Raw genomic sequence first — 55837 nt, forward strand, 5'->3', positions numbered from 1 at the left:
ATGCGGTTCCCGCTCGACGGCGCGCCGGGGTCGTTCGCGTTGGGCACCGCAGAGACGGTGGTCGACGGCATCCCCTCGGCCAGCACGCACAACGGCGGCCGGATCGCCTTCGGACCCGACGGCATGCTCTACATCACCGCGGGCGACGCCGCCGAGCCCGCGCGCGCCCAGGATCCGGAGTCGCTCGGTGGCAAGATCCTGCGCGTCACCCCCGAGGGCGAGGTGCCCGCCGACAACCCGTTCCCCGGTTCGCCGGTGTGGAGCCTCGGTCATCGCAACCCGCAGGGGATCGGGTGGGACACGGCGGGAACGATGTTCGCCTCCGAGTTCGGCCAGAACACGTGGGACGAGCTCAACGTCATCGAACCCGGCGCGAACTACGGCTGGCCGGAGGTCGAGGGCCTCGGCGACGACGACCGTTTCGTGAACCCCGTGCAGCAGTGGGCGCCCGCGGATGCCAGCCCCAGCGGCCTCGCGGTCGTCGACGGCTCGGTGGTCGTCGCGAACCTGCGCGGCCAGCGGGTGCGGGTCGTTCCGACGGCCGACCCGGCCAGCGCGCGGGAGTTCTTCGCGGGCCAGTACGGCCGGATCCGCGACGTGGTCGTCGCCCCCGATGACACCCTGTGGATCGTCACGAGCAACACCGATCGCGGTGGCGGCGACGACGACGCGATCCTGCGCGTCCCGCTGAGAACGGGCTGATCAGGGCGTGAGCACCGTCACACCGGCTTCCGCCAGCGCTGCCGCGAGGTCGGGCGAGGGCGGAGCGTCGGTGATGAGGTAGTCCGCCTTCTCGAGCGCCGCGACCTGGGCGAAGAGTCGCCGGTCGAGCTTCGTGGAGTCGGCGAGGATCGCGGTGCGGTCGGCGCGCTGGATCATCTCGCTCATCATCGTCGCGTCGCCGAGGTTGCTGGTCGAGAAGCCCGAGGCATCCACCGCTCCGACGGCGATGAGCGCGTAATCGCAGCGGATGTCGACGTCGGCGCCGCGCGCGCCGGCGGCGAGCGTCACCGGTCCGGTCGTGGCCTGCGTGATCGTGCGCACGGCGCCGCCGAAGATGAAGAGGTCGCGGAAGACCTGCGGAGAGATCTCGGCGGGAATGCGCAGGTTGTTCGTCGCGATCGTCAGGTTGCGGTGGTTGCGCAGCGCGCGCGCGACAGCGAGCGTCGTCGTTCCGGCATTGAGCATCACGACCGAGCCGTCTTCGATGAGGTCGGCCGCCAGCGCGGCGATCTTCTCCTTCTCGGCGGTCTGCATCTGCAGGCGCACGTCGAGACCGCGATCGCGCCCGGGAACCGACATCGCGCTCACCGCGCCGCCGTGCGTGCGGACGACGATCCCCTCGCGGTCGAGTTGGTCGAGATCGCGGCGGACGGTGTCGATCGAGACGCCGAAGTGCGAGGCGAGGTCGACGACGGTGACCTGGCCGGTCTCGGCGACGTACGCGGCGAGTTCGGCCTTCCGCCCCGCCGGCAGCCGCTTCTTGTTCTGAGTGGTTGTGCCCTCCATGCCGTCATCTCTAGCACAGAGCGGCAAACGGTTCGAGGAGATTCTGCCAGAATCGGCACGAAACAGCATTATTCTGCCGATGTGGCCGCGATGCGACGCTGCTCAGTGCCGCTATTGTCACGAATCTGCATCGTCGCCTTGCGCGCCGACGCACATACGCGCATACTCATGCTGAAAGAAGCAAGAACGCGCAGAACAGCGCGAAATGCAGCAGATCTCAATGAGGAGAAACGATGGACAACAGTGGGCGCGGGCGTCGGAACGCCATCAAGCTCGTCGGTGCCGCCGCAGCGGCCACGACCCTCCTGGCGATGGCGGGGTGCTCGTCGGACTCGGCGGCCCCGTCCGACGGCGGTGACGTCACGATCGAATTCGCCCAGTGGTGGGAGCCCGAGCTGCCCGACGGCCAGTTCCGTGCGCTCATGGACACCTTCGAGCAGGAGAACCCGGGCATCAAGGTCGACCTGGTCAGCGGGCCGTACGCCTCGACCAAGGAGCAGCTCTTCGCGGGCGCCGCCTCCGGGACCATGCCCGACGTCGTCGGTCTCGACGGCGCGTGGGTCAGCGACTTCGCGAAGCAGGGCGTCATCGCCGACCTGTCGCAGCTGATGAGCGACGCCGGTTTCGACGACAGCCAGCTCGCGAGCCAGATCAAGGTCGACGGCAGCACGTACATGATCCCCGTCGTCAACTTCGTGTACCCGATGTTCACCAACGACGCGATCCTCGCCCAGGCCGGCGTCAACACGCCCCCGTCGACGCGTACCGAGTTCGCCGACGCGGCCAAGAAGATCAAGGCGCTCGGCGGCGAGGCTTCCGGGTGGGTGCTCCCGCTCTCGCTCGAGGCCCCGAACGGCGTGCAGAACGACGTCATGTCGTGGGTGTGGGCGTCGGGCGGATCGATGCTCAAAGACGGCAAGCCCGACCTGACCAACGCGGACGTCACCTCGGCCGCCGACTACGTCCAGCAGCTGTGGAACGACGGGGTGATCGCCCCCGGATCCTTCACGATGAAGGAGCAGGACAAGGTCGAGGAGTTCACGAACGGCCGCGTCGGCATGATGATCGACTCGCTCGCCCACATCAACCTCATCCGCGAGTCGAACCCCGACCTGACTTTCTCGATCTCCGCGATCCCCGCCGAGGACGGCTTCACCGGCGAGCGCGGCATCCCCTACGCCTCGTGGGGCATCGGCGTCGCCGAGAACTCCGAGCACAAGGACGCGGCCTTCAAGCTGGTGCAGTTCCTCATGGGCAAGGACGTCAACTCGGAGCTCTCGACGATGGCCAAGGCCTTCCCCGGCAACACCGAGTCCGTGCCCACGTTCGTCGAAGACGACGAGCTGTTCAAGAAGGCGTTCGAGATCTACAAGGCCGGTTACCCCGCCAACGAGTTCACGGGTCTGCCCGTCGCCGAAGACCTCATGCGCCAGTTCGGCGAGCAGTTCCAATCCGCCCTGGACGGCCAGCAGTCGATGAAGGACGCGCTGCAGAAGGCCCAGGACGAATGGACGGCGAAGTTCTGACCCGACACTGACAGGGGATGCCGCACTGCCGCACCGGGCGGTGCGGCATCCCCGCCAGGAAGGCCGCACACCATGACCATGCGCACCCTCACTCCCCCCGATACCGAGCTGATCGTCACCGGCCGCCCCGCGTCCCGGCGCACGCGCCAGCTCCGCAAGGCATCCGAGGCCTATGCCTTCCTGTCCCCGACGCTGATCCTGCTGTTCGTCCTGATGATCGTGCCGATCGTCATGGTCATCGGGTACTCGTTCCAGGACAACGTCATCACCAACAAGAACCCCGAGTTCGTCGGGCTCGACAACTACATCACCGTCCTCACGGACGCGGGCTTCTGGAAGGCCACCGGCAACACGCTCTTCTTCACGCTCACGAGCGTCGCCGCCCACCTCGTCCTCGGTCTGTCCTTCGCCCTCTTGCTGAACAGCCGCCTCATCGGCGCGGTGCCCCGGGCCATCTTCCGCGGACTCTACGTGCTGCCCTGGCTCTTCACCGTGGCCGTCATCGCGGTGCTGTGGCGCATGCTCCTGTCGCCGAACGGCATCGTCAACTTCCTCTTGAACACCAACATCGAGTGGCTCGCGTCGCCGCAGCTCGCGCTGGGCACCGTCACCTTCATCAACATCTGGGCGGGCTACCCGTTCTTCATGGTGAGCCTGCTCGCGGGTCTCCAGGGCATCCCGACCGACCTCTACGAAGCCGCCACGGTCGACGGCGCGAGCCCCGTGCAGCGCTTCTGGAACGTCACCATCCCGCAGTTGCGACCCATCATCGTCAGCCTCCTGCTGCTCGACCTCATCTGGACCTCGCAGCAGTTCGCCCTCATCTGGCTCACGACGGGCGGCGGTCCGATCGACGTCACCGAGATGCTCAGCACCTACACCTACAAGCTCGCGTTTGCCACGTACGACTTCTCGACGGCAGCCACGTCGGCGGTGCTCGTGCTGGCGATGTCCATGATCATCGCGGTCCTCTACGTCCGCCACCAGAAGGCGAGGGACTGACATGGCCCTGACCACCACGGCGCGCACCCGCGTCGCCAAGACCGGAGTGCTGATCGGACTGGTGCTGGGCGCCGTCTTCGCGGCCGGCCCCGTCCTGTGGATGCTCTCCAGCTCGTTCAAGTCGAACACCCAGATCTTCGAGCTGCCGCCGCGCCTGATCACCGAGACGTTCTCGTTCGACGCCTACGTGAAGATCTTCACGACCCCGGAGACGGTGCGCTTCTTCATCAACAGTTACGTCGTCGCGGGCGCGGTGACGGTCCTGACGCTCCTCGTGGCGATCCAAGCGGCGTACGCGTTCAGCCGGTTCGACTTCCGCGGCAAGCGGATCGTCAACGTCATCATCGTCAGCGTCCAGGCGGTGCCGCCGATCACGCTGCTGATCCCGTACTTCGGTCTGATGGTGACGCTGAAGCTCTACAACACCTACCCGGGCCTGATCCTCACCTACATGGTGTTCACGCTGCCCTACGCGATCATCATGATGACCGGCTACTTCAACACGCTCCCGAAGGAGCTCGACGAGGCGGTCCGCGTCGACGGCGCCGGTTCGTTCACCGCGCTCTGGCGGGTGTTGGTGCCCATCTCGATCCCCGGCATCGTCTCGGTTGGCATCTACACGTTCATGATCGCGTGGAACGAGTTCCTCTTCGCGTTGACCCTCACGCGCACCATCGACATGCGCACGGTGCCGATCGGCATCCAGCTGCTGATGGGCCAGCACTCCTACGAGTGGAACCAGATCATGGCGATGAGCATCCTCGGCTCGATCCCGGTCCTCGTTCTCTTCCTGTTCTTCCAGCGCTTCTTCATCAGCGGCCTCACGGCCGGCTCGGTGAAGAGCTGACTCTCGACCACCACCCCCGACAAGGAGAAATCCGTGCTCTACACCGGCAAGTCCATCCTCGACGTGGCGAACGCCCACAGCTTCGCCATCCCGGCCTTCAACATCTCCGACTGGGCGATGTTCACCGGGATCATGGACATCAGCGAAGAGAAGTCCGCCCCGGTCATCATCGCCATCCACCCCGACGAGGTCTCTCACATCACGACCGACCTCATCCCGGCGATGCACGCCCGCGCGCACCGGTCGAGCGTGCCCGTCGCGATCCACTGGGACCACGGCGGCTCGTACGAGCAGATGATCACCGCCATCCACTCCGGCTTCACGTCGGTCATGATCGACGCCTCGCTCGAGCCGTTCGAGCAGAATGTCGCGATCACCCGCAAGGTCGTCGAGGCAGCGCACGCGGCCGGCATCCAGGTGGAGGGCGAGCTCGGCACGATCGGCGCGAACGACAGCTACGGCGAGTCGGGTGCGGCCGAGATCATCTACACCAACGTCGATGACGCCGTGCGTTTCGTCGAGCAGACCGGCGTCGACAGCCTGGCGATCGCCATCGGCACCTCGCACGGCTTGTACCCCTCCGACAAGAACCCGGAGCTGCGTCACGACCTGCTCGAGCAGATCAAGGCGGCCGTCGGCATCCCCCTCGTCCTCCACGGCGGATCCAGCAACCCCGATGCCGAACTCGCGCGGGCCGTGTCGCTCGGCATCAACAAGATCAACATCTCCAGCGACATCAAGGTCGCCTACCACGACCGGATGCGCGAGGTGCTCGGCACCGACCGGCGCCTGCGCGAGCCCAACGCGATCCAGCCCGAGCCGATCGCGGCGATGAAGGTGACCGCGGCCGAGAAGATCGACCTGTTCGGCGCCGCCGGCAAGGCCGACCTGTACTGATCGGAGATGATCGGCGTCATGGCAGAAGACCTCGTCCTCGGACTCGGCGGCACCGTCGACTACGAGATCCGCTGGGATGCCGAGGTGCTCACCGCCCTCGCGGGGGAGCACGGCATCCGCCGCGACGAGCTCGTCACCACGGCGCCGATCGTCGATGAGCGCACGCTCGTCGCGACGGTGCTCGCCTTCCTCGCCACCGGTGGGGGAGGCGAGCGCTTCGTCTCGAGCTCGGAGATCATCGAGATCTTCGCCGCCCGGTTCGACACGGCCGTGACACTCGGCGGAACCGGCGTGCGCGCGGGCATCGCCCTCGACCGGATCGGTGTCCCCACGGTGCAGCACCTCGTCAGCATCGACGACACCGTCCGGCGGCTGCTTCCCCGCTCGATGCGCGTCGTCTCGTCGGCCACGCGCGACACCCTCGATCCGCACCTCATCGTCCAGTACCCCGAGGGAACGTCGGTGACCCTCGCCGACGGGACGGTGACGGCACCGGCGTCGAATCGCCTGATCTTCGCCAACGACGCCCCCAACCGCGAGATGGCGATCGCCGACGGCCTCGGCGACGCGCTCGCCGGGGCAGCGGCATTCCTCGTGTCGGGATTCAACACGATGCAGGATGCCGCCCTGCTCGAGCGGCGTCTCGACGACCTGGCCGCGGCGATGCGCCGTCTCCCGCGGGAGGCGATGGTCTACTACGAGGACGCGGGGTTCTACGACCGCTCGTTCGCCGCGATCGTCCGGCGGCGGCTCCTCGACCGCATCGACGTGTACGGCATGAACGAGGACGAACTGCAGGAGTACCTGGACCGCCCGGTCGACCTGCTCGCGCCGGACGACGTCGTCGCAGCGCTCACCGAGGTGCACGCGCTCATCCCGGTGCCCGCGCTCGTGGTCCACACCAAGTACTGGGCGCTCGCCGTGGGGCCCGAAGCCCACCGCCATCGCGCGGGGCTCGTGAGCGCGGTGCGCACGGCCGCGACCCGCTACCGCGTCGGCGACGCGTGCACGATCGCCGACCTCGACGACACCGCGGCGCTGCCGCGCCATCCGGGCGGAACCGCCGTCGTCGCCGCGGTGGAGGAACGGATGCCGTCCGCCGGCGTCGCCGCGCACGTCGTCGACGTCGCGCACCCGACGACGATCGGCCTCGGCGACACGTTCGTCGGCGGATTCCTCGCGGCGGTGCCCGCGGCCGTCCGTGCTGCCGCGACGCGTGCGCAGGACCGCGTCCCGCGCTGAACGCCGGGCGGGGTCAGCGCCGCGACACGTACGCGCGCCACAGGAGGCGCGCGTGACGCACCTTGGCGCGCTCGACGCCGTCCTGGTCGTGCCGCACGGCGCTGATCCACTCCGCGATGCGGCTGGACGCGGCATCCAGGACCATGCGCACGTCGGCGTGCCGCGCGGGTGGCACTCTCGCTTCGGCCGCGGACAGTCGGCCCCGCGCCGCGAGGTCGTCGTCGAGGTGGTGACGCACGAGGCGGGCGACGCCGACGGCGTGACCGTTGACGATCGAGTGGGCCGCGCCCTCGATCTCCCACCGTCGGACGTCGCGCGCCCGCGCCACGAGGCGGGAATGCAGCCGTCGGGGCGAGGGCCGGTCGAATTCGCCGCGGATGAGCAGGAGTCGGGCGTCGACGTGCCGGATGCGGTCGGAGATCCGGTAGCGGAGCATGTGGGGCAGCACTTCGGCGAAGTAGAGGAACCCGCACAGGAGGTACGCCGACACGGCCATCACCGCGATGTGCAGGGACTCGCGCGCCGTGGACTGCACGAAGCGCACCGCTTGCACGAACGCTGACGCCTCGTCCTCGTCGACCACGGGGCTCACGAGGACGGCGTGCGACAGATCGTCGCGCCGGGCGAGCACCTCCACCACGACCTGCGTTCCCATGGAGTGGCCGACGAGCACGGGGTTCTCCAGGCGGTAGTGGGCGATCACGCCCTCGACCTGGTCGGCGAAGAACCGCGCGGTCGGCTCGTCGCCGGATGCCGGCATCCCGGCGAACCCGGGAAGGTCGAGCGCGTACACGTCGCCGTGCTCCGCCAGCAGCGGCGCGAGGAACTCGAAGTAGCTCGCCGCCACACCGATGCCGGCGACGAGCACGAACGCCCGCCCACGGGCACCGGTCGACACGATCGTGACTCGGGTCTGGGCGCTCCCGCGCCGGACCGTCTGGACATCGACGTCGGCGGGGCGGGTCTCGTCGGCCATCCGTCCAGGATGCCGCACTCCGGATGGGAGGCTGTCAATCCCGGTTCCCGCCTCGGGTCGCCGACCTAGCCTGGCGCCATGACCGATGCTCCCCGTGACCACGAAGAAGAAACCCTCGGCGCAACGCACGACGCACAGAACCCGGCGGAGAAGGACCCGTCCGACTGGGTGACCGGCGACGAGCCGATGACCGCGCCGCAGCGCAGCTACATCGACACCCTCGCCCGCGAGGCCGGTGAGGAGATCACCGCTGATCTGACCAAGGCGGAGGCCTCGGAGCAGATCGAACGCCTGCAGCAGGAGACCGGCCGCTCCAACGGCTGATCCGATCCCGCTCCGTCGCTCAGGCGGAGCGGGATTACTCTGTCCGGGCGCTCAGCCGCTCCATGTGCTGCTTCTCGGCGCGGGCGACCTCGTCGAGGAAATCGGCGATGACCCGCCGTTCCGCCGCTCCCAGCCGGGAGGCCGCCTCGGCCACCGACGACCGGCGCACCGCGAGCAGGTGCCGGGCGGGCGACGCGTCGTCGATGGTGGCGCGCACGACGATCGAGCGGCGGTCGCCGGGGAACGGGACTCGTTCCACCCACCCGGCGTCGGCGAGGCGGTCGATGAGAGCCGTCGTCGCGGCGGAGGAGATGCCGAGCATCTCCGCCAGGAGCCGCGGGGTCACGGGTTCATCGCCGTCCTCACGGGCGAGGAGGAAGCGGAGGACCTTGGCGTCGTTCGGGCCGATGCCCAGGGAATGCAGGGCGGCGCGCTCGGAGGCGGCGCCGGATTCGGACAGGTCGCTGACGGCCTTCACCACATCGTCTTCCGTGGTCATGTGTTCGTCACCCCCTGATCGGGATAGTTCATCTTTCTCGTATCTCGCACACCCATCAAGTAGCGAAACGATATATTTACCATCGTAGCTGTCGACCGTGCCCGGTGGCAGGGGCTCCGCGGTGTCCGTCTGACGTAAGATGCCGAGGTGGAGAACGGCTCGCAGGTGTCGCGCTATTGGTACGGTGCGACCGAAGAAGACCGCCGTCGCCGCGCCGTCGAAGTGCTCCAGGCATTCCGGGTCTATCGGGCGGCGGAGGTCGCGATGCGGCGTCGCACCCGCGAGTCCATGTCGATGGGCGAGAACGAGTTGCTCGTCCTTCGCTACCTGCTGCGGGCCACCGGCCAGGGTCGCCAGGTCTCACCGAGTGAAGTGACCCGCTACCTGGGGGTTTCCACCGCTTCGACGACCGCGATCATCGATCGCCTCGAGAAGTCTGGGCACGTCACACGCGTCCCGCACCCCACCGACCGTCGCAGCATCCACATCGTGGCCACGGCCGCCAGCGACGCCGAAGTCCGAGCGACGCTCGGCTCAATGCACTCCCGCATGATGGCCGCCGTCATCGACATGACGCCCGAGGAATGCGCCGTCGTCATCGCGTGCCTGAGCAGATTGCAGGATGCCGTCGACCAGGTCGACCCCCATCCGGAGCTGCCTGTCGACGCCGACGCGGCCCTCTGATCGGCGATCTACATACCGCGTAAGTAACTAGGAAGCCTAGTTGAATTCTGAGTATTAGGAATCGTCCGCGCTCCGTGAAACCATGACGTCTATGGACGAGAACACGATCGAGGCGCGCATCCCCGCGGCCGGCATCGACGCCGTCCAGACGGTGGACGGTGTGGCCGTGGCATCCCTCCAGTCGGTCGTCTCACGACTGCGTCTGGATTACCCCGGTGAGGACCCCGTGCACATCGAGACCGTCGTCCTGCGCGAGTGGGAGGCGTTCTCGGCGGGTCGGCCTCTCGTGATCCCGACGGCCGTCGAAGAGGGCGCGCGCGAGATCCTGGATCAGCGGATCGCTTGAGTCAGCCGTCCGTGGCGTCGCCGGCCGGATCGGGGACGATCAGCAGCCCGCCGGACGAGTTGGCCGAGTTTGCCAGAGCCTCGACCCACGCGCGACTCAACAGCGCGGGCTCCGGGTCGTCGAAGACGAAGCGCAGCGGAATCGAGGGGTGCAGCCACACCGTGCTGCGTCCCACCTCCTGACCCGGGCCATGCGTCCACGAAAGCGTGAAGCTCTCGCCGCGGCGGAGTTTGGTCGCGATGACGACCTTGACGTGGGCGAGCGCGCGATCCTCGATCTCGATCGGCGTCGCGGCGTCGCCGTAGTAGAGCGTTCCCACGAGAGAACCGTAACGCCGTGGGGGTATCGCGAAATGGGGGCTTGATTCGGCACCGGGTGCCGTGCCATTCGCGCGGCGGCGGGTCTCGGATAGGCTCGTCGTCATGGGCCGATTCATCTACGACACCGTCGCGAACGCCGTCGACATCGATGACCGCACGCTGGCGCACCTCCGCATCGTCGTGATGAACAAGCTCCGACGCTCCGAGTCGTTCATGTTCGACGTCGAGGTGGGCGACGGCAGCGGCCGGCGCAGCTTCTGGATGCACCCGTCGGTGCCGATCCAGTTCCACTTCTACGGCAGCCGTCAGCCGCGCATCAACCGGGTGTGGGTCGAAGACCTGATGCTCGCCGCATCGGGCCCGAACGGTCTCGCGATCACGCCGGAGCCGTCGGAGGACACCCTCGTCGAAGAGGGCTGACCTCAGCGCTTCGGCGCGTCTTCAGCGGGTGCGATGTCCTCGGGGACGAGCATGATCCCGCCGGAGGAGTTGGCCGATTCGGCCAGTCGCTCGATCCATTCGCGGCTGAGCTTCGTCGGCTCCGCGTCGTCGAAGACGAACCGCAACGGAATGGCCGGGTGCAGCCACAGGGTGCTTCGGCCCCGCGGCTGGTTCTCGGGGTGCTGCCACGACAGCGTGAAGCTCTCGCCGCGACGGAGCTTCGTCGAGATGACGACCTTGAGATGCGCCAGCGCGCGGTCCTCGATGTGGACGGCCGTCCCGCCCCCGCCGTAGAAGATCGTGCCCATGGCATCCACGATACCGGGGTGCCTCGGCATGACTACGCGGCGGCCGCCGGGGTGTCAAGGCCACCCGTTGCGCGCGGCGGCTCTGGAATCGTGGTGACATCCACGGAAGGATCCCCGTGATGGACTCCCGCTTTCCCCTGACTCCCGAACCCGCCGGCGATGCTGACCTCCCCGAGGTCTTCGATCAGCTCACGGGGATCGATGTGGTGGACGGCGAGCTGATCCCGCGCGCCACCCCGATGGGCGAGTGAGCTCCCAGGGCCCTCGTAGGCGTCACCGCTAGCGTCGGTGTCATGTCCGACCCGCTGGACGATCAGCAGATCACGGTGTCCGGAGCGTCGTTGCGCGCGATGCGCGACGAGTTCCAACGCTTCCTCATGGAATACCGGTTCGGTCTCGCCGAGGTCGAGACCAAGATCTCCATCCTCCGCGAGGAGTTCCAGGAGATGCACGACTACAACCCGATCGAACACGTGTCGAGCCGGGTCAAGTCACCCGACAGTCTCGTCGACAAGGTCCGTCGCAAGGGGATCGAGACCGACTTCGACTCGATCCGGAGCGCGATCACCGACATCGCCGGCATCCGCATCACGTGCAGCTTCGTCGACGACGCGTACCGTCTGTCGAATCTGCTGACCCAGCAGGACGACATCACGGTCCGCGATGTGAAGGACTACATCGCGCGTCCCAAGGCGAACGGATACAAGAGCCTGCACGTGATCGTCGAGGTGCCCGTGTTCCTCTCGACCGGTCGTGTCGACGTGCCCGTCGAGGTGCAGTTCCGGACGATCGCGATGGACTTCTGGGCGAGCCTGGAGCACAAGATCTACTACAAGTACGACCGGCTCGTTCCCGACGACCTGCTGGCGGAATTGAAGGATGCCGCCGACACGGCCGCCGAACTCGACGCTCGCATGGAGCGACTCCACCGCCAGATCCGTGGCCCCCGCCCCGGGGTGGTCTCGCTCTGACCCGACGGGTCACAATGGGGGGATGAGTGATGCGGCGGCCCTCCTCGACGCGGCGGCCGCCGATCTCCTCGCGCTTCCCCCGGCACAGTTCACCGCGGCGCGCAACGCGCGCGCCGAAGAGGTCGGCGGCACGGTGGGCCGGCAGATCGGGAAGGTGCGCAAGCCGACGGTCGCGGCGTGGGCGGTCAACCTGCTCGTCCGCGACGGACAGCTCGGTGAAGCCGTCGAGCTGTCGCAGGCACTGCGCGAGGCGCAGGACGACGCGGATGCCGCGGAGATGACGCGCCTCGGACGGCAGCGCCGTCAGCTGGTCGCCGCGCTGGCCCGGCGCGCCGCCGACCTCGCCGCCGAGGCGGGCGCACCCCTGAGCGCGTCGATGCGCGACGCGGTGGAGAAGACGGTCAACGCCGCGATCATCGACCCCCACGCCGCCGCGATGATCCTGACCGGGCGGCTCGTGGCATCCATCGATCTCGCCGATGATTCGGACCCGCGTGTGGCCGTGGCCGGTTCCGTGCCGGAAGGTGCGGCCGTCGCCGAGGCCCCCGCGCGGGATGACCTGGAGCAGCGCCGGGCGCGCAAAGCGGCCGAGCGCGCCGTGCGCGAAGCGGAGCGTGGGCGGTCGGACGCCGATCGGGCGCTGGTGGGGGCGACGTCGCGCGAGGCGACGGCGCGCGAGCGGGCCGACCGCATCCGCGAGAGGCTCGCGTCGCTGCGCGCCGAGATCGCGCGCGTGGAGAAGGACGTGGAAGCGGCGGAGGCGGCTCTCGACGCGGCCGAGGACGAGACCGCCGCGGCGCGCGCCACGGCGGCCACCGCGGCCCGCGACCTCGACCGCGCCCGCTCCGCGCTCGACGGGGGAGCGACGTCGTGAGCGCCGACCGTCTCGCCGAGCTCGTCGCCGCCGCGCGTCTCCGGCTCGTCGACGCACCGCAAGAGCGCATCGGCGAGCTGCAGGAGGGACGACGCCTGCTCGGCATCCCGCGCGCTCCTCGCATCGTGGACCGCGGTCGCGCGTGGCACCTGGGCACGCTGCTCCTCACCGCCGACGCGGTGCTCGCCACCGGGGACATCGTGCGGTCGCGCGCCGAAGTGCGCCGGGGCTTCGCGGCGGAATCGCAGCGCCGTCGCGCCGAGCTCGCCGCCGCCGCCCACCGCGGAGGCGTGCCCGAGGGGGAGACGGTGCATATCGGGTGGCATCCGGTCGATCCGCTCGCACTCGACGAGCGGACCGCGCCGGTCGCCCTCCGCGACGGCGAGCCGATGGTGCGCTGGAGCGCGCGGGGCGGTTACGTCCCGCTCGCCCGCTATCTGGACGAACGCGTCGATCTGCTGGTCCACCCGCCCGAGCGCGCATAGTGCGCGACAGGGGTGCTGTCAACGACGATGCGCCCGGCGGTCGAACGTAACTTCGCTGGTCTATCGTGAGCGACGTGCAGCAGGTATGGCCAGGATCCAGTTATCCCCTCGGGGCCACGTATGACGGCAATGGGACGAATTTCGCCCTGTTCAGTGAGGGGGCCGAGCGCGTCGAGCTCTGCCTCTTCGACGCGGACGGGACGGAGACGTGCGTCGACCTCGTCGACGTCGACGCGTTCGTCTGGCACGCGTACCTGCCGAACATCCAGCCGGGGCAGCGGTACGGCTACCGCGTCCACGGCTCCTACGACCCCGCGAACGGCCAGCGCTTCAATTCGAGCAAGCTCTTGCTCGACCCGTACGCCAAGGCCGTCGAGGGGCAGATCGACTGGGGCCAGCCCGTCTTCAGCTACGAGTTCGGCGACCCGGACTCGTTCAACGACGAGGACTCCGCCGCGCACATGATGAAGGGCGTGGTCATCAACCCGTTCTTCGACTGGACCGGCGATCGCCACCCCAAGACCCCCTACGCCGAGAGCTTCATCTACGAAGCGCACGTCAAGGGCCTCACCCAGCTGCACCCCGACGTTCCCGAGGAGCTGCGCGGCACGTACGCCGGCATCGCGCACCCCGCGATCATCGATCACCTCCGCAAGCTCGGCGTGACGGCGATCGAGCTCATGCCCGTGCACCAGTTCGTCAACGACTCCACGCTCGAGGACAAGGGCCTGTCGAACTACTGGGGCTACAACACCATCGCGTTCCTCGCCCCGCAGAACACCTACTCCTCGACCGGCGACCACGGCCAGCAGGTGCAGGAGTTCAAGGCCATGGTGAAGGCGCTGCACGCGGCGGGCATCGAGGTCATTCTCGACGTGGTCTACAACCACACCGCCGAGGGCAACCACCTGGGCCCCACCCTGTCGATGCGCGGCATCGACAACGAGGCGTACTACCGCCTCGAGGACGACGACAAGCGGTACTACACCGACTACACCGGCACCGGCAACAGCCTCAACGTCGGCAACCCGCACGCGCTGCAGCTCATCATGGACTCGCTGCGCTACTGGGTGCTCGACATGCACGTGGACGGCTTCCGGTTCGACCTGGCATCCACGCTCGCCCGCGAGTTCTACGACGTCGACCGCCTCTCCACCTTCTTCGAGCTCGTGCAGCAGGACCCGGTGGTCTCGCAGGTGAAGCTCATCGCCGAGCCGTGGGACGTCGGCCCCGGCGGGTATCAGGTCGGCAACTTCCCGCCCCAGTGGACGGAGTGGAACGGCAAGTACCGCGACACCGTTCGCGACTTCTGGCGCGGAGAGCCTCAGGCCCTCGGCGAGTTCGCTTCGCGACTGACCGGCTCGGCCGATCTGTACGAGCACTCGGGTCGTCGGCCCGTGGCATCCATCAACTTCGTCACCGCGCACGACGGTTTCACGCTGCGCGACCTCGTGTCCTACAACGAGAAGCACAACGACGCCAACGGCGAGGACAACAACGACGGCGAATCGCACAACCGCTCCAGCAACATGGGCGTGGAAGGTCCGACCGACGATCCCGAAGTGCTGACGCGTCGGGCGCAGCAGCAGCGCAACTTCATCGCGACCCTGCTGCTCAGCCAGGGCGTGCCGATGCTGCTGCACGGCGACGAGCTGGGCCGCACGCAGGGCGGTAACAACAACGGCTACGCGCAGGACAACGAGATCACGTGGGTGGACTGGTCGAGCATCGACCACCCGCTCGTGGAGTTCACCGCGGCCCTTGCGCGCCTCCGCAAGGAGCACCCCACCTTCCGCCGCAGCCGGTTCTTCGACGGCCGCCCCGTGAAGATGGAGGAGGGTGACAACATCCCCGACGTGGTGTGGCTGCGCCCCGACGGCACCCTGATGCAGCCCGAGGACTGGGACTCCGGCTTCGGTCGTGCGGTCGGCGTGTTCCTCAACGGGCAGGGCATCCGCGAGCGCGACCGCCGCGGCGAGACGATCAGCGACGACCACTTCCTCGTGCTGTTCAACGCCGGCGACGAGCCCGTGGACTTCCACGTGCCCGACATCCAGTACTCGCCCGAGTGGGACGTGTACGTCGACACCGCGGGCGAGCGCGCGAACACCGAGCCGATCGCTCCCGGTGAGGCTCTCAAGCTCGAGCCCAAGTCGCTCATCGTGCTGCGCGAGCACCACCTGCCCGAGCCCGAGATCGACCACACCGTCGCCGCGTCGCTCACCGCGCAGATCGCCATCACCGCCACCGACGACCTGCCCGGGCAGGCACCCAAACCGGAGCTCTGATCCAGAATGCGGCATCCGCTTTCGACCTACCGCCTGCAGATCCGCGAATCCTTCCCCCTCGACACCGCCGCCGAGGTCACGGGCTATCTCCGTGACCTCGGGGTGTCGTGGGCGTACCTGTCGCCGCTGCTGGAGGCCACGCCCGGGTCCGACCACGGATACGACGTCGTGGACGTCACGCGGATCGACCCGGCGCGCGGTGGGGCTGTCGGCCTGGCGCGATTCGCGGAGGCTGCCCGGGCCGACGGGCTCGGCATCCTGATCGACATCGTCCCGAACCACATGGGCGTCGCAGAGCCCCGGACGAACGCCTGGTGGTGGGACGTGCTCCGGCAGGGTCGCGCGTCGGTGCACGCCGATGCGTTCGACATCGACTGGCAGTTCGGCGACGGCAAGGTGCGCGTGCCGGTGCTCGGTGCCGACCTCGCCGAGGTGATCGGCGAGATCTCGTACGACCCGACGCCCGCCTCCGACGCCCCCGACGGACTCATCCGGTATTACGACCACGTGTTCCCGGTCGCACCGGGAACGGGGACGGATGCCGCGGCCGCGGGGTCGCGCGAGGCGGTCCAGGCTCTGCTCGCGGCGCAGAACTTCGAGTTGCGCTTCTGGCAGGACGAGGCCGCAGACCTGAACTACCGCCGCTTCTTCGCCGTCACGACCCTCGCGGGCGTGCGGGTCGAGCGACCCGAGGTGTTCGACGCCACGCACGCCGAGATCCTGCGCTGGGTGCGCGAGGGTCTCGCCGACGGCCTGCGCGTCGATCACCCGGACGGGCTCGTCGACCCCGGCGGGTACCTCGACAGGCTCGCGGGAGCACTTCGGGAGGCGGGTGGGGATGACGCCGGGTACGTGCTCGTGGAGAAGATCCTCGAGCACGGCGAGGCCTTGCCCTCGTGGTGGAAGACCGCCGGGACCACCGGCTACGACGCCCTCGCCGAAATCGACCGCGTTCTCACCGACCCCGCGGGGGAGGCGGCCCTGGATGCCGTCGACGCGCGGTTGCGCACCGACACGGGCCTCGCGTCCCTCACGGGCTGGCACGACCTCATCCACGACACCAAGCGGCGCATCGCCGACACGATCCAGGTCTCCGAGATCCGGCGCATCGTGCGCGGGCTCCCCGCGTCGATCCGCGCGGAGTTCGAGGCCGAGACGCTGCAGGACGCGCTCGCCGAGGTGCTCGCGTGCTTCCCCGTGTACCGCTCCTACCTGCCCGCCGGCCGCGCGCACCTCGATGCCGCCGTCGGTGAGGCGGAGGTCCGTCGTCCCGAGCTGGGCGATGTGCTCGAGGCGCTCGTCCCCGCACTGACGGACACCTCGCTCGAGATCGCGTGGCGCTTCCAGCAGACGACGGGCCCCGTGATGGCCAAGGGCGTCGAGGACACCGCGTTCTACCGCTTCACGCGCCTGGGCTCGCTCACCGAGGTGGGCGGCGACCCGGGCCAGTTCGCGCTCGACGTCGACGGCTTCCACACCGCACAGGCGGGGCGGCAGGCGTCCTGGCCCACCGCGATGACCACACTGTCGACGCACGACACCAAGCGCGGCGAGGACACCCGCGCCCGCATCGCCGTGCTCGCCGAGATCCCCGAGCGCTGGGCCGAGGTCCTGACGGAGTTCCGCGGCATCGCCTCGACCGGGCACGGTCCGTTCGACGCGCTGCTGTGGCAGGCGATCGTCGGGGCGTGGCCGGGATCGGCATCCACTCGTTCCGGACTCGCGGAGTTCCGCGAGCGGCTCCACGCGTACGCCGAGAAGGCGGCGCGCGAGGCGTCCGAGGTCACCGGCTGGTGGGAGCAGGACGAGGCGTTCGAGGAGCGGATGCACGCCGTCGTCGACGCGGCCACCGGCCCCGCGGCGGAGCGCGTGCGCGCGTTCGTCGACGAGATCGCCGCCGACGGCTGGTCGAACGGCCTCTCCGCCAAGCTGCTGCAGATCACCGGACCCGGCGTGCCCGACGTGTACCAGGGCTCGGAGCTGTGGGAGCAGTCGCTCGTCGACCCCGACAACCGCCGCCCGATCGACTTCGCCGAGCGGGCGCGTTTGCTGGCCGAGATCGACGCCGACGGCGCCGAGACCCCGACCCTCGACGAGAGCGGCCGCGCGAAGCTCCTCGTGACCTCTCGCGCGCTGCGCGTGCGGCGGGACTGCCCCGAGCGGTACTCGCTCTACCGTCCGCTCGAGGCGGCGGGTGCGGCATCCGGTCACGTCATCGCCTTCGATCGCGGCGGCGTCTCCGCGGTCGCGACGCGACTGCCGCGGGGCCTGCGCGCGGCGGGCGGCTGGCGCGACACGGTGCTGCTGCGCCCCGACGTCCCCGCGGTCGACGTGCTAACGGGTCGGCGGTTCCCCGGCGGTCCCGTGCTGCTCTCGGACCTGCTTCAGGACCTTCCGGTGGCGCTCCTCGTGGACGAGCCCGCCTGCCCGTGAGGTTCCGTCAGGCGTCAGAACAAAGGGAGGGATGCCATGGGCATCGAACTGTGGGCACCCAAGGCTGACCGGGTGCGGCTGCGTCGCCTCGACGAGAGCGGCGAGAACGTCGTCGAAGACGTCGAGGCCTCCGCCGGAGCGGGCGGCTGGTGGAGCGCCGACGCGCGCCTGGCCGACGGCGAGCGGTACGGCTTCGTCCTCGGCGACGGCGACGACCTGCGCCCCGACCCGCGGTCCCGGCGCCAGCCGGCCGGTGTCCACGAGGCCTCCGCGTGGTTCGATCCGTGCACCTTCACCTGGACGGATGCCGCCTGGACCGGGCGACAGCTCGCCGGCGGTCTCATCTACGAGCTCCACCTCGGCACGTTCACGCCCGAGGGGACCCTGGATGCCGCGATCGGACGCCTCGACCACCTCGTCGACCTCGGCGTCACCCACGTGGAACTGCTCCCGGTCAACGGGTTCAACGGCGTCTGGAACTGGGGTTACGACGGCGTGCTCTGGTACACGGTGCACGAGGCGTACGGCGGCCCCGCCGCCTACCAGCGGTTCGTCGACGCCGCGCACGCCGCGGGACTCGCCGTCGTCCAGGACGTGGTCTACAACCACCTCGGACCCTCGGGGAACTACCTGCCCGAGTTCGGCCCGTACCTTCGCGAGGGCAGCCGCAACACGTGGGGCGACTCGATCAACCTCGACGAGGACGCCGTGCGCGCCTACATCGTGGAGAACGCCCTGATGTGGATGCGCGACTACCACGTCGACGGTCTTCGATTGGATGCCGTGCATGCGCTGCTCGACCATCGCCCGGTGCACGTGCTGCGCGAGATCGCCGAGCGCACCGACGCCCTGTCGGCGCACCGCGGCATTCCGCTCACCACGATCGCCGAGTCCGACATGAACGACCCGAAGCTGATCCTGCCGCGCGAGGCCGGCGGGTACGGGCTCGCGGCGCAGTGGTCGGACGACTGGCACCACACGGCGCACGTCGCGCTCACGGGCGAGACGATCGGCTACTACGAGGACTTCGCGGTGCTCGAGGCGTTCGAAAAGGTGTCGAAGGGCGGCTTCTTCCACGACGGCACGTACTCGTCCTTCCGGGGGGAGAAGCACGGCCATCCGATCCCCGCCGAGGTGCCGAACTGGCGCCTCGTGACGTTCGCGCAGGACCACGACCAGATCGGCAACCGTGCCGCGGGAGACCGGCTCTCGCAGACGCTGGCGTTCGACCGCCTCGCCGCGGCCGCCGTGCTGACGCTCACCGCGCCGGGCACCCCGATGCTGTTCATGGGGGAGGAGTGGGGAGCGACGACGCCCTGGCAGTTCTTCACCTCGCACCCCGAGCCCGAGCTCGGCGAGGCGACGGCGAAGGGCCGTGTCGCCGAGTTCGAGAAGATGGGCTGGGACGAGTCGGTCGTCCCCGACCCTCAGGACCCCGAGACCTTCCACCGGTCGAAGCTCGACTGGACGGAACCGGAGGGCGACGGCCACGCCGAGCTGCTCGGGCTGTACCGAGAGCTGGCGAAGCTCCGTCGCGCGCGCCCGGAGCTCACGGATCCGTCTCGCCAGGGGCTGTCCGCGCGCACGACCGAGGCCCACGGGGGCCGCGTCCACGAGCTGCGCCGCGGCGACCTCGTCGTCGTCGTGAACCTCTCGGATGCCGAGGTCTCGGTGCCCGTAGCATCCGGAGCCGGTGTTCTGCTCGCCACCGTGGACGGAGTCGTCCTGGATGCCGGGTCGCTGACCGTCCCGGCCGGAGGCAGCGCGATCGCTGCCCCCGCGCTCTGACGTCCCTCGTCCCACTTATGGCGGTGCGTGTCCCACTTCTTGTGGGTTCAGCGCCTCTGAAGCAGCCATAAGTGGGACGAGGTCTGTGTGGGACCTGTCAGGCGGGTCAGTCGATCGAGGGGCGGATCAGGCGCAGGCCCGAAACGGCGGCGGGCGGAAGCAGCACGACGAGCGCGACGACGATCGCCGTAATCGCGATGGGCGTGCTCGTCGGCGAACCCGTGAGGCGCTCCACAGCCAGCCAGCTGAGCCCCCACGCGAGCGCGAGGGCGGGAGCCACGCGCCACTCGCTGCGCCACGCGAGGGCGAGACCGATGAGGGCCACGACCACGAGGACGGCGACACCGATCGCGGAGGCCGCGTTCTCCCACGACGGCGGCACCACCGTCGTCAGCCACGCGGCCGTGTTGGCGACGGTCGCGAGCGTCACCCAGCCGAGGTGGAGACCGGTGACCCCGTCGATGAGCACGGAGTCGACCGCGCCGCCGCGAGGGTCGCGGGTCGCGACGGCCGTCCGGAAGGCCCACCCCAGCGCCGCGAGCAGCAGCACGATCACAACGACGGTGAGGAACAGCGTGCCGAAACGCGCGGCGACCAACCACAGGCCGTTGAGCACCATGGTCACCGCGATCGGCCAGCCCATGGCGCGCTGACGCTCCGAGCCGCGCTGGCGGGGAAGCGCCTGCCAGACGGCGTAGGCGATGAGCCCGAGGTAGATGAGCGACCAGATCGAGAACGCCGGCCCCGCGGGAGCCAGGTAGGAACCGTCGGTGTCGAGGGCGCCGCCCTGCTGGCCTTCGACGGCGGTGTTGCCGAACGCTCCCGCGCCGATCACCGCGGCGATCAGCATGAACGACACCGCGGACAGGACGACGATCTGCCGCGCGAGGTCGGCGCCTCGGGCGGTCGTGGTGACGTGATCTTTCGCGCTCATGCCTAGAACACTAGAAAAGCTAGCCAGTTTCCGCACGCGCTTGACAGCGGTGGCCGCGCTTCGACGGCTCAGACGGCGAGGGCGCGCGCGGCGAAGGTCCGCAGCAGGAGGGTCGGCTGTTCCACGGACACGGTCCGCACGATCGCGGCGACCTCGTCGAAGGCATCCGCGTCGAAATACCCCGCGGCCCGGTAGACCGCCATCCGGGCGACGAACGCGTCGGCGGTGGGTTCGGGGTGGAACTGCGTCGCCCACAGCGAGACGCCGGCGCGGTAGGCCTGGACGGGACAGGCGTCGTTGCTCGCGAGCAGGGTCGCGCTCGGAGGAACGACCGCGGTCCCCTCCTTGTGCGCGGTGAGGGCCTCGAAACGCGTGCTCAGGATGCCGAACAGCTCATCGCTCGCGCCCTCGGCGGTGAGGGTGATCTCGGTCGGGCCCGTGCCCTCGGGGTGGTCGAGGGTCACGACGCCTCCGAGCAGGCGCGTCACCACGCCGATCCCGAAGCACGTGAACATCGTGCGTGTCCGCCCGTCGAGAGCCGCGGATGCCAGGGTCTCGAGGTCGCGCTCGAGGCGGAGTTGCACGTCGGTCTTGTCGGGATCGGTGACGTTGAAGGGACTCCCGCCGACGACGACTCCGGCGTAGCGCTCCAGATCGGCGGGGAGCGGTTCGCGGACCAGATCGTGGTGGACGAGGTCGTCGTCGTCGACGCCCAGCCCGTCGCGGAACGAGGCCCACTCGGCGACAGCCGCCTCGCGCTGCGGGCGCGCGCAAACGTAGAGCAGTCGACCGGTCATCCGAGGATTCTATTCGGGCGGCCCGAACCGCCCGCGACGGTGTGACGTCCCGCGACAATGGGGGTATGACCACCGCGACCCTGCTCGTCACCGATGTGGAGAACCTGGGGGAGGTCGTCGCCCTCCTGCGGGCTGCCGCCGCCGACCTGGACTACGGCCTCACCGTCCGCACGCTCGCCGGCGACGACGTCGACGAAACCGAGACGGCTGCCGCCGCGCGCCGCGACCGTGAGCGCAAGCGCCTCCCGATTCCGGTGCGCGTCGACCTCCACGCGCTGTCGGATGCCACGGTGGTCGACGCTGAGGCCGTGCTCCGGGGTGCTCGCGCCCGGGGGCTCCGCGGGGGAGCGACCGTCGACGAGGTGCGGAAGACGACCAAGCGCTGAGCGCGCCGCCCGCGGTCCGGTCAGGGAGCGGGGGACTCCGCGGCGACGCGCGCGAGCACGGGCACGTCGTCGACGCGCACGCGCAGGGGCATTCCGGGGGTGAGGCGCGTCTCCGCGGCGTGCTGGACGTGGACGACGGTGCCGTCGCTCACCCGCAGCATCGAGCGGCGCACGCTGCCGAGGAAGGTGCTGGTCTCGACGACCGCGTCCACCCCCTCGTCGTCCGCACCGACGATGCGCACGTTCTCGGGGCGTACGAACACGTCGCTCGGCCCGTCGGCCGCGGGCGACAGCAACGGCAGGTGCCGTCCCCACACCTCCACGGTGTCACCCGACACCACGCCGGGGACGAGGCTGGAGGTGCCAACGAACGCGGCCACTTCGGCCGACGCCGGGCGCAGATACAGGTCTTCGGGGCTGCCGACCTGCAGGATCCGGCCGGCGCCCATGACGGCGACGCGGTCCGACACCGCGAGCGCCTCCTCCTGGTCGTGCGTGACGAAGACGGTCGTCATGCCCAGGCGGAGCTGGATGCGGCGAATCTCATCGCGCAGCTGCACGCGGACCTTGGCATCCAGGGCCGACAAGGGCTCGTCGAGGAGGAGCACGCGGGGCTCGGTCACGATGGCCCGGGCGAGAGCCACGCGCTGCTGCTGGCCGCCGGAGAGCTGGTGCGCATAGCGGTCGGCGAGGTGGCCGAGCCCGACGAGGTCCAGGGCATCGCCCGCGCGTCGGCGTGCTTCGGTCGACCCCACGCCGCGACGGCGCAGCCCGAAGGCGGTGTTCTCGAGCACCCGCAGGTGCGGGAACAGCGAGTACGACTGGAACACCATGCCGATGTCGCGCTTGTTCGTCGGCACGCCGGACACGTCACGGCCACCGATGCGCACCTCGCCGCCGCTCGCGTGTTCGAGGCCGGCCAGCACCCGGAGCGCCGTCGTCTTTCCGCATCCCGACGGCCCGAGCAGCGATACGAACTCTCCGGGCGCGACGTCCAGGTCGACGCCGTGCAGGACGCGGGTGGTGCCGTAATCCTTCACGACGCCGCGCAGCTGCACGCCGGCGCTCTCGCGTGTCGAGGCCAGCAGGGAGTTCGTCCCGGTCTCGGGAAGCGCCCGCAGGGGGATGGCGGAGGTCATGGGGTCTTCCTTCCGGCGCCGATGCGTCCGACGCGGCCGATGACGAGGAGCAGCACGAACGCGAACGCCAGTGCGAGCAGGGTGAAGATGGCGGCGACGTAGCCGTCCTGCTTGTTGACCACCAACAGCGCGGTCTGCAGGGTCTGGCGGTTCAGGAGCGAGGCGATCGTGAACTCGCCCAACACGACCGCGACCGAGATGAGGGCGGCCGCGAGCAGGCCCTGTCGCAGGTTGGGCACGATCACGCGCAGCAGCACGGCGCCCCACCCGGCACCGAGGGTGCGCCCGGCCTCGGCCAGTGTCGTCACGTCGATCGCGTCGATCGAGGCCTGGATCGAGCGGTACGCGAACGGCAGCACGAGGATGCCGTAGGCGAAGGCGAGCGTCCACGCCCCCGTTCCGAGGCTGCGCCCGATCTGCAGGTAGATCGGCGTGAGTCCGACCACGAGGACGATGGCCGGGAGCGAGATCGGCAGCAGGGCCACGAACTCGAACACCCGCCGCAGGCGCGGGAAGGCGAGCGCCACGAGCACCATCGTGGGCGTGAACAGCAGGATGACGAGAGCGACCGTGACACCGGCGAGGATGAGCGAGTTGCCCAGGCCCGTCCAGATCGGGCGGTACTTCGCGGCGTTGGCGGGGTCGAAGATGCCCGCCCAGCGATCGAACGACAGGCCCGACCCGCCCGGCAGGGGCGTGAGGGTGAACAGCACCGTGGCGGCGAACGGCACGGCGAAGACGAGGGCGACGATCAGTCCGATGATCCAGCGCGCCGCGCGCGGGGGAGCGAGCGGATTCATGCCTGCCACCTCGATGCGCGTCGTTGCACCAGCGTGTACAGCGCCATCGCGAGTGCGACGACCACGATCATGCCGAGGGCGAGGGCGCCCGCGAGGTTCTCGCGTCCCAGCACCGTCTCGCTGGTCAGGGCCGTGCGGATCTGCAGGGGAACGATCTGCGATCCCTGGCTCGCGAGGGCGGCGGCGGTCGCGTACGACGAGAACGCGTTCGCGAAGAGCAGCAGCAGGCTCGCGAGGAACGAGGGGGCGAGCACCGGCATCCCGACATGGCGCCAGAATCCCGCGCGGGTTCCGCCCAGGGTCAGGTGCGCTTCCATCCATTGCGGCTTGAGCGCGGCGAGGGCGGGCATGAACGTGATGATCATGAGCGGCACCTGGAAGATGAGGTAGGCCAGCGCCACTCCGGGCAGGTCGTAGAGCCAGACGCCGTTCTCGTAGAACGAGAACCCGGTGACTTGGCGAACGAACACGGTGACCACGCCCTGCGCGCCGATCGCGGCGATGAGGACGAAGGCGAGCATGACGCCGCCGAACTGGGCGAGGACTCCGGATGCCGCGTCCACGGTGGTCCGCACCGCCCCGGTCTCGGAGAGCCCCAGCATCGCCCAGCACACCAGCGCCCCGACCACCGCGCCGACGGCGGCGGTGACCAGCGACAGCCACGCGGAGTTCGCGAAGGTCGTGAGCACGAGGGGGTCGCCGAGGGCGGCGAGGTTGTCGAGCGTGAGAGCGCCCGTGCCGTCGACGAAGCCCGAGGCCACCGCCAGCACCGTAGGCAGGGCGAGGAAGAGGAGGATGTACGCCGCGAACGGGACGAGCCCGAGCCAGGCCCACCCGCGGCGCGCCGCGCCCCGCGGTGCCGGAGCGGACGGCTCCGGTACCGCGGGGGCGACGACCTGGTCGAGGACGGTCACTGGACCGCCGTCGCCCACTTCTGTCCGAGCGTCTCACCGGCGGCCGTGGACTGCTCCTCGGTGGGGACGACCGTGTCGGTCGGAACCTCGGGCAGGGCCGCCGCGAGGTCGGCGTCGATCGTGCCGGCGGAGGTCATGGCCTCCATGCGCGCCGGACGTGCGCCGCCCTTGAGCCACAGGTTCTGCACCTCGTCGCTGTAGAGGAACTCCTGCCACAGGCGCGCCGCGGCCGGGTTCGGGGCGTCCTTGTTGATCGCCTGGTTGTAGTAGCCGGCGTAGCCGGTGCCGGGGAGGACGACCGTCTTCCACGTGGGGACGGCCTTCGCCTGCGCGGCGTTGAGGTAGTCCCAGTCGAAGACGACGGGGGTCTCGCCGCTGGCGATGGTGGCATCCGTCGGGTCGACCTTGAGGAAGTTGCCGGCCTTGTTCAGCTCACCGAAGAAGTCGATGCCGGGCGTGAAGTCGTCGAGGGTGCCGTCGTTCTGCACGGTGGCCAGGCCCACAGCGGCGAAGGCGGAGCCCGCCTGCGTGGGGTCGCCGTTGATCGCGACGGCGCCCTTGTAGGTCGGCTCCAGCAGGTCGCTCAGCTGGGTCGGGGCGGGGAAGCGTGCCGAGTCGTAGCCGATCGACATGTAGCCGCCGTAGTCGCCGACGAACAGGCCCGACGGCTCCTTGAGCGCGTCGGGGATCTCGTCGAAGGTCTCCACCTTGTACGCGGCGAACTTGTCGGTGTTCTGCAGGGCGACGGCGAGACCGAGGTCGAACACGTCCGGAGCGGTGTCCAGTCCCTCGTTGGCGGTCGCCGCCTGGATCTCCTCGGCGCTGGAGACGTCGGGCGACTGCTCGTTGATCGTGATCTCGGGGTAGCGCTGGGCGAAGAGGTCGAGGATCTCGCCGTAGTTCGCCCACGTGCGGGGGAGCGCGATGACGTTGAGCTGCCCCTCCGCCTTCGCGGCGGCTTCGAGGTCGGCCAGGGTGCCGAAGTCGGCGAGGCTGGTCGCCGTCGCGGCGTCCGTACCGCCCTCCGCGGCAGAGTCGTTGCTGGCACCGGCGCAGCCGGCCAGGGACAGGGCGGCGACGGTGACGAGGGCGACGCCGGCAAGGGACCGGCCCGCGCGAATGCTCGGGAATGACATGAGTTTCCTCTCGAATCTCTCGGGTGAGCCGGCGGGGGAAGAGCCGACGGGAGATGGAGCGAAACTATGGGGCCGTCGTGACCTCTCGGAGCGGGCCGGGTGAACTCAGGTCGTCCGGCGGCGGAACGGATCGCGCACGGCGGGCGAAGGCGCCGTCAGCGCGACGATCGATCCGTGCGGCCGCGCACGATGCCGACGAACGTCTCCACGTCCTCCGTCGTCGCATCACGGCGCCACGCGAGCGCGACCGTGGACACCGGTCCGTCGGCGAGGACCCGGTACTCCACGTCGCGGCGCTGGTGCGCGCGCGCGAGGGACATGGGCACGATCACGACGCCGACACCGGCGGCGACGGTCGCGATCGCCTCGGCGGTGTCGGTCGGGGGCGCGAACGCCGGGGTGGTGGCATCCGGGATCTGGATGCCGAGCACGTCGTCCGCCGGAACGATCACGACCTCGCCAGCGAGGTCATCGATCGCGATCTCCTCCTCGGCCGCGGTCAGCGCCGACTCGGTCGACATGACGACCACCGGCAGTTCGTCGTAGAGGGGAATGACGTGCAGGTCGTCGGCGCCGTCGACGGGGAGACGCACGAGTGCGGCGTCCAGGTCGTCGAGGGCGGCGCGCTGGCCGATCACGTCGATCACCCGCAGGTCCAGGGGCACGTGCGGCATCCGGTCCCGCCACAGGCCGATCCATTTCCCGGGCGTCGCTCCCGGGACCGCGCCCAGCGCGAAGGTGCGGGGCTCTTCGGGAGCGGGTGCGGGCACCGCCGCCGGTTTCGGGGCGGGTTTTCGTGCGCCGCGGGCGGGCGCGGTGCCACGAGCGGTCGCCCCGGGCCGGGGACGCCGGACGCCGCCGCGGGAACTCCGCGATCCGCCTCCGCTCTTCGCCATGCCCCCAGGCTAACGTGGGGGACATGCTCGGCATTCTGGCGCTGGTCTTCGCGGGGCTCGCCGCCCTCCTGCACGTCTACATCTTCGTTCTCGAGAGCGTGCGGTGGTCGCACCCGAACGTGTGGCGCATCTTCGGCCTCGCGTCCCAGGAGGCAGCCGACACGACCAAGCCGATGGCCTACAACCAGGGGTTCTACAACCTGTTCCTCGCGATCGGCGCGGCGATCGGCGTGGTGCTCTGGGCGGTCAATGGTGTGGGGGACGTCGCGGGCCGCACGCTTCTGCTCTTCGCGCTCGGCTCGATGGTCGCGGCGGCTCTCGTCCTCATCACTTCGGGTCGAAAGTACCTGCGCCCGGCGGCGGTCCAGGGGACGCTGCCGCTCATCGGGTTCGTGCTGACGCTGCTCGCCTGATTGCTCGAAGTCGAGCAATATCTCTCGTCGCTTTCCTCGACGTCGAGGAATTCTCGACGCGAGAATGCCTCGATATCGAGAGAAAGTCAGCGCCGATTTCTTCGACGTCGAAGGACTTCCCGGTCCCGACACGACGAAACCCGCACGCTCCGAAGAGACGTGCGGGTGATGGATGCCTCGAAGCGTGTGCCTCAGGCGGCCAGGCGAAGGCCTCGTTGATCGGTCGCGACGGCTTCGCCGTCGTTGATGATCTCGTCGTCGCCGATGAGCGAGCCGACCGCCACGCGGGCGTTCGACCCGACCTGGGTGCGAACACCGATGTGCGCGCCGGCGCCGATCACCGCGCCCGCGCAGATGTGCGCGTGCGGTTCGATGCGTGCCTCCGGCCCGATCACGGCATCCGTCTCGATCCAGGCCCCGCGGCCCACACGGACACCGGCCGCGATCTGCACTCCGGGTTCGACGTACGCGCCGTTCTCCACCAGTGCCGATGGGTGGACCTTCGCGCCGTGCGCGACGAGTCCACGACCGTTGACGTGCTTGCGGTAACGCAGCGTTTCGCCGTGGTCGTTCTCGATGTCGATGTAGTTCTTTCCCACGATCCCCTCCGATCGGCCTTCGGGTTGGCCGACTTGTGTGACAACCGATGCGGGCTCTGTCGCATTCCCGTGCATGGTTGTTCGGCGCGGACGCCCCGGCGGATTCCCGCCGGACCACGGTATTTTCCGCTGCGCCGGTTTGTCTCAGACCGTTGTCGCACGCTTGAGCGCACGGCGACGGCGGGTTGACAGCGGGGTCGGGAACACTTTCATTCCGGCTGACACGTCGGGCACCAGTAGACGTTGCGCTCGCTCGTGGCCGAGGCCCCGAGCGTCGTCGCGCGGATGGGTGTGCCGCACCGACGACAGGGCGCTCCTTCGCGTCCGTATACCCACATCCGGCGGCCCGGTCGGTTGTCTCCGGTGAAGGTGCGTTCGGCGCGGGGGAGGTTTGCGTGGATCATCCGATGGCCGAGCGCGATCGTCGCCGCCACGTCGATCTCGTTCGCCGGAGTGGTCGGGGCGATGCCGCGCACGAAGAGCAGTTCGTTCGCGTAGACGTTGCCGAATCCCGCGACGTTGCGCTGGTCGAGCAGCGCGACGTGGGCAGCGCGGGTGTCGGCGGAGACCCGGCGCACGGCCTCGGCCTCGTTCCAGTCGGGGCCCAGCAGGTCGGGGCCCAGGTGTCCGACGACCCGCTCCTCGTCGGCCGTCGGCAGCACCTCGACCATGGCGAGATCGAAACCGACGGTGTCGGCGCCGGTGACCCCGACGATCGCTCGAGCCTTGAACGCGGGCCGCCGCCAGCGCTCGCCGGAACGGTAGACGTCCCACCGGCCCTCCATCTTCAGGTGCGAGTGGAGGGTGTATCCGCCGATGCGTTCGAGCAGATGCTTTCCCCGCGCGACGACCTCGTGCACCGTCTCTCCGCGCAGGTCTGCCGTCGCGCTGCCCGGAACGCGGATGTCGAACCTCGTGACGGTCCGGCCGGCGAGGGCGGCGGACAGCTTCGCGGCGGCCCGATGGACGGTGTCGCCCTCAGGCACGGGCGGCCTCGTTCGCGATCGCGATCGCGTTCGCGTTCGCGGAGCGGTGGGCCGCGGGTGCCGTGGCGTGAGTGGGGGCCTCAGGCACGGGCGGCCTCGCGCAGGGTGTCGCCGGCGGTGAGACGGCGCAGGGTGAGCCCGCGCGGCGACTCGACGAAACCGGCCTCGCGAAGCGCGCGGCCCACCGCGGTGCCGTAGACGAACTCGCCGTTGACCTGTTCCACAGTGAGGGTGTCGAGCCGCCGGCGCCGTGAGGTGTCGGCCAGGTCGCGCGCAGCCGCCTGCAAGGAGGCCTCGTCGTCGGTGAAGGCGAGCGCGCTGCGTCCGCCGCGTTCGAGGTACAGCGTGAGTTCGCCGTCGACGAGCACGACGAGACCACCGGCCTTCCGGCCCGGTCGGTGACTCACCCCGTCGATCGCGGGCCAGCCGAGGGCGGCGCCGTAGGGGTTCGCCGGATCGGTCGCCGCGAGCGTGACGGTGCGCAGCGGCGGCGGGTCGGCGACCGCCGCGAACTCGCGGAGCCGGTCCACCGTGGCCGACGCCGCGAACTGCGCGGCACCGAGCTTCTCGATCACGTAGCCGCGGCGGCAGTGCCCCGCCTCCTCGAATCCGGCGAGGATGCGATACACCTGTGCGAAGCCGCCCGGCACGCCCTCCGACTGCACGGCACCGCGCGTGACGACGCCGTACCGGTCGAGGAGCAGGCTCGCCGTCGCGGTCGCGCGGGCCGCGGCATCCGGTTCGCGTTCCGGCAGGAGCGACCAGCGACCGCCCAGCGACGGGGGCCGCGGGGCCGAGGTGGGCCGCGGCAGGGTCGCGCCGCGGTACATCCGCGCGCGGGGAGCACGCCGGGCGACGCGATGGGCCTGGCCGCCACCCCCGAGCAGCGAGCGGACCGGCGCGAACGTGTCGTTCGTGACACGTCCCGCCCAGGTGAGAGCCCACAGTGCGTCGTTGACGGACTGCTCGTTCTCGGCACCGACGAGCTGCTTCAGCTGCGCCGCGAAGTAGGCGCCGCCGCCGGAGAGCGCCGCGAGCAAGCGGGCCTCGAGCGAGTCGGGCGCGGGATCTTCCGGGTCGTCCGGATCTTGCAGCGTGAACGGGGCAGCCTCGGCGGGGTGAAGGGCGATCCATCCGTCGCGCCCGGGCAGTGTGCCGTGCCCCGACCAGACGACCTCGCCCGTCGCGGTCAGCTCGTCGAGGAGCGCGGGGGTGTAGTCGGCGACCCGCGAGGGCAGCACGAGCGACTCCCACGCACTCGCCGGGATCGGGACCCCGGCGAGCTGCTCGACCACGGCCAGCACGCCGTCGACGCCCTCCAGGGGCCGGGTGAGGTGCTGCCACACCGGCAGGAACCGGGCGTATGCGGCCGGCGGCACGGGCTCGACGCTGCCGCGGATCGCGGCGAGCGAGCGCATGCGCAGCCGGCGCAGGACCTCGGTGTCGCACCACTCGGTGTCGTCGGCGCGCCCGCCCGCCGCCTCGGGGAGGAAGAACCCGCTCGACAGACGCCCCTGCGACTCCAGGCGCTGCAGCGTGAGGCGTGCGACCGCGACTCCGACCCCGTAACGCTCGGCCACCGCGTCGGTGGTGAAGGGTCCGTGCGTGCGGGCGTAGCGCGCGACGAGATCGCCGAGCGGGTCGGCCAGCGGTTCGAGGAACGCGTTCGGGATGCCGACCGGCAGGGCCGCGCCGAGGGCGTCGCGCAGGCGTCCGGCGTCTTCGATCCCCGCGACGCGGGAGACGCCGGCGATCGTCACCGGGATCGCCCGCCGCTCGTCGACGAGCGCCGCGAGGTGCTCTCCGGCGTCAGTGAGCGACCCGCCTTCGAGACGGGCCGCGACCTCGGCCGCGTCGAGCGGCCCGAGCAGGCGCAGCAGGTCGGCCACGCCCTCGACGCCGCGCGCACGGCGCTCGGGGTCGAGACGCTGCGCCTCGCGCTCGAACTGCGCGATCACGTCGGGGTCGAGGAGCTCGCGCATCTCGACTTTGCCGAGCAGCTCGCTCAGCAGGGCCGGGTCGACCGACAGGGCGGCGGCGCGGCGCTCGGCGAGCGGCGAGTCGCCCTCGTACATGAAGGCGCCGACGTAGCCGAACAGCAGATCGCGAGCGTACGGTGAGGGCTGGCTGGTGGTGGTCTCGACCAGGCGAATGCGGCGTTCGCCGATCTGCCGGGCCACGCGCAGCAGAGCGGGCAGGTCGTAGACGTCCTGCAGCACCTCGCGGAGCGTCTCGAGGATGATCGGGAACGACGGATGCCGACGTGCCACCTCGAGCAGCTGGGCGGAACGCTGGCGCTGCTGCCACAGCGGCGACCGGCGGTTGGGGTTCAGCCGGGGGAGGAGGAGCGCCCGGGCGGCGCACTCTCGGAAGCGCGAGGCGAACAGGGCGGACCCGCCGACCTCGTCGGTGACGATCTGCTCGAGCTCGTCGGGCTCGAAGACGAAGAGGTCGGCTCCGGGCGGTTCGGCCGCGGCATCCGGAACTCGCGCGATGATGCCGTCGTCGCTGGCGACGGCGGCGCCTTCGACGCCCAGACGTTCGCGGATCCGCGCGTTCACCGCCAATGCCCATGGCGCATGCACCTGCATGCCGTACGGCGAGTGCAGGATGATGCGCCAGTCCCCGACCTCGTCGCGACTGCGTTCGACCGTCAGCGTGCGGTCAGTGGGAAGGCTGCCGGTCGCCTCGCGCTGTTCGGCGAGATAGGCGAGGAGGTTGGTGACGGCGTTGTCGTCGAGCCCCGACTCGCGCAGGCGCTCTTCGGCCTTGGCGCGGTCGGCTCCGGCGATGTCGCGCGAGAACTTGCCGAGCGCTTCGCCGAGTTCGGCGGGTCGCCCGAGGCCGTCGCCGTGCCAGAACGGGAGCTTGCCCGGCTGCCCGAACGCGGGCAGGACGTTGACCCGGTCGTGGGTGATCTCCACGATGCGCCAGCTCGTGGTGCCCAACGTGAACACGTCGTTCACCCGCGACTCGTAGACCATCTCTTCGTCGAGCTCGCCGACCCGGGCGTTCTGTGATTCGCCGGCGACAAAGACACCGAACAGGCCGCGATCGGGGATCGTTCCGCCGCTGGTGACCGCGACGCGCTGCGCCCCTGGGCGCCCGGTGAGCGTGCCCGCATCGCGGTCCCAGACCAGGCGCGGGCGGAGCTCCGCGAACTCGTCGGACGGGTACCGCCCGGCGAGCAGGTCGAGCGTCGCCTCGTATGCCGAGCGGGGGAGGGATCGGAACGGGGCGCTGCGCTTGACCGTCTCGAACCACTCCTCGACGTCGATCGACCCGAGGGCCGAGGCCGCGACCGTCTGCTGCGCCAGGATGTCGAGCGGGTTCTGCGGCACGGTGATGGCCTCGATCTTGCCCGACAGCATCCGCTCGGTGACGACGGCCGTGTGCAGCACGTCGCTCCGGTGCTTCGGGAAGAGCGCCGCGCGGCTCACCTCGCCGACCTGGTGGCCGGCTCGGCCGACGCGCTGAAGACCGGATGCCGCGCTGGGCGGTGCCTCGACCTGGATCACGAGGTCGACCGACCCCATGTCGATGCCGAGCTCGAGACTGCTCGTCGCGACGACGCAGCGCAGCGTGCCCGACTTCAGTTCGTCTTCGACCTGCGCGCGCTGCTCTTTCGAGACGGAGCCGTGGTGCGCCTTGGCGAGGATGGCGGCGACGCCGGCGGAAGAACCGGCCTGCGCCATCATGGATGCCGGAACCGTCGGCTCGGGCACGTCGATGCCCTGCCGTTCGGCGTAGATCTCGTTCAGGCGCCCGGTCAGCCTCTCGGCGAGGCGGCGCGAGTTGGCGAAGACGATCGTCGAGCGTCGCTCCAGGATGCGATCGACGATGGCTTCTTCGACGTGCGGCCAGACCGACCCTGACATCTCGGTGCTCTCGGGCCGCTCGGAGAACCATTCGCCGTCGGTGGGGTCGTCGGGGGCCGGCGACCCGGGCGGGGGCGGGGGGTTGAGCATGTCGTCGACCGGGACGACGACCGACAGATCGAACGCCTTGGTCGCCTTCGGGGCCACGATGTCGACCGGCCGCGCCCCGCCGAGGAAGCGCGCGACCTCGTCGATCGGCCGCACCGTCGCGGAGAGACCGATGCGCTGCGCGGGGGCGTCGAGCAGGGAGTCGAGGCGCTCGAGGCTCACGGCGAGGTGCGCACCGCGCTTGGTCGCCGCGACCGCGTGGACCTCGTCGATGATGACGGTGTGCACCCCGCGCAGGGTCTCGGCTGCCTGGCTCGTCAGCATCAGGTACAGCGACTCGGGCGTCGTGATGAGGATGTCGGGCGGGTCGGTGACGAGCTTGCGGCGGTCGCTCGAGGTCGTGTCGCCCGAGCGCACGCCCACCGTGACCGAGGGCACGTCGATGCCGAGCCGCCGGGCGGACTGCCCGATCCCGACGAGCGGGGAGCGCAGGTTCCGCTCGACGTCGACGCCGAGTGCCTTGAGCGGTGAGATGTAGAGGATGCGTGTGCGGGTGGTGTTCGCCGCTGCCTTCGCTGTCGCCCGGCCGCGACGCGGAGGAGTGGCATCCAGGGTGTCGGGAGACTTCTCGCGGAACACCCGGTCGATCGCGAAGAGGAAGGCTGAGAGCGTCTTGCCCGAGCCGGTCGGCGCCACCACGAGCGCATTGCGACCGGATGCCACGGACTCCCACGCCCCCTTCTGGGCCGTCGTGGGCGCCGAGAACGCACCGCGGAACCAGTCCTGCGTCGCAGGACCGAATCTGTCGAGTACGTCGGCCATGCCGACATCCTCTCCCGGACCTCCGACATCGGGCCGGGGTTGACGTTCGCCCGCCGCGGAACGGCGCCCCGTCGCGAGGCGGCGCCGGCTGACCTCACGGGGCGCACTCCGTGAGCCGCCCGTCGCTTAGCTCCAGCCGAAGGTCGAGTCCGAGGCGCGCGAGGAACGCGTCGTCGTGACTGACCACGAGCACCGCCCCGCGATAGGCCTGGAGCGCCGACACCAGCTGATCGACCGTGTCCAGATCGAGGTTGTTCGTCGGCTCGTCGAGCACGAGGAGCGGGGGCGGGGGATCGGCGAGCAGCACTCGGGCGAGCGCGACACGGAAGCGCTCGCCGCCGGATAGCGAGCCGACGGGACGGCTGACCGCGTCTCCTCGTACGAGGAAACGGGCGAGCCGATCGCGGACCGCGGGGAGGGGAACGTTCGGCGCCGCCGCGCAGACGGTGTCGAGGACGGATGCCGTGTCGTCGAGGCCGTCGAGACGCTGGGGGAGATAGCCGACGTGCTCCACGCTCGCTCGGGCGTGCAGCACCCCCGCCGCCTGCGCACCGTGAACGACGCTCTCGAGCAGGGTCGTCTTCCCCGCACCGTTCCGCCCCACCAGGGCGACCCGCTCGCGGCCGGTGACGATCCATTCGCGTTCGTCGTCGCCCAGGGCGAAGATGCGCCGACCGGGTGCGTTGCCCGGATCGGGCAGATCGATGCGCACCACATCGTCGTCGCGGACGCGCGCCGCCGCCGCGTCCAGCGCCGCGCGCGCGGCATCCTCCTTCCCCTTCATCTCGGTGCTCCATCGACCCGCGCTCACCTGCGCCGCGTTCGCCCGGTTGCCCGCGATGATCTTGGGAACCCGCTTCTCGACCTGCGCTTTGTGCGCGACGCGGGCGCGGGTGGCGAGCTTGTCGTGGGACTCGATGCGTTGCCGGCGCTCGCGCCGCAGGCTTTGCGCGGCGTCGCGCTCGGCGCGCACGGCGGCTTCCTGCTCGGCGTCGCGGTGCGCTCTCCAGACGCTGTACGGACCACCGACGACGCTGAGGGCGTGGCCGTACAGCTCGGCGGTGGCATCCATGCGCTCGAGGAGACCCACGTCGTGACTCACCACGACGAGCGTGCCGGGCCACCCCTGCACGAGTTCGCCCACCCGTGCGCGCGCCTCGCGGTCGAGGTCGTTGGTCGGCTCATCGAGCAGTGTGATGTCGGCCGCGCGGGCGCGCAGTCCCACGAGCGCCGTCAGCATCGTCTCGCCGCCGGAGAGCTCGCCGACGGTTCGATTCAGCGCATCGGGGGCCAAGCCGGCCTCGGCGAGAAGGGAGTGCGCGCGTGTCTCGACGTCCCAGTCGTCGCCGACGGCGTCGAAATGGTGCGGAGCCACATCGCCCGACTCGATCGCGCGGAGGGCGGTGAGCGCCGTGTCGACGCCGAGGAGCGAGGAGACCGGGCGACGCGGATCGGCCGCGAGACGTTGGGGCAGCATCGCGACGTCACCGGATGCCGAGACTGTTCCGGACGAGGGGGTGAGACGCCCGGCGGCGACACGCAGGAGGGTGGACTTGCCGGCGCCGTTGCGGCCGACCAGGCCGGTACGCCCGCGGCCGAGCGCGCCGGAGACGTCATCGAGGGCGACGGTTCCGTCCGGCCACACGAGGCGGACGCGATCGAAGACGAGGGAGGGGGACGGTGATGACATGACGAGACTCCGGGAACGCGGGATGCGCGGACACCGGACCCGTCCGCATCAGCGGAGGGCGGCCGAGAAAACGGCGGGTCGACGGGTCAGCGCGCGGACAGGGGCGCGGAAGCGTCGACGTTCTTCACCGGAGGAGACCTCGTTCTCGGGGACAGGGCTGCCTACGATAGTCGCTCGGCCTCCGGTTTCTCAACCTTCGGCTGTTCCGGACCGCGCGGCCAGCCGCCCCTCGAGGAACGCGCGCACATCGGCCAGCTCTTCCTCGGACACCGAGTGGGTCAGCCCCGGATACACCCGGCCGGTCAGCTCGCTGTGCGCGGGCAGCCACTGCGCCGTCATGTCGACGAGGTGAGGCGGGATGACGTCGTCGCGCGACCCGCGGCCCCAGAACACCGGTGGCCGGCGCTCGGCCAACACGGTGTCGCCGGGGAGCTCGCCGCCCGCCGCGTAGCCGGCGAGGACGACCGCGAACTCCACGGCGTCTGGCGCGACCCGCAACGTCTGCACCGCGACCGCGCCGCCCTGCGAGAAGCCGAGGAGGCCGACCGGCCGGTCTCCGAAGACGTCGGCGATCCATGCGAGCAGGGATTCCGCCGCGACGGTGATGGCCCCGGGATCGCGGCCGTTCAGACCCTCGATCGGGTACCACGAGGCGCCCGGCGTCGGCCACGGCGGGGTCAGGGGTGCGCGGACGCTCGCGATCGCGAAGTCGCCGGGGAGGTACGGCACGAGACCGAACAGATCGTGCTCGTCGGCCGCGTAGCCGTGCAGCAGGAGCAGCACGGGTCGATCGCCGATCTCGGTCGGCGGCACCGACCAGCGGACGACGGACGGGTCGAGGATCGGACGCTCGCTCATGCGGCCATTGTGGCAAACGCCCCCGACACGGCCGTCGTCCCGTGGCATCCCGCCCCTTCTCCCCAGCTCGCGGAAGCACGGCATCCCTCCCCCGACATAGGCATCGGTGCGGACGGTTGATATACAGGGAGCATGCCCGTCCGCACACCCGATCCCGAGCCCGGCGACAACGGCGACGAGCGCGACTCGCTCTCGACGCCCTTCTCGGGTGCGCCCACCGGCGGCCCCGGCCCCAACACGAACCCCGCGTGGCTCAGTGAGGTCGAGCTCGCCGAGGCGCGTCGGCGGCTTCCGATGCTGTACGTGGAGGCCCTGCCCGTGCGCACCGACGGCATGGGGGCGGTCACGCAGGTCGGCATCCTGCTGCGGGCGACCCCCCTCGGTGAGATGACCCGGACGCTCGTCTCCGGTCGCGTGCGTTATGGCGAAACGGTGCGCGACGCCCTGTTCCGCCACGTCGAGAACGATCTCGGACCCATGGCCTTCCCCCTGCTGCCTCCGCAGCCGGCGCCCTTCACGGTCGCCGAGTACTTCCCGATCCCCGGCGTGAGCGCGTTCCACGACGACCGGCAGCACGCCGTCTCGCTGGCGTTCGTGGTGCCGGTGACGGGAACGTGCGAACCCCGGCAGGACGCGCTCGAGGTCACCTGGCTCTCGCCCGAGGAAGCGGCATCCGAAGCCCTCTCCGCCGAGATGGAGGGCGGACGCGGCACGCTCATCCGGCTGGGGCTGGCTTCGGTGGGCGCCCTGCGCTGATCCGTCACGGCCCCGGATGCCGATGGACACCTCCCTCGTCGATCTCGCGATCGCGCTGCCCGTCGTTCTCGCGCTCGCCGCGGTCATCGCGCTGCTTCTGCGGCGCGTGTTCGGACCCGCGCGGTCGCTGAGCATGCCGACCATGACGGTCATCGGCGTGCTCGGGGTGAGTGTCGGGCTTCTGCTGTCGGCGTGGGTCGGCGGGGCGGCGCGCTTGTGGGTGCCGACGACGATCCTGTTCTCGGTCGGAGCGAGCCTCGGGCTCTCGGCGATCGTGGCCGCCGTGGTCGCCGCGGCTCGGCGCGACGGCGGCGACATCGACGTCCCCGCGCTGCTGCGCGCGGGGGAGTCCGACCGCGTCGAGTTCAAGGAGACCGCGCGCTGGAACGTCCGGGAGAACCGCAAAGACCCGCGCATGGAGATCGCGATCGCCAAGTCGATCGCCGCCTTCCTCAACTCCCGCGGGGGAACTCTCGTGATCGGTGCCGACGATGCCGGCACGGCGATCGGTCTCGATCGCGATCTGGCGACGCTGCGCACCCCCGACCACGACCGGTTCGAGCTGTGGCTGCGCGACATGCTCTCGAAGGCGATCGGACGCAACGCCGCCGCCCAGCCGCGCATCGTCTTCGCGACGGCGGATGAGGGCGGCCCCGCCGTGTGCGTCGTGGTGTGCCGCCCGGCTCCGCGGCCGGTGTTCCTGACGCAGCCCAAGGACGGCGGCTCCGTCACCGATCTGTGGGTGCGGGTCGGCAACTCCAGCCGCGCCCTCGGCGTGGATGAGGCCGTCGAGTACGTGGCGCGTCACTGGCAGCCTTCTGTGAAGACGGTCGTCCTCGGGCGGCCGGGCTCCTGAGGTCGGCCCCTCCTGCACAGCGGCCGGCGGCGCGACGTTCCTCCCCTTTCGGCCCGCGGGTCGTTGTGGGTGTCGTCGGCCCTGCCTAGGGTCGAAGGATGCCGGATTCTCCCCTCGAGCCCCTTGTCCTGCCGCACGATCTCGACGCGTGGCTCGCCTTCGCCGGCGACCGCCCCGCCGAGCGGTTCGCGCGCGTCGCAGCGATCGACGCCCGACTCGTCGCCGAGCCCGAGCTGTCGATGCGCGAACGCCTCGCGCTCTGGAACGAGGCCGACATCGCGCTCGCCGAGGCCGCGGCGCCCTCGCACCTGATCAGCGAATCGCATCCCGACGCCGCCGTACGCGACGCCGCGGAGAAGCAGGCGCAGGCCGTCGATGCCGTGCAGTCGCGCCGACTGCTCGACCGTGATCTGTGGAGCGTGTTCGCCGATGCCGACGCGGCGGGCCTCGAGCCCGACGAACTGCGTTTCCTCTCGCACGTGCAGCGTGACTTCCGTCGCGGCGGGGTCGACCTCGACGACGCGGCGCGAGAGCGCGTCCGCGAACTCGCCGACCGTGACACCGAGCTGTCGTTGACGTTCTCACGGAACATCCGTGAGGGCCGTCGCACGATCCGCGTGCCCTCGTCCGCGCTGGACGGACTCCCCGCCGACTTCCTCGCCGAGCACCCCGCCGACGACGAGGGGATGGTGACGCTGACGACCGAATACACCGACCTCATGCCGGTGCGCGAGTACGCGCGCGACCGCTCCGTCCGGCACGACCTGGTGGCGGCGTACAACGACCTGGCCTGGCCCGACAACGAGCCCGTGCTGGCGGAACTGCTCGCCGTGCGCGCGGAACGCGCCGCCCTGCTCGGCTACGGAGACTGGGCCGATTACGAGACCGAGACGCGCATGATCGGGTCGAGCGCCGCGGTCGCGGCCTTCCTCACGCGCATCGCCGATGCCGCCGCGCCCGCGGCCGCGGCGGAGTATGAGCGCGTCCTCGAGCGCCTGCGCCGCGACGAGCCCGACGCCCGGGCCGTGACGATCGCCGACTTCTGGTACGTCCTCGGTGCCCTCAAACGCGAGGAGTACGACGTCGACGCGCAGCTCGTGCGGTCGTACTTCCGATTCGACCGCGTGCTCGACGGGGTGCTCGCGACGACCGGGCGACTGCTCGACGTGGAATACGTCGCGATCGACGCGCCCTCGTGGCACGAGGACGTGCGCACGTACGACGTCGTCCGCGGTGGCGAGCGTCTCGGGCGCATCCACCTCGACCTGCACCCGCGCGACGGCAAGTACAGTCACGCCGCGTGCTTCGGTCTCGCGCCCGGCATCGTGGGTCGCTCGCTGCCCGAGTCGGTGTTGCTGTGCAACTTCTCGCGCGGCCTGCTCGAGCACGACGAGGTCGTCACGTTCTTCCATGAGTTCGGGCACCTCGTGCACGACATCCTCGGCGGCCACCAGCGGTGGGCGCGCTGGACCGGCGTCGCCACCGAGTGGGACTTCGTCGAGGCGCCGAGCCAGCTGCTCGAGGAGTGGGCGTGGGACGCCGAGGCGCTGGCATCCTTCGCCGTGAACGACGCCGGCGAACCGATCCCCGCCGATCTCGTCGAGCGCATGCGCACCGCCGACGCGTTCGGACGCGGGCTGGAGGTCACGCGCCAGCTCGGACACGCGACGACGTCGTATCGTCTGCACGTCGACCGCCCCACCGATCTGGCGACGGCGGTCGACGGGTACTACCGGGGCGCGAGCCCCGTCGTCCCCCTCGACGGTGCGCACTCGTACGCGGGGTTCGGCCACCTCACCGGTTACGGGGCCTGCTACTACACGTACCAGTGGAGCCTCGTGATCGCCCGCGACCTGCTGTCGGCGTTCGGCGACGACCTCTTCGACGCCGACACCGCGGCGCGGTACCGCCGAGAGATCCTCGAGCCGGGGGGCACGCGCGATGCACGTGACCTCGTCGAGGCGTTCCTCGGACGCGAGACGACGTTCGACGCCTATCGCGCCTGGCTCGCCGGCGAGTGAGACGCCGAGGGCCGTGGCATCCGGGTTCGGGATGCCGCGGCCCTCGTGGTCCGTCCGGGTCTAGCGCGTGGTCTCGCGCGCGATCGCCGCGACGAAGGCGTCGATGTCGGACTCGGTCGTGTCGAACGAGCACATCCAGCGCACTTCGCGGCGCAGCTCGTCCCAGTCGTAGAACCGGAAGCTCTCGCGCAGTCGATCGGCGACGCCCGCGGGCAGGATCGCGAAGACGCCGTTGGCCTGCGTCGGCTGGGTGAACTCCACCCCGCGGATGGAACCGTCGGCGATGCCCGCCTCCACCCCGGCACGGAGCCGCTGAGCCATCGCGTTCGAGTGCCGGGCGTTGCGAAGCCACAGGTCGTTCTCGAGCAGGGCGACGAGTTGGGCCGAGACGAAGCGCATCTTGCTCGACAGCTGCATGTCGAGCTTTCGGAGGTAGGTGAGTCCGGTGGATGCCGCCGGGTCGAGGACGACGATGGCCTCGCCGATCATCGCGCCGTTCTTGGTGCCGCCGAAGCTGAGGACATCGACGCCGGCATCGCGCGTGAAGGCCCGCAGCGGCACGTCGAGGGCGGCGGCGGCGTTCGAGATGCGGGCGCCGTCCATGTGCAGACGCATGCCGTGCGCGTGCGCGTGATCCGCGAGGGCGCGGATCTCGTCGACGGAGTACAGGGTGCCGAGCTCGGTCGACTGGGTGATCGAGACGACCAGCGGCTGCGCGCGGTGCTCGTCGCCCCACCCCCATGCCTCGCGATCGACCAGTTCGGGCGTGAGCTTGCCGTCGTCGGTCGGGACGGTGAGGAGCTTGATGCCGCCGACGCGCTCGGGGGCACCGCCCTCGTCGACGTTGATGTGTGCGGTGGACGCCGAGATGACCGCGCCCCAGCGGGGCAGCATCGACTGGAGGCCGACGACGTTCGCGCCCGTGCCGTTGAAGACGGGGTACGCCTCGACTCCCTCGCCGAGAAGATCGACGAACAGCTCCTGCAGGCGGGACGTGTAGACGTCCTCCCCGTAGGCCACCTGGTGGCCCTCGTTCGCCGAGGCGATGGCCGCCAGGACGTCGGGATGGATGCCGGAGTAGTTGTCGGACGCGAAGCCGCGGACGGCGGTGTCATGCAGGGGGGTCACCCCTCCAGCGTAGTCATCGCCGATGCCGCGGACGCCGGGGGTCTGGCCGATGTCGGAGGGGGTGACTAACGTCGGCTCCATGTCCGAGAAGCCTCCCATCCCCGCGACCGCGGCGACGCCCCTCGTCGAGCCCGCGGCCGGTCGGCGGGTCTTCCTCGGGGTCCTCGTCAACACCGCGGCCGCCAATGTCACGACGAGCTTCCTGTGGTTCGCCCTGACGTTCTGGGTGTACCTCGAAACGCGGTCGGTCCTCGCGACGGGGATCATCGGCGGCGCCTACATGCTGCTGCTGGCCGTGTTCGCGATGCTCTTCGGCACGATCGTCGACCGGCACCGGAAGCACCGCGTCATGGTGGTGTCGGGCGTCGTCACGCTCGTCGCCTTCCTCATCGCGGGCGCCCTGTGGCTCGCCTTCCCCGAGCGTGCGCTGCTCGATCTCGGTGGGCCGTGGTTCTGGATCTTCTCCGGGGTGGTGCTCGGCGGTGCCGTCATCGAGAACATGCGCAACATCGCGCTGTCGACCACGGTGACGCTGCTCGTGCCCGAGGAGCGCCGCGCCAACGCCAACGGGCTGGTCGGGACGGTGCAGGGCCTGTCCTTCGTCGTGACGAGCGTCTTCAGCGGGCTGTCGGTCGGTCAGCTCGGCATGGGATGGACGCTGGCGATCGCGATCGTCCTGACCCTCGGGGCTCTGGTGCACCTGCTGACCATCCGGATCCCCGAGGCGCGTCCGCAGTCGACGGGCGAGCGGGTGCCCGCGGTCGACGTGCGCGGGGCGGTGCGTGCCGTCCGCGCCTCGCGAGGGCTGTTCGCGCTGCTCATCTTCTCGACGTTCAACAACCTCATCGGCGGCGTGTACCTCGCGCTCATGGACCCCTACGGACTCCAGCTCTTCACGGTCGAGGTCTGGGGCCTCGTGCTCGGGGTCACCGCGACCGGCTTCATCATCGGCGGCGGTCTGGTGGCGAAGTTCGGACTCGGCCGCAATCCCATCCGGACGATGCTGCTCGTCGTGATCGGGATGGGTGTGCTCGGCGCCGTCTTCACCCTTCGGGACTGGTGGTGGCTGTACGTCCTGGGCATCTGGGTCTACATGGCGCTCATCCCCGCGGTCGAAGCCGCGGAACAGACGGTGATCCAGAAGGTCGTGCCGTTCGAGACGCAGGGGCGCGTCTTCGGTTTCGCCGCCGCATTCGAATCGGCGGCGGCGCCGATCACCGCGTTCCTCATCGCCCCGATCGCGCAGTTCGCGATCATCCCGTACATGGACGGGCCCGACGGGCGCGCCACGTGGGGGTGGCTGCTGGGCGACGGAATCGGGCGGGGCATCGCGCTGGTGTTCGTGTTCGCCGGACTCGTGATGGTCGTCGTCGGGGTCGCCGCGTTCCTGACCCGGTCGTATCGCGTCCTGTCCGCCCAGTACCAGGCGGCGCCGGACGAGTCGGCGTCCGACGCGTCCGAGCCGTCCGACGTTCCCCGACCGGCCGACGAGAACTCCTCGCTCGCGGCGCGGGCGGGTGGCATCCCGGAAACCGAGGCCTCCGCGCTCGGCGACGGCGGGAGCCGGTCACAGCCGGGCGGCTGAGAGGAATCGATCGGGCGGCCGAGGAGCCCGTGTCAGGCCCCGGCCAGCTCGATGGTCACGTCGTTGATGTCGGCGGCGGGGTCTTCCCACAGCCCGAGGAAAGCGAGGCCGAGCGCGTCCTCGAGCCCGGCCAGGCTCTTCACGCGGAAGATCACCGCCGCCGCCGATGGTTCGCGCCCGGCGTCCCGCGCCGCCTTGGCGAACCCTTGGGCGACGGCGCGCGTCCACGCCTCGGCAGCTGCTTTCGCCGCCGCGTAGTTGGCTCCGCCGGCGAGGGGCCGCGCGACCGCGGTGGACGACACGATCGCCAGGCGGCCGGCATCCGACGCCTGCAGGTCGGCGTCGAACGCGCGAGTGATGTTCCGCAGCGCCGTGAACGAGCGCAGCAGGAAGGTGAAGTCGTCATCGCTCTGTCCGGCGAGTCCTCCGCCGCCGCGCCACCCTCCGACGAGGTGCAGGATGCCGTCGACGGGTCCGTGCGCGGCGTGGATCCGGTCGCGCAGCGCGGTGACGGCATCCGGGTCGGTGAGATCGCACTGTTCCGTCACGACCCCGTCGAGCTCTTCGGCGACGGATGCCAGCCGCCCCACGTCGGAGCCGACGACGATGACCGTCGCACCCGCGTCTCGCAGGATGCGGGCGATGCTCCGCCCGGCCGCGCTCGTGCCCCCGGCCAGCAGCACCGTCCGGCCGTTCACCGCGGTGTCGGTTTCCATGCCGTGTCTCCTCCGTCGTCGGGCGCCGGTGGCCGCTGCCGCCCGCGCATCGCGGCGTACCGTCGTGCGGACATCGTGTCGGACACTCCGGCTCTGATGCCACCCCCACGGCGTGTCGGACACGATCTCCGCACGACGGCGTGACGCGGCGCGGGCCGAACCGCCGCCCGAACCAGGACCGGAGCCCGCGGCGCGGGCCGCGGGACTCAGTCGCGGCCGGTGATGCCCTCGGTCGAGGCGATCACGGGGCGCATCTTCTTCTCCAGCGCCTCGAAGAACATCGACAGGGGGAACTCGTCGTCGAGCACGGCGTCGGTGTACCCCTTGGGGAGACCGGCCAGGACGTCGTCCGACAGCCCCCGTGCCCACACCGAGGCCGGGTGCGGGGTGACGACCGACCGGACGAGGTCGTAAGCGGCGAGCCAGTGCGCCGTCTTGGGGCGGTCGATCGAGCGCCAGTACAGCTCGTCGATCGCGTCGGCGAGGGCGACCACGGCGGCGGGTACCTCGTCCCAGTCGAACGCGAGCGACGTGTCGGTCCAGTGCAGCACGCGCCGCTGGTGCAGCCACGCGAACAGCAGCTGCCCGCCGAGACCGTCGTAGTTGCGCACCCGCGAGCCGGTGATGGCGAAGCGGAAGATGCGGTCGAAGATGACGGCGTACTGCACGAGCTCGGCGTGTTCGAGCATCGCCTTCTCCGCGTCGTCGAGATCGTCGCGGGCGGACAGGCGGGCCTGCAGCGAGACGCACTCGCGGAACGCGGTGAGGTCGCACCGCAGCTCCTCGAGCGAGTACAGGAAGAACGGCATCCGCTGCTTGATCATGAACGGGTCGAACGGCAGGTCGCCGCGCATGTGCGTGCGGTCGTGGATGATGTCCCACATCACGAACGTCTGCTCGGTGAGCGACTGGTCATCGAGCATCCGGGCGGCAGCGTCCGGCAGGTCGAGCTTGGTGATCTCCGCCGCCGCCCGGGTCACGCGCCGGTAGCGGGCGGCCTCGCGGTCCTGGAAGATCGCGCCCCACGTGAAGGTCGGCACCTCGCGCATCGCGACCGTCTCGGGGAAGAGCACCGCCGAGTTGGTGTCGTACCCCGGAGTGAAGTCGACGAGGCGCAGCGAGACGAACAAGCCGTTGGTGTACTCGGTCTCGAGCCGTGCGATGAACTCGGGCCAGATGACCTCGACGAGCACCGCTTCCACGTGCCGGTCGCGCGAGCCGTTCTGCGTATACATCGGGAAGACGACCAGGTGCCGGATGCCATCGACCCGGTGCTCCTGCGGCTGGAAGGCGACGAGCGAGTCGAGGAAGTCGGGCACGCCGAAGCCGGCGTCCTTCCACCGGTCGAAGTCGGCCACGACGGCGCGCAGGTAGGCATCGTCGTGGGGGAAGAGGGGCGTGAGGGCCGCGATCGCGTCGACGATGTCGGCGACGAGTTCGGCGGCACGCGGGTGGTCCGACGACTCCGGGATCGAGCCGTCGGGGGCCTGCAGCGACTGCATTTCGACGGCGGCATCCTTCAGCAGAGCCCACGCCGGCGTGTGCTCCACAGTGGTCACGGTGTGTCCATCGAGCAGGTCGTGCGCGGGAGTTGCGAGGGTCATCGTGGCCTCCGATCGAGGGGAGCAAAAAAATTCCTGTCAAACACCGATACTAACGTAAAAATTACGGATGCCGAGAGGGGTGATGTGGTCCCGACTGCTACTCTCGGCGCATGTCCGACGGTTCTGCCCGCCGCGTGCGTCTCGACGATCCCGTCGACGCGGCCATCGTGCGCGAGATCTCCCTCGACGCGCGCGCAACCCTCGCGCACCTGTCCGAGAAGGTCGGGCTTTCGGTGTCCGCCGTGCAGTCGCGTCTGCGTCGGCTGGAGGCGCGCGGGATCGTCCGCGGCTACCGGCCCGTGCTCGACGCAGAGGCGCTCGGTCGCCCGCTCGCCGCTTTCGTCGAGATCACGCCGCTCGACCCCGCTCAGCCCGACAACGCCCCCGAGCTGATCGCTCACCTCACCGCGATCGAGGCGTGCCACTCCGTCGCCGGGGACGCCGCCTACATGCTCTTTGTGCGCGTACCGACGCCGCGCGATCTCGAGACCCTCATCCGCGACATCCGCGCCGCCGCACAGGTCAACACGCGCACGACGATCGTGCTGCAGACCTTCTTCGAGGCGCGACCCATCGAGCCGGCGGACTTCCCGGCCTGACGCGGCGCCGGCCACTCACCAACGGGGGCGCCGCCGGCTGGACGGGGCACCGCCCCCGGCGGCACGGCACCCGGATACATCCCTCGATGGATGCCGTCGGCCCCACGCGCCGCGTAGCGTGACGGGGATGCGCATCACCCTGCGTCCCCTGCTCCGATACCAGCGGACCGTCGACCTCGTCGTGGCCGGGGTGTTCGGTCTGTTCTCGATCGTGATCGAGGTGGAGCCGGGCGATGTCGGGGGCAACCTCGGGGCGTTCCTGTTCGTCGGACTCATGACGGCGGCGTTCGCCTTCCGCCGGTTGCAGCCCGGACTGGCACTTTTCCTGGCCTGGGTCGGGGCGTGCGTGCAGATGGCGTTCCTCCGTGATCCGTCGCCGACCGACGTCGTCGTGTTCGTCGTGCTCTACGTCACCGCCGCTTACGGAAGCCGCCGCGTGTTCTGGGCGGGGTTCGCTTCGGCGTTCGTGGGGGCCGGAGTGGCCTCGGCGTACGTCGTCCTCCGAGGGGTGGACGGAGTCATCAACCCCAACAGCCTCTTCGCCGTCCTCGCGGTGCTGCTGGCCTCGGGGTTCGCGTTCGTCCTCGCGTGGGTGACGGGGGCGCTGGTCCGCACGGCCCGCCGGGCCGCGGCCAACGCCGCGGCTCAGCGCGCGGCGGAGGAGGCCACGATCGCCGAGCAGGAGCGCGTCCGAATCGCGCGCGACATGCACGACGTCGTGGCACATTCGCTCGCCGTCGTGATCGCGCAGGCCGACGGCGCCCGGTACGCCGCCGCGCAGGACCCCGAGGCCGCGACGCAGGCGCTGTCGACGATCTCGACGACCGCCCGGGCGGCGCTGTCCGATGTCCGGCTGCTCCTGCAGCAGTTGCGCCACAGCCAGGCGGACGGGCCGCAGCCGACGTTGGCCGACCTCGAGGTGCTGTACGCCCAGGTCCGGGCCGCCGGGGTCGACCTGCAGGCCACGGTCGATCCGGCACCGGATGCGGAGCCGCCCGCGACCGTCCAGCTGGCGCTGTACCGCATCCTCCAGGAGGCCCTCACCAATGCCCTGCGCCACGGAGCCGACCGCCGCGTGGCGGTGCAGATCGCGTGGCATCCGGACCGTGTCGAGCTCACCGTGCGCAATCTCCGCGGCGGCGCCGCGCCGTCCACCGGCGGCCACGGCGTGATCGGCATGCGCGAGAGGGCGCAACTGGCGGGCGGAACGTTGTCGGCACAGCCCGAGGCCGACGACTTCGTCGTCCGGGCGATGCTGCCGATCGGCGCGCCCTCGTGACCGCACGGTTCGTTCATGCGCCGGTCGACCGGCAGAGTGGATGCCATCCCACCCCCGTTCCTCGGAAGGACACCGCGTCATGACCTCGTCGATCCGCGTCGTGCTCGTCGACGATCAGGCGCTGTTCCGCGCCGGGATCCGCATGGTGCTGAACTCGCAGCCCGACGTGGAGGTCGTCGGCGAGGCATCCGACGGACGTGAGGGTGTCGAGGTCGTGCGCGCGACGCGCCCCGACATCGTGCTGATGGATGTCCGGATGCCGGTGATGGACGGCCTCGCCGCGACAGCGGAGATCCTCCGCGACGCGGACGCCCCGCGCGTCGTGGTGCTGACCACGTTCGACCTCGATGAGGCGGCGGCTCGGGCGATCCAGCACGGTGCGAGCGGCTTCCTGCTGAAGGACTCCGAGCCGGAGTTCCTGCTCTCCGCGGTGCGGACGGTCCACGCCGGGTCGGCCGTGATCGCGGCGGAGGCGACGCGCGACCTCTTCGCCCACATCGCCCAGACGGGCTCGACCGACCCTCTCCCGTCCAGCTATGGCACGCTCACCGATCGCGAGCGAGAGATCTTCGCCCTCGCCGCCGCGGGCCTGAGCAATGCCGAGATCGCCGCGCGCGAGTTCCTGTCCGAGGCGACGGTCAAGACGCACGTGAGCCGCATCCTCACCAAGCTCGCGCTTCGCGATCGGGTCCAGCTCGTGGTCTTCGCCTACCGCCACGGGCTGGTCTGAGTGCCGCACGCGCCGGGACGGCGCGTGCAACTGCCGCGACGCGGGATCGGCACCAGCACAACCTCAGCGATCCGCCCACGCTCAGTGGCATCCGGCTGAACGCACGGAGGTTGTGCAGATCGCCGAGGTTGCGTGCTCTGCCGACCGGCGCGTGCCGAGCCGTGCGAGCAACGCGTTCCTCAGTCCGCCGCGCCCTCCGCGGGCTCCGGGTCGTGCGCCCACGTCGGAGCGAGGGCGCGGATGCGCGTCGCGCGCCACTGCCACATCGCCCACAGGCCCGGCCAGAGCGCCGGGGCGGCGGCCCCTCCGATCGTGAGGCGTTCGCGCCACAGCGTGCGGTTCGGGTCACCCGGCACCGCCGAGACCGCCATCTGGTGATCCCAGACGTCGAGCGCCGCGAGCGGGCCGGTCAGCGGGACGCCCCAGTCGCGGAACACCCGCACGCGGCCGTTCGCGTCGGACGTCTCACGGTCGGCGACCGAGATGAGCTGCCGCCCCACCGGGAAGACACCCGCCGCGCGCATCTGCACCGGCACGTCGTCGCCCGACGCGAACGACGTCGGAGCGTCCTCGAGCGTCTCGACGGCGAGGAGCGGACCGTAGAGCTCCGCGACCGCGCGCGGTGAGTGCAGGGCCCGCCAGGCGGCATCCGGATCGCAGTCGATCTCGAACTTCAGCAGAATGCGCATGCTCGCATTGTGTCAAGGACACCGGGGAACGCGGGCGGGTTGACGTGCCCGGTGTCGGAGGGCGGATCGTCGTAGGGTCGAAGGATGCCGAACACCCCCGACGCTCTCGCGCAGGCGAACTACCAGGTACGCCTGGAGTGGGGCGAGGAGGGACTGCGGCGACTCGCCCCGGCGGGCGTCGTCGTCGTCGTGCAGACGCTGGGGCTGTCGGCGCGGGTGCTGGCGGCCGCGGAGGACGCGCGTGCGCACGCGGCATCGTCGACCGACGCGGCCGATCGCCTCGCCCTCGCCGCCGAACGCGCGGGGGCGCACGTCGTCGTCGCCGGGATCCGCAACGCCGCCGCCGTCGCCTCGCACGTGCTCGACGTGCAGCGCTCGCGCGGCGAGCGGACGAGCATCGCCGTGATCGCGGCCGGCGATGCGGAGGGGGCGGGAGTGCGATTCGCGGTCGAAGACCTCCTGGGCGCCGGGGCCGTCGTCGCGGCGCTGGGCGACCACGGCATCGATCACGCCTCGCCGGACGCAGCGGTCGCCGGCGAGGGCTTCCGGGCGCTGCGGGGAGCCGTGCGGCATCTCCTCACCGCGAGCGGCACGGGCCGTCTGCACGCCGACGCCGGCGACCGCGACCTCGTGCTCGAAGCGGCCGAGCGCGACGCGGCATCCGTCGTCCCCGTGCTGCGCGAGGGCGTCTTCTCCGCCGCGTGACGCGGATCGCCGGTAGCGGGTACCCGGCGCATCGCGGTGTCGCCGCGCGCCGCGGGGAGCCGACGCGGCCCGGGACGCGCTGGGTTCGCCGGGGCACCACCGCGTGATGCGGGAAGTCAGCGCGGCGTCGCCGCGGCCAGCCGTGTCGCGGGCGTGATCTCGCGGTGCACCCAGGTGAGCGCGAAGCGGGGGTCGAAGTACGGCGCGCACTTGGCGCACGACGTGGGCCGCGTCGCTCGGCGGTGCCGGTACGCGACGTGGCCGGACGGACACGTGCCCACCCACGGCGCGAGTTCGTTGGCCGTCTCGCCGGCGTGCGTGGTGCCCCCGACGTAGCCGAGGTCGCGGGCCGCGCGCTTCCACACCGGTCCGTGACCCGCCGCGGCGCCGGCCAACGCGTGCGCGACCTCGTGCAACAGCGTCTGGTGATTGGTGTCGTCGTCGTAGCGGGCGGCGAGATAGCGCGAGACGCTGATGCGGCGGCGGCCGTAGTCGCAGAGACCGGCCCGGCGCTTGGCGTTGTCGAAGGCGAATGACCACGAGTCATCCAGGTGCAGGGCGATCAATGCCTCTGCCCAGACGCGCACACGCTGCAGATCGGACATGACGGGAATCGTAGAGAGGGGCTCCGACGTCAGCTCGCGACGACCGAGCGCGTGCGCCGCCGGTCGGCGGCGTCGATCGCGAGAAGGGTCGACTCGAGTTCGGCGTCACTGGCTCCGGCGTTCTGACGGAGGAACAGGGCGCGCTTGAAGTCGCGGCGGGCCGCCTCGTACTCGCCCTCGTCGTAGTGCACCTTGCCGCGGTGCTGCAGCGCGAACGCGGCGATACCGGCCCACCCCTGCCCCTCGGCCTCTTCGGCGCACGTGGTCAGCTCCTGCTCGGCGGCGGCGAACGCGCCCCGGCACTGCTGAATGGTGGCGTGCACGATGCGCGCCCGCAGCAGATCGCGGCGCGTTCCGGCCATGCGCGCGACGCGCACCGACTGCTCCGAGACCGTGAGCGCTTCGTCGAAACGGTCGAGCACCTTCAGGAGCCAGGTGCGCTCGAGCAGAGCGGGGAGGCTGCGCTGCGAGCCGATCTCCTCGAGCCGTTCCGCGCACTCGCGAGAGTCGGTGATCTCGCGCAACGTGTCGGGGTCGTACCCGTGGATATAGCTCACCCTCGCTCCTCTCGAATGGCCGATGGCATCCAGTCTGCGGTGCCCGCGGCCGTTGCTCCGCCTCGCCACACCGGCGGGTCGCGAACCCGCCCGGGCGAGCAGCTCGGCGTCCCTTGTCAGCGGTCGAAAATGGATGCCGAGGGCTTCGGTGACGGTGTCGCGTCGGCATCCGTCGCCGGGCGTGCGCCGCGGATGAACTCGTCGATCTCGGCGCCCTGGGACACCTTCGCGGGGTGCGGGCCGGCGGCCATGAGACGCGGCAGCCACTCCACGGGGAGGGGAGCGGCAGAGGCGGCGACGACGAGGTTGCCGAAGCGACGCCCCTTCAGCACCTGGACCTCGGCGAGCACGATGACCTCGGGGAGCACGTCGCGCACGGTGGCGACCTGGCGCCGCGCGAACGCCAGTCCCGGACCGTCGGACACGTTGACCAGCAGGACGCCGTCGGGCGCCAGGAGTCCGGCGGCCTCGCGGTAGAACTCGACGGTGGTCAGGTGGGCCGGGGTCTGCGCGCCCGAGTACACGTCGCTGACGAGGAGGTCGACCGCGCCGTGGAGGCCCGCGGGCAGGCGACCGAGGCCGGCGCGGGCGTCTCCGATGCGGACGCGGATCGCCGCTCCCCGCGGGAGGGGGAGGTTCTCGCGCACCAGGTCCCACAGCGCCGGTTCCAACTCGATGACCTGCTGGCGGGATCCCGGCCGTGTGGCCTCGACGTAGCGGGGGAGCGTCAGTGCGCCGGCGCCGAGGTGGACCGCGGTCAGCGGCTGTCCCGGCATCCGGAGTCGGTCGATGACCGCGCCCATGCGCGCGACGTATTCGAAGTGCAGGTGGGTGGGGTCGTCCAGGTCGACGTGGGATTGCGGTGTGCCGTCCACGACGATCTCCGACCCCGAGACGAACGTCGAAGAGGTCACCCGCGCGATCGACCCGTCGGACAGACGCGCCGTCGGTGCGTCGTCGGGTTCCACTCGCATCCGTGCCATGTGTCCACGCTAGCCCGGCGACCCCTCACGCGCGCGGAGCGCGGGGACGGGGGAGAGGCAGGGGGACGGAGGTGAGGGCGTCGGGGGTCACCAGGGAGACCGTGTCGTCGGGGAGGGGCGTCCAGCCGTCCAGGGGGATGCCGGTCGTCGCCACGAGCCGCGCCCCGGACGCGGTCCGTCGGGTGAACAGGCGATTGTAGTCCGCGCCGTGGCCGGGCGGCAGGTCGGCGACGTCCAGCCCGCGCGCGGCGAACGCGGTCAGCGGGGCCGGACGCCCCGCCGAGGAATGCACCGCGACGAGGGCGTCCGGGGTGAGCAGCAGCGCGTTCAGGCACGCGTCCGGGTAGGACGCGCGCACCGCGGCGACGGCATCCGCGATCCTCGTCGGGTCGATGGCGGTGCCGGGGCTGAGGGCGCGCCGGAGGCGTGCGAAGTAGAGCTCGCTGTCGTTGCTCCCGCGGAGGGTCGCACGCTCCTCCTCGCTGAGTTCGGCGCGCAGTCGCTCGGCCGGAGCGAGGGCTCCGTTGTGCTGGAACGCCTCGTCGCCGAACACGAAGGGCTGCGCTTCCGTCTCGCTCAGGCCCGTTCCCGCGCTGCCGAAACGCAGGTAGAGCAGGGCGGCCGTCGTCGGCATCCGGACCGCACGGGCGAGATCGTCCCGCGTGGCCGGGCGTCCGGTGGCCAGACGCGCGGCCACGCCGGACTCGGTGCGCCACCCCGCCCCCCACCCGTCGGCGTGCACCCGGGAGAGGGCGGCGAAGGATGCCAGGAGGTCCTCGCCGAGCGTGGCGGCGGCGTCGACCGGGCGGTGGCCGACGTAGGCGAGCATGCGGGACATGGCACCTCCGGGACGAGCGATCAAAGATTGGATCCACATGTAGTATGTTTGGATCCTACTCGGAGGTATCCCGTCCCCCATGAACCCGCCCCCCACCGCAGACGCCGTCACGGCCACGGCACCCGCGCCCGTCGCGGACGGACCCTCCATCGACGTCGCCGCGGAGCGAGCACGCACCGCGGGCTCGGCTCTCGCCCACCACTTCAACGCCGCCGGAGCGGCGCTCCCGACGCGCGGCGTCGTGACCGCCGTGGTCGACCATCTGCGTCTGGAGGAGCAGAAAGGCGGGTACGAGGCAGCGGCCGAGCGACGCGGGCGGATCGACGCGGTGTACGCCTCGGCGGCCGCGCTCGTGGGCGCCGCGTCGACCGAGATCGCCCTGTTCGACAGCGCGTCGACGGGCTTGCGGATCCTCCTCGACGCCCTGCGTCCGACCCGGGGGCAGCGCATCGTCGCCTCCTCCAGCACGTACGTCAGCCACGCGCTGCACCTCATGAGTCTCGCCCGCGAGCACGACATCGACCTCGTGATCGCCCCGTACGACGAGGGTCGCCGGGTCGACGTCCCCGCGCTCGAGGCGATCCTCGCCGACGGGGTACCGTCGATCGTGACGGTCGCCCACGTGCCCACCTCGTCCGGTCTCGTCGAGCCGGCCGCCGAGATCGGGGAGGTCGTGCAGCGCTACGGAGGCACCTACATCCTCGACGCCACGCAGTCGGTCGGCCACCTCTCGGTCGACGTCCGCGAGATCGGGTGCGACATGATGGTCACGACCGGCCGCAAGTTCCTCCGCGCCCCGCGGGGCACCGGGTTCGCGTACGTGCGCGATTCCCTGCTCGAGCGTCTCCTGCCGATCGCCCCGGACGTCCGCGGTGCCCAGTGGACGTCGAGCGCGAGCTGGGAGCTCGACGCCTCGGCGCGGCGATATGAGACGTGGGAAGGTCCGGTCGCCGCGAGGCTCGGACTCGGCGTCGCGCTGGACGAGACGCTGGCCCGCGGCATCCCCGAGAGCGAGGCGTGGCTCATCGACGCCGGCCGCCGTCTCCGGACCGCACTCGCCGACATCGAGGGCGTCACGGTCGCCGACCCCGCCGACAGCCGCTCGGCCATCGTCACCTTCGTGATCGACGGGGTCGGCGCGGCCGACGCCGTCGTCGAACTCGCCCGCCGCGGCGTCCGGGTCGTGTCGGTCCCCGCGACGCACGGACAGTGGGACCTCGGCGACCGCGGCGTGCCGAGCGTCGTCCGCGCCTCACCGCACGTCTACAACGACGACACCGACGTCGCCGCCCTCGTGGACGGAGTGGCCGCCATCGCCACGGGGATCACGCGATGAGCGCGGTCGTGTCGGCGGACGTCGTCGTGCTCGGACTCGGCATCCACGGGATGTCGACCGTCGCGTCGCTCGCCCGCCGCGGCGTGCGGGTGATCGGGATCGATCGCTTCACCGCCGGGCACTCCCGGGGTTCCTCGCACGGCCGGACGCGCATGATCCGCCGCGCGTACCCGAACCCGGTGTGGAATCCGCTGGTCGAGAAGGCCTTCGACGCGTGGGGCGCGCTCGAGCGGGCGTCGGGGACGACGCTGGTGCATCGCACCGGGGGGATGTACGCCCACGAGGGCGCTGCGCAGCTGCAGGGCCCGGAGTGCGTCCTGGTCGAGGACCGTGCCGAGATGGCATCCCTCATGCCGTCCTTCGCCGTGCCCGACGGATACCGCGCCGTCTACGACCCGTCGGCGGGCGTGATCGAGGCCGAGCGCGCACTGGTCGCGCTGCGCGGACTCGCCGAGGGTGCCGGGGCGGAACTCCGCGACGGCGAGCGAGTTCTCGGGTGGGATTCCACCGCGGACGGCGTCGAGGTCCGCACCGACCGGGGCGCCGTGCGCGCCGGGCGTCTCGTCATCGCGGGCGGCTCGTGGGCCGGTCGCCTGCTGCCGCAGCTGTCCGACCTTCTCGAGGTGTGGCGCATCCTCACCGTCACGGTCCGCGCGGGGCAACCCGCGGGGATCCCGGCGGCGCTCGGAGCCTTCTCGGTCGATCGCGCCGAGGGGCTCGTTTTCGGCATCCCGGATGCCGACGGCAACGGCGTCAAGCTCGGAGTGGATGCCGGAGAGGTCTGGGATCCCGAGACCCCCGTCGCCCCACCGACCCCGGCCGAGGCCGAGGCGTTGCGCGAGCTGCTCCACCGCTACGTCCCGGCTCTGGACACCGCGCCCGTCGAGCTCGCCGCGTGCCTCTACACGATGACAGCGGACAAGCGCTTCGTCATCGGTCCGCTCGCCGACAGCCCCGAGGTCATCGCCGTCTCGGCCTGCTCGGGTCACGGCTTCAAATTCGGCCCGGCGATCGGGGACGCCGTCGCGGACCTCGCCACGGGTGTCGACCGCCCCGATCTCGACTTCGTCTCGACGGCCCGCCGAGGAATCTGACATGACCACCGCCCTTGCCGCTCCGCACCACGCCGCCGTCGAGGCGGGCCGCTCCGCCCTCGCCGCGGGGGGTAACGCCGTGGATGCCGCCCTGGCCGCGGCCGCGATGCTCACCGTCGTCTACCCGCACCAGTGCGCGGTCGGCGGCGACCTCATCGCCCTGGTCCGCCGGCCCGACGGCTCGACGACCGCGATCGTCGCCGCCGGCACCGCCCCCGCCGCGATCGCCGAGGTCGCCGCGACGTGGGTCGAGGTACCGCGGGCCGGCGCCGGCTCGGTCACGGTTCCGGGGATGTTCGCCGGATGGGAGGCGATCGCGCGCCTCGGCGCCGTTCTGCCGCTCTCGCGTGCTCTTGACGCGGCGGCCGCGACGGCGGAGGCGGGCACGCCGGTCAGCGCGGGCTTGGCCCGTGCCCTCGTCTCGCGGGCCGATGCGATCCTCGCCGACCCGGGCCTGCGCGAGGTGTTCACCCGGGACGGTGAGCTGCTGGCCGAGGGCGACGCTCTGGTCCAGCCCGCGCTCGCCGGGTCGCTTCGCCGGATGGCCGCCGACCCGAACGACTTCTACGCGGGCGAGATCGCCCGGTCCCTCGTTTCGACGCTGCGTGCCGACGGAGGCACTCACACCGTGGAGGACTTCGCCGGATACCGCCCCGAGGTCACCGAGGCGCTGACCCGCACGATCGGCGGCGCCGAGTACAGCGTCGCTCCGCCGCCGTCGGTGGGCGCGATCCTCGTCGGCGTCGCCGCGGCGGGTGAACGGCATCCCGGTGCCGCTGAGCTTCTCGAGGCGAGCGTCCGCGGAGCCCAGGCGCGCGGCGCGCACCTCGGCGACCCCGCCGCGGGACCCGTCGACCTCGAGGCCCTGCTCTCTCTCGACGCCGGCCCGCTCACCGGACCCGGCGAGCCGCGTCCGCAGGGAGACACCGCCGCGGTCGTCGCGATCGACGACGACGGGTATGCCGTGACGATCGTGCAGAGCGTGTACCAGACGTTCGGCTCCGGACTCCTCGACCCGGCGACCGGCATCCTCCTCCACAACCGCGGTGGGGCGTTCTCGATCGACCCGGCCTCACCCGCGGCGATCCGCCCCGGAGCGCGTCCGCCGCACACGCTCGCCCCGGCGATCGTCGATCGCGACGACCTCACGGTGGTCGCCGGATGCCAGGGCGGCCGAGCGCAGCCGTGGATCCTCGCGCAGCTGCTCCCCGACGCGACAGACCCCGCCACCGACCTGGACGAACTGCTCGGCCGCCCGCGCTGGGTGATCGGCGACCGCGACCTGGGACACGATCGCCTGACCCTCGTGACCGAGCCCGGGGTCGTTCCCGACGTGGGGGAGCGGGCCGAAGCCCTCGGGCTGGGGATCGCGGCGTTCCCCGGACCCGCCGACGAAGCCGGCCACGTCCAGCTCGTCCGCCGATCGCGCACCGCCGGGGTGCGCGATGCCGCGAGCGACCCCCGCGCCGACGGGGTCGCCGTCCTCGTCCCCTGACCGTTCACCCGCCCCACCGCACGCCCTGCCCCACCAAGGAGACCCGATGACCGCCGACCGGCACTGGAGCGACCCCCTCACCCCGAGCGAGATCGTGGAGGTCACCGCGCTCGTGCGCGCGGACGAGCGCATCGGTTCCGAGCCCCGCTTCTGGGGCATCGCCGTCGAGGAGGGGCTCGCTCGCAGCCTCGCGCCGGGCCAGGGA

At 70.9% G+C, this 55837-nt stretch carries 56 protein-coding genes (2 of these 56 cut by a window edge); 31 read left to right on the forward strand and 25 right to left on the reverse strand.

Annotated features, from left to right (window positions below):
- Window positions 1-702: the 3' portion of a PQQ-dependent sugar dehydrogenase gene (locus ABC271_RS02810; RefSeq protein ID WP_412923398.1), read on the forward strand. Its footprint begins 423 nt before the window's first position; 702 of the gene's 1125 nt are visible here — the last part of the coding sequence; its start codon lies off the left edge, out of view; it ends in the stop codon at window positions 700-702.
- Here the strand turns inward: ABC271_RS02810 and ABC271_RS02815 are convergent, their stop codons facing one another.
- Window positions 703-1509, reverse strand: a complete 807-nt coding sequence (locus tag ABC271_RS02815; RefSeq protein WP_412923399.1) for a DeoR/GlpR family DNA-binding transcription regulator — start codon at window positions 1507-1509, stop codon at window positions 703-705.
- Between the two features lie 233 nt (window positions 1510-1742).
- On the opposite strand from ABC271_RS02815, the gene ABC271_RS02820 reads away from it, so the two are divergent.
- The 5 genes from ABC271_RS02820 to ABC271_RS02840 all read left to right on the forward strand — a co-directional run bounded on the left by ABC271_RS02820 (window position 1743) and on the right by ABC271_RS02840 (window position 7023).
- Window positions 1743-3035, forward strand: coding sequence for an ABC transporter substrate-binding protein (locus ABC271_RS02820; RefSeq protein WP_412923400.1), 1293 nt, complete (start codon window positions 1743-1745; stop codon window positions 3033-3035).
- A 72-nt stretch (window positions 3036-3107) separates the two neighbouring features.
- Window positions 3108-4037: a carbohydrate ABC transporter permease gene (locus ABC271_RS02825; protein ID WP_412923401.1), complete on the forward strand. Its 930-nt coding sequence runs from the start codon at window positions 3108-3110 to the stop codon at window positions 4035-4037.
- A 1-nt stretch (window position 4038) separates the two neighbouring features.
- Entirely contained in the window at window positions 4039-4884 is an 846-nt protein-coding gene (locus tag ABC271_RS02830) for a carbohydrate ABC transporter permease (RefSeq protein ID WP_412923402.1), read from the forward strand.
- 33 nt (window positions 4885-4917) lie between these two features.
- Window positions 4918-5781, forward strand: coding sequence for a ketose-bisphosphate aldolase (locus ABC271_RS02835; RefSeq protein WP_076491598.1), 864 nt, complete (start codon window positions 4918-4920; stop codon window positions 5779-5781).
- 18 nt (window positions 5782-5799) lie between these two features.
- Entirely contained in the window at window positions 5800-7023 is a 1224-nt protein-coding gene (locus ABC271_RS02840; protein ID WP_412923403.1) for an ADP-dependent glucokinase/phosphofructokinase, read from the forward strand.
- 13 nt (window positions 7024-7036) lie between these two features.
- On the opposite strand, the gene ABC271_RS02845 is transcribed toward ABC271_RS02840, so the two are convergent.
- Entirely contained in the window at window positions 7037-7999 is a 963-nt protein-coding gene (locus tag ABC271_RS02845) for an alpha/beta fold hydrolase (protein ID WP_412923404.1), read from the reverse strand.
- A 78-nt stretch (window positions 8000-8077) separates the two neighbouring features.
- Between ABC271_RS02845 and ABC271_RS02850 the strand changes: the two genes are divergently transcribed.
- Entirely contained in the window at window positions 8078-8323 is a 246-nt protein-coding gene (locus tag ABC271_RS02850; RefSeq protein WP_412923405.1) for a DUF3072 domain-containing protein, read from the forward strand.
- Between the two features lie 34 nt (window positions 8324-8357).
- Here ABC271_RS02850 and ABC271_RS02855 read toward each other — a convergent pair whose 3' ends face one another.
- Entirely contained in the window at window positions 8358-8822 is a 465-nt protein-coding gene (locus tag ABC271_RS02855; protein ID WP_412923406.1) for a MarR family winged helix-turn-helix transcriptional regulator, read from the reverse strand.
- Window positions 8823-8969: 147 nt separating this feature from the next.
- Here ABC271_RS02855 and ABC271_RS02860 point away from each other — a divergent pair, with 147 nt between their 5' ends.
- Together ABC271_RS02860 and ABC271_RS02865 are read left to right on the forward strand one after the other, a co-directional pair.
- On the forward strand, window positions 8970-9506 hold the full coding sequence (locus ABC271_RS02860; RefSeq protein ID WP_412923407.1) for a MarR family winged helix-turn-helix transcriptional regulator: 537 nt from the start codon (window positions 8970-8972) through the stop codon (window positions 9504-9506).
- 91 nt (window positions 9507-9597) lie between these two features.
- On the forward strand, window positions 9598-9852 hold the full coding sequence (locus ABC271_RS02865) for a hypothetical protein (RefSeq protein WP_412923408.1): 255 nt from the start codon (window positions 9598-9600) through the stop codon (window positions 9850-9852).
- Between the two features lies 1 nt (window position 9853).
- Here ABC271_RS02865 and ABC271_RS02870 read toward each other — a convergent pair whose 3' ends face one another.
- A complete protein-coding gene (locus tag ABC271_RS02870; RefSeq protein ID WP_412923409.1) occupies window positions 9854-10171 on the reverse strand; it encodes a DUF7882 family protein in 318 nt (105 codons plus the stop codon).
- A gap of 103 nt (window positions 10172-10274) precedes the next feature.
- Here ABC271_RS02870 and ABC271_RS02875 point away from each other — a divergent pair, with 103 nt between their 5' ends.
- Window positions 10275-10592 carry a DUF7882 family protein gene (locus ABC271_RS02875; RefSeq protein WP_022879211.1) on the forward strand — a complete coding sequence of 106 codons (318 nt, stop codon included), beginning with the start codon at window positions 10275-10277 and terminating at the stop codon, window positions 10590-10592.
- Window positions 10593-10594: 2 nt separating this feature from the next.
- Here ABC271_RS02875 and ABC271_RS02880 read toward each other — a convergent pair whose 3' ends face one another.
- Window positions 10595-10921, reverse strand: coding sequence for a DUF7882 family protein (locus ABC271_RS02880; protein ID WP_412923410.1), 327 nt, complete (start codon window positions 10919-10921; stop codon window positions 10595-10597).
- Between the two features lie 119 nt (window positions 10922-11040).
- On the opposite strand from ABC271_RS02880, the gene ABC271_RS02885 reads away from it, so the two are divergent.
- The 7 genes from ABC271_RS02885 to treZ all read left to right on the forward strand — a co-directional run bounded on the left by ABC271_RS02885 (window position 11041) and on the right by treZ (window position 19760).
- Window positions 11041-11172: a hypothetical protein gene (locus ABC271_RS02885; protein WP_412923411.1), complete on the forward strand. Its 132-nt coding sequence runs from the start codon at window positions 11041-11043 to the stop codon at window positions 11170-11172.
- A gap of 42 nt (window positions 11173-11214) precedes the next feature.
- Window positions 11215-11892 carry a GTP pyrophosphokinase gene (locus ABC271_RS02890; RefSeq protein WP_412923412.1) on the forward strand — a complete coding sequence of 226 codons (678 nt, stop codon included), beginning with the start codon at window positions 11215-11217 and terminating at the stop codon, window positions 11890-11892.
- 22 nt (window positions 11893-11914) lie between these two features.
- Window positions 11915-12766: a transposase gene (locus tag ABC271_RS02895; RefSeq protein WP_412923413.1), complete on the forward strand. Its 852-nt coding sequence runs from the start codon at window positions 11915-11917 to the stop codon at window positions 12764-12766.
- Window positions 12763-13251 (forward strand): glutaminase, encoded by a 489-nt coding sequence (locus ABC271_RS02900; protein ID WP_412923414.1) that lies wholly within the window; start codon window positions 12763-12765, stop codon window positions 13249-13251. Before ABC271_RS02895 ends, ABC271_RS02900 begins: the two co-directional genes overlap by 4 nt.
- A gap of 65 nt (window positions 13252-13316) precedes the next feature.
- Window positions 13317-15539, forward strand: a complete 2223-nt coding sequence (gene glgX, locus ABC271_RS02905; RefSeq protein ID WP_412923415.1) for a glycogen debranching protein GlgX — start codon at window positions 13317-13319, stop codon at window positions 15537-15539.
- A 6-nt stretch (window positions 15540-15545) separates the two neighbouring features.
- Window positions 15546-17972 (forward strand): malto-oligosyltrehalose synthase, encoded by a 2427-nt coding sequence (treY, locus tag ABC271_RS02910; protein WP_412923416.1) that lies wholly within the window; start codon window positions 15546-15548, stop codon window positions 17970-17972.
- A gap of 36 nt (window positions 17973-18008) precedes the next feature.
- Complete coding sequence (gene treZ, locus ABC271_RS02915; RefSeq protein ID WP_412923417.1) at window positions 18009-19760, forward strand: malto-oligosyltrehalose trehalohydrolase; 1752 nt, start codon at window positions 18009-18011, stop codon at window positions 19758-19760.
- Between the two features lie 106 nt (window positions 19761-19866).
- On the opposite strand, the gene ABC271_RS02920 is transcribed toward treZ, so the two are convergent.
- Together ABC271_RS02920 and ABC271_RS02925 are read right to left on the reverse strand one after the other, a co-directional pair.
- Window positions 19867-20694, reverse strand: coding sequence for a tryptophan-rich sensory protein (locus ABC271_RS02920; RefSeq protein WP_412923418.1), 828 nt, complete (start codon window positions 20692-20694; stop codon window positions 19867-19869).
- 68 nt (window positions 20695-20762) lie between these two features.
- Window positions 20763-21491, reverse strand: a complete 729-nt coding sequence (locus ABC271_RS02925; protein ID WP_412923419.1) for a type 1 glutamine amidotransferase family protein — start codon at window positions 21489-21491, stop codon at window positions 20763-20765.
- Window positions 21492-21556: 65 nt separating this feature from the next.
- Between ABC271_RS02925 and ABC271_RS02930 the strand changes: the two genes are divergently transcribed.
- On the forward strand, window positions 21557-21877 hold the full coding sequence (locus ABC271_RS02930) for a hypothetical protein (RefSeq protein WP_412923420.1): 321 nt from the start codon (window positions 21557-21559) through the stop codon (window positions 21875-21877).
- Window positions 21878-21897: 20 nt separating this feature from the next.
- Here ABC271_RS02930 and ABC271_RS02935 read toward each other — a convergent pair whose 3' ends face one another.
- The 5 genes from ABC271_RS02935 to ABC271_RS02955 form a co-directional block, all read right to left on the reverse strand.
- Window positions 21898-23016, reverse strand: a complete 1119-nt coding sequence (locus ABC271_RS02935) for an ABC transporter ATP-binding protein (RefSeq protein WP_412923421.1) — start codon at window positions 23014-23016, stop codon at window positions 21898-21900.
- Window positions 23013-23816, reverse strand: coding sequence for an ABC transporter permease (locus ABC271_RS02940; RefSeq protein ID WP_412923422.1), 804 nt, complete (start codon window positions 23814-23816; stop codon window positions 23013-23015). Before ABC271_RS02940 ends, ABC271_RS02935 begins: the two co-directional genes overlap by 4 nt.
- Window positions 23813-24730, reverse strand: a complete 918-nt coding sequence (locus tag ABC271_RS02945) for an ABC transporter permease (RefSeq protein ID WP_412923423.1) — start codon at window positions 24728-24730, stop codon at window positions 23813-23815. Before ABC271_RS02945 ends, ABC271_RS02940 begins: the two co-directional genes overlap by 4 nt.
- Complete coding sequence (locus ABC271_RS02950; RefSeq protein WP_412923424.1) at window positions 24727-25866, reverse strand: ABC transporter substrate-binding protein; 1140 nt, start codon at window positions 25864-25866, stop codon at window positions 24727-24729. Before ABC271_RS02950 ends, ABC271_RS02945 begins: the two co-directional genes overlap by 4 nt.
- A gap of 155 nt (window positions 25867-26021) precedes the next feature.
- Window positions 26022-26636, reverse strand: coding sequence for a LysR substrate-binding domain-containing protein (locus ABC271_RS02955; RefSeq protein WP_412923425.1), 615 nt, complete (start codon window positions 26634-26636; stop codon window positions 26022-26024).
- Between the two features lie 149 nt (window positions 26637-26785).
- Here ABC271_RS02955 and ABC271_RS02960 point away from each other — a divergent pair, with 149 nt between their 5' ends.
- Window positions 26786-27175 (forward strand): DUF1304 domain-containing protein, encoded by a 390-nt coding sequence (locus ABC271_RS02960; RefSeq protein ID WP_412923426.1) that lies wholly within the window; start codon window positions 26786-26788, stop codon window positions 27173-27175.
- Window positions 27176-27366: 191 nt separating this feature from the next.
- Here the strand turns inward: ABC271_RS02960 and ABC271_RS02965 are convergent, their stop codons facing one another.
- The 5 genes from ABC271_RS02965 to ABC271_RS02985 all read right to left on the reverse strand — a co-directional run bounded on the left by ABC271_RS02965 (window position 27367) and on the right by ABC271_RS02985 (window position 36056).
- Window positions 27367-27774 carry a transferase gene (locus ABC271_RS02965; protein WP_412923427.1) on the reverse strand — a complete coding sequence of 136 codons (408 nt, stop codon included), beginning with the start codon at window positions 27772-27774 and terminating at the stop codon, window positions 27367-27369.
- A gap of 209 nt (window positions 27775-27983) precedes the next feature.
- Complete coding sequence (locus ABC271_RS02970) at window positions 27984-28760, reverse strand: DNA-formamidopyrimidine glycosylase family protein (protein ID WP_412923428.1); 777 nt, start codon at window positions 28758-28760, stop codon at window positions 27984-27986.
- 80 nt (window positions 28761-28840) lie between these two features.
- Window positions 28841-33508, reverse strand: a complete 4668-nt coding sequence (locus ABC271_RS02975) for an ATP-dependent helicase (protein ID WP_412923429.1) — start codon at window positions 33506-33508, stop codon at window positions 28841-28843.
- A 94-nt stretch (window positions 33509-33602) separates the two neighbouring features.
- Window positions 33603-35198, reverse strand: a complete 1596-nt coding sequence (locus ABC271_RS02980) for an ATP-binding cassette domain-containing protein (protein WP_412923430.1) — start codon at window positions 35196-35198, stop codon at window positions 33603-33605.
- Between the two features lie 189 nt (window positions 35199-35387).
- Complete coding sequence (locus ABC271_RS02985; protein WP_412923431.1) at window positions 35388-36056, reverse strand: alpha/beta hydrolase; 669 nt, start codon at window positions 36054-36056, stop codon at window positions 35388-35390.
- Window positions 36057-36188: 132 nt separating this feature from the next.
- On the opposite strand from ABC271_RS02985, the gene ABC271_RS02990 reads away from it, so the two are divergent.
- The 3 genes from ABC271_RS02990 to ABC271_RS03000 all read left to right on the forward strand — a co-directional run bounded on the left by ABC271_RS02990 (window position 36189) and on the right by ABC271_RS03000 (window position 39689).
- Window positions 36189-36812 (forward strand): NUDIX hydrolase family protein, encoded by a 624-nt coding sequence (locus ABC271_RS02990; RefSeq protein WP_412923432.1) that lies wholly within the window; start codon window positions 36189-36191, stop codon window positions 36810-36812.
- Between the two features lie 22 nt (window positions 36813-36834).
- Window positions 36835-37668, forward strand: coding sequence for an AlbA family DNA-binding domain-containing protein (locus ABC271_RS02995; protein WP_412923433.1), 834 nt, complete (start codon window positions 36835-36837; stop codon window positions 37666-37668).
- A 98-nt stretch (window positions 37669-37766) separates the two neighbouring features.
- Window positions 37767-39689 (forward strand): M3 family metallopeptidase, encoded by a 1923-nt coding sequence (locus ABC271_RS03000; RefSeq protein WP_412923434.1) that lies wholly within the window; start codon window positions 37767-37769, stop codon window positions 39687-39689.
- A 60-nt stretch (window positions 39690-39749) separates the two neighbouring features.
- On the opposite strand, the gene ABC271_RS03005 is transcribed toward ABC271_RS03000, so the two are convergent.
- Window positions 39750-40817, reverse strand: coding sequence for a threonine aldolase family protein (locus tag ABC271_RS03005; RefSeq protein ID WP_412923435.1), 1068 nt, complete (start codon window positions 40815-40817; stop codon window positions 39750-39752).
- A gap of 79 nt (window positions 40818-40896) precedes the next feature.
- On the opposite strand from ABC271_RS03005, the gene ABC271_RS03010 reads away from it, so the two are divergent.
- A complete protein-coding gene (locus ABC271_RS03010) occupies window positions 40897-42402 on the forward strand; it encodes an MFS transporter (RefSeq protein ID WP_412923436.1) in 1506 nt (501 codons plus the stop codon).
- 32 nt (window positions 42403-42434) lie between these two features.
- On the opposite strand, the gene ABC271_RS03015 is transcribed toward ABC271_RS03010, so the two are convergent.
- Together ABC271_RS03015 and ABC271_RS03020 are read right to left on the reverse strand one after the other, a co-directional pair.
- The gene (locus tag ABC271_RS03015) at window positions 42435-43118 is read right to left on the reverse strand and encodes an SDR family NAD(P)-dependent oxidoreductase (RefSeq protein ID WP_412923438.1); all 684 of its coding nucleotides are present in this window, start codon (window positions 43116-43118) and stop codon (window positions 42435-42437) included.
- Window positions 43119-43324: 206 nt separating this feature from the next.
- Window positions 43325-44722: a DUF6421 family protein gene (locus tag ABC271_RS03020; protein ID WP_412923439.1), complete on the reverse strand. Its 1398-nt coding sequence runs from the start codon at window positions 44720-44722 to the stop codon at window positions 43325-43327.
- Between the two features lie 110 nt (window positions 44723-44832).
- Here ABC271_RS03020 and ABC271_RS03025 point away from each other — a divergent pair, with 110 nt between their 5' ends.
- The 3 genes from ABC271_RS03025 (at window position 44833) to ABC271_RS03035 (ending at window position 47330) form a co-directional block, all read left to right on the forward strand.
- On the forward strand, window positions 44833-45321 hold the full coding sequence (locus ABC271_RS03025; RefSeq protein ID WP_412923440.1) for an Lrp/AsnC family transcriptional regulator: 489 nt from the start codon (window positions 44833-44835) through the stop codon (window positions 45319-45321).
- A gap of 127 nt (window positions 45322-45448) precedes the next feature.
- Entirely contained in the window at window positions 45449-46600 is a 1152-nt protein-coding gene (locus ABC271_RS03030; RefSeq protein ID WP_412923441.1) for a sensor histidine kinase, read from the forward strand.
- A 79-nt stretch (window positions 46601-46679) separates the two neighbouring features.
- On the forward strand, window positions 46680-47330 hold the full coding sequence (locus ABC271_RS03035; protein ID WP_412923442.1) for a response regulator: 651 nt from the start codon (window positions 46680-46682) through the stop codon (window positions 47328-47330).
- Between the two features lie 179 nt (window positions 47331-47509).
- Here the strand turns inward: ABC271_RS03035 and ABC271_RS03040 are convergent, their stop codons facing one another.
- A complete protein-coding gene (locus ABC271_RS03040) occupies window positions 47510-48019 on the reverse strand; it encodes a hypothetical protein (protein WP_412923443.1) in 510 nt (169 codons plus the stop codon).
- Between the two features lie 84 nt (window positions 48020-48103).
- Here ABC271_RS03040 and ABC271_RS03045 point away from each other — a divergent pair, with 84 nt between their 5' ends.
- A complete protein-coding gene (locus tag ABC271_RS03045; protein ID WP_412923444.1) occupies window positions 48104-48724 on the forward strand; it encodes a 2-phosphosulfolactate phosphatase in 621 nt (206 codons plus the stop codon).
- Window positions 48725-48840: 116 nt separating this feature from the next.
- Here the strand turns inward: ABC271_RS03045 and ABC271_RS03050 are convergent, their stop codons facing one another.
- The 4 genes from ABC271_RS03050 to ABC271_RS03065 form a co-directional block, all read right to left on the reverse strand.
- A complete protein-coding gene (locus ABC271_RS03050; protein WP_412923445.1) occupies window positions 48841-49329 on the reverse strand; it encodes a SprT-like domain-containing protein in 489 nt (162 codons plus the stop codon).
- Window positions 49330-49358: 29 nt separating this feature from the next.
- On the reverse strand, window positions 49359-49886 hold the full coding sequence (locus ABC271_RS03055; protein ID WP_412923446.1) for a tetratricopeptide repeat protein: 528 nt from the start codon (window positions 49884-49886) through the stop codon (window positions 49359-49361).
- A gap of 116 nt (window positions 49887-50002) precedes the next feature.
- Complete coding sequence (locus ABC271_RS03060) at window positions 50003-50869, reverse strand: spermidine synthase (RefSeq protein WP_412923447.1); 867 nt, start codon at window positions 50867-50869, stop codon at window positions 50003-50005.
- Between the two features lie 25 nt (window positions 50870-50894).
- Window positions 50895-51707, reverse strand: coding sequence for a class II glutamine amidotransferase (locus ABC271_RS03065; RefSeq protein ID WP_412923448.1), 813 nt, complete (start codon window positions 51705-51707; stop codon window positions 50895-50897).
- Between the two features lie 79 nt (window positions 51708-51786).
- Between ABC271_RS03065 and ABC271_RS03070 the strand changes: the two genes are divergently transcribed.
- The 4 genes in view from ABC271_RS03070 to ABC271_RS03085 are tightly spaced (at most 46 nt apart) and all read left to right on the forward strand, a layout consistent with a single transcriptional unit that may run on beyond the window.
- Window positions 51787-53043, forward strand: coding sequence for an aminotransferase class V-fold PLP-dependent enzyme (locus ABC271_RS03070; protein ID WP_412923449.1), 1257 nt, complete (start codon window positions 51787-51789; stop codon window positions 53041-53043).
- Window positions 53040-54137 (forward strand): N-methyl-L-tryptophan oxidase, encoded by a 1098-nt coding sequence (solA, locus tag ABC271_RS03075; RefSeq protein ID WP_412923450.1) that lies wholly within the window; start codon window positions 53040-53042, stop codon window positions 54135-54137. The genes ABC271_RS03070 and solA overlap by 4 nt, the downstream gene beginning before the upstream one ends.
- A gap of 1 nt (window position 54138) precedes the next feature.
- Window positions 54139-55632, forward strand: coding sequence for a gamma-glutamyltransferase (locus ABC271_RS03080; protein WP_412923451.1), 1494 nt, complete (start codon window positions 54139-54141; stop codon window positions 55630-55632).
- Window positions 55633-55678: 46 nt separating this feature from the next.
- A protein-coding gene (locus ABC271_RS03085; RefSeq protein WP_412923452.1) for a primary-amine oxidase crosses the window boundary here: on the forward strand, window positions 55679-55837 show its start. The gene runs 1896 nt beyond the window's last position; 159 of the gene's 2055 nt are visible here — the first part of the coding sequence; the start codon lies at window positions 55679-55681; the stop codon falls past the right edge of the window.

The organism is Microbacterium canaveralium (assembly GCF_047238045.1).
GTDB lineage: Bacteria > Actinomycetota > Actinomycetes > Actinomycetales > Microbacteriaceae > Microbacterium.

Bases quoted from the DNA above. Each gene is read 5' to 3' on its own strand.
- ABC271_RS02815 (WP_412923399.1), bottom strand. From the start codon at position 1,509: ATGGAGGGCACAACCACTCAGAACAAGAAGCGGCTGCCGGCGGGGCGG.
- ABC271_RS02820 (WP_412923400.1), top strand. From the start codon at position 1,743: ATGGACAACAGTGGGCGCGGGCGTCGGAACGCCATCAAGCTCGTCGGT.
- ABC271_RS02825 (WP_412923401.1), top strand. From the start codon at position 3,108: ATGACCATGCGCACCCTCACTCCCCCCGATACCGAGCTGATCGTCACC.
- ABC271_RS02830 (WP_412923402.1), top strand. From the start codon at position 4,039: ATGGCCCTGACCACCACGGCGCGCACCCGCGTCGCCAAGACCGGAGTG.
- ABC271_RS02840 (WP_412923403.1), top strand. From the start codon at position 5,800: ATGGCAGAAGACCTCGTCCTCGGACTCGGCGGCACCGTCGACTACGAG.
- ABC271_RS02845 (WP_412923404.1), bottom strand. From the start codon at position 7,999: ATGGCCGACGAGACCCGCCCCGCCGACGTCGATGTCCAGACGGTCCGG.
- ABC271_RS02850 (WP_412923405.1), top strand. From the start codon at position 8,078: ATGACCGATGCTCCCCGTGACCACGAAGAAGAAACCCTCGGCGCAACG.
- ABC271_RS02855 (WP_412923406.1), bottom strand. From the start codon at position 8,822: ATGACCACGGAAGACGATGTGGTGAAGGCCGTCAGCGACCTGTCCGAA.
- ABC271_RS02865 (WP_412923408.1), top strand. From the start codon at position 9,598: ATGGACGAGAACACGATCGAGGCGCGCATCCCCGCGGCCGGCATCGAC.
- ABC271_RS02875 (WP_022879211.1), top strand. From the start codon at position 10,275: ATGGGCCGATTCATCTACGACACCGTCGCGAACGCCGTCGACATCGAT.
- ABC271_RS02880 (WP_412923410.1), bottom strand. From the start codon at position 10,921: ATGGGCACGATCTTCTACGGCGGGGGCGGGACGGCCGTCCACATCGAG.
- ABC271_RS02885 (WP_412923411.1), top strand. From the start codon at position 11,041: ATGGACTCCCGCTTTCCCCTGACTCCCGAACCCGCCGGCGATGCTGAC.
- ABC271_RS02890 (WP_412923412.1), top strand. From the start codon at position 11,215: ATGTCCGACCCGCTGGACGATCAGCAGATCACGGTGTCCGGAGCGTCG.
- ABC271_RS02895 (WP_412923413.1), top strand. From the start codon at position 11,915: ATGAGTGATGCGGCGGCCCTCCTCGACGCGGCGGCCGCCGATCTCCTC.
- treY (WP_412923416.1), top strand. From the start codon at position 15,546: ATGCGGCATCCGCTTTCGACCTACCGCCTGCAGATCCGCGAATCCTTC.
- treZ (WP_412923417.1), top strand. From the start codon at position 18,009: ATGGGCATCGAACTGTGGGCACCCAAGGCTGACCGGGTGCGGCTGCGT.
- ABC271_RS02920 (WP_412923418.1), bottom strand. From the start codon at position 20,694: ATGAGCGCGAAAGATCACGTCACCACGACCGCCCGAGGCGCCGACCTC.
- ABC271_RS02925 (WP_412923419.1), bottom strand. From the start codon at position 21,491: ATGACCGGTCGACTGCTCTACGTTTGCGCGCGCCCGCAGCGCGAGGCG.
- ABC271_RS02930 (WP_412923420.1), top strand. From the start codon at position 21,557: ATGACCACCGCGACCCTGCTCGTCACCGATGTGGAGAACCTGGGGGAG.
- ABC271_RS02935 (WP_412923421.1), bottom strand. From the start codon at position 23,016: ATGACCTCCGCCATCCCCCTGCGGGCGCTTCCCGAGACCGGGACGAAC.
- ABC271_RS02940 (WP_412923422.1), bottom strand. From the start codon at position 23,816: ATGAATCCGCTCGCTCCCCCGCGCGCGGCGCGCTGGATCATCGGACTG.
- ABC271_RS02950 (WP_412923424.1), bottom strand. From the start codon at position 25,866: ATGTCATTCCCGAGCATTCGCGCGGGCCGGTCCCTTGCCGGCGTCGCC.
- ABC271_RS02960 (WP_412923426.1), top strand. From the start codon at position 26,786: ATGCTCGGCATTCTGGCGCTGGTCTTCGCGGGGCTCGCCGCCCTCCTG.
- ABC271_RS02975 (WP_412923429.1), bottom strand. From the start codon at position 33,508: ATGGCCGACGTACTCGACAGATTCGGTCCTGCGACGCAGGACTGGTTC.
- ABC271_RS02980 (WP_412923430.1), bottom strand. From the start codon at position 35,198: ATGTCATCACCGTCCCCCTCCCTCGTCTTCGATCGCGTCCGCCTCGTG.
- ABC271_RS02985 (WP_412923431.1), bottom strand. From the start codon at position 36,056: ATGAGCGAGCGTCCGATCCTCGACCCGTCCGTCGTCCGCTGGTCGGTG.
- ABC271_RS02990 (WP_412923432.1), top strand. From the start codon at position 36,189: ATGCCCGTCCGCACACCCGATCCCGAGCCCGGCGACAACGGCGACGAG.
- ABC271_RS02995 (WP_412923433.1), top strand. From the start codon at position 36,835: ATGGACACCTCCCTCGTCGATCTCGCGATCGCGCTGCCCGTCGTTCTC.
- ABC271_RS03000 (WP_412923434.1), top strand. From the start codon at position 37,767: ATGCCGGATTCTCCCCTCGAGCCCCTTGTCCTGCCGCACGATCTCGAC.
- ABC271_RS03010 (WP_412923436.1), top strand. From the start codon at position 40,897: ATGTCCGAGAAGCCTCCCATCCCCGCGACCGCGGCGACGCCCCTCGTC.
- ABC271_RS03015 (WP_412923438.1), bottom strand. From the start codon at position 43,118: ATGGAAACCGACACCGCGGTGAACGGCCGGACGGTGCTGCTGGCCGGG.
- ABC271_RS03020 (WP_412923439.1), bottom strand. From the start codon at position 44,722: ATGACCCTCGCAACTCCCGCGCACGACCTGCTCGATGGACACACCGTG.
- ABC271_RS03025 (WP_412923440.1), top strand. From the start codon at position 44,833: ATGTCCGACGGTTCTGCCCGCCGCGTGCGTCTCGACGATCCCGTCGAC.
- ABC271_RS03030 (WP_412923441.1), top strand. From the start codon at position 45,449: ATGCGCATCACCCTGCGTCCCCTGCTCCGATACCAGCGGACCGTCGAC.
- ABC271_RS03035 (WP_412923442.1), top strand. From the start codon at position 46,680: ATGACCTCGTCGATCCGCGTCGTGCTCGTCGACGATCAGGCGCTGTTC.
- ABC271_RS03040 (WP_412923443.1), bottom strand. From the start codon at position 48,019: ATGCGCATTCTGCTGAAGTTCGAGATCGACTGCGATCCGGATGCCGCC.
- ABC271_RS03045 (WP_412923444.1), top strand. From the start codon at position 48,104: ATGCCGAACACCCCCGACGCTCTCGCGCAGGCGAACTACCAGGTACGC.
- ABC271_RS03050 (WP_412923445.1), bottom strand. From the start codon at position 49,329: ATGTCCGATCTGCAGCGTGTGCGCGTCTGGGCAGAGGCATTGATCGCC.
- ABC271_RS03060 (WP_412923447.1), bottom strand. From the start codon at position 50,869: ATGGCACGGATGCGAGTGGAACCCGACGACGCACCGACGGCGCGTCTG.
- ABC271_RS03065 (WP_412923448.1), bottom strand. From the start codon at position 51,707: ATGTCCCGCATGCTCGCCTACGTCGGCCACCGCCCGGTCGACGCCGCC.
- ABC271_RS03070 (WP_412923449.1), top strand. From the start codon at position 51,787: ATGAACCCGCCCCCCACCGCAGACGCCGTCACGGCCACGGCACCCGCG.
- solA (WP_412923450.1), top strand. From the start codon at position 53,040: ATGAGCGCGGTCGTGTCGGCGGACGTCGTCGTGCTCGGACTCGGCATC.
- ABC271_RS03080 (WP_412923451.1), top strand. From the start codon at position 54,139: ATGACCACCGCCCTTGCCGCTCCGCACCACGCCGCCGTCGAGGCGGGC.